The organism is Stenotrophomonas sp. (genome assembly GCF_050737075.1).
GTDB lineage: Bacteria > Pseudomonadota > Gammaproteobacteria > Xanthomonadales > Xanthomonadaceae > Stenotrophomonas.
In genome coordinates this window covers 1-55162 of sequence record NZ_JBOHXV010000017.1, presented here as the reverse complement: position 1 = coordinate 55162, position 55162 = coordinate 1, and the positions used below count along the sequence as shown (strand labels likewise).

The window sequence follows — 55162 nt, the reverse complement described above, 5'->3', positions numbered from 1 at the left end:
GGTTCTGCTCTAGATCTCAATGGGCACGTAATGAAACGAACCTCAATCCTGTTGGGCTCGTAATGAAACGAACCTCAATCCTGTTGGGCTCGTAATGAAACGAACCTCAATCCTGTTGGGCACGTAACGGTTCGTAGAGACACGCCATGCGTGTCCGCCGCGCGTAGCGCGGGACAAGCATCCGAAGCCCGTCAAACACGGCTCGCGATCATGCATCCGGGTGTATACCCAACCGAAGAAGCGCGTCAGATGTTCATGACGCCGGAACGAAGAGCCGCCGGGCAGAGCCCGGCGCTACCGTTGGCTTCGGTACGTCTAAACATTGGTAGGTTGGTCGCGAGCCGTCATCGAGCGGCTTCGGACGCTTGTCCCGCGCTGCGCGCGGCGGACACGCATGGCGTGTCTCTACGAATTGTTACGCGCCCAACAGGATTGAGGTTCGTTTCATTACGTGCCCAGCAGGGACGCCGTTGATTCGACCTCGTTTCCGCTTAGGCCCAGGTCCCATGCCAATGCCGCGAACGCGGGGTCGGGATTCGCCACGGCCGCATCCGGCTGCGCGGCGACAAGCGCGGCCAGCTCCCGTTGCGCCAGCTGCTCCAGCGCCACCAGCAACGCGCGCCCCCTGGGCGGCGTGAGCGGTGCCGCAGGCGCCCGAACACCATCGGCCACGCCTTCGGCCGCCAGGCTGTTGCTGGCGGTTGTTGCATGGCTGGAAAGGGTATTCAACAACATGAGGCGGTCATCTGCGGGGGCGGGGTGAACGCACGAAAGCCCCGGGAGTGCCGGGGCCGTCGTGGATGCCGTTGCCGGCACGGATCAAGGGTCAGAACAGCTCGACCGCGCCAGCGGCCATGCTCTGCTGGCTCACCGGCTTGTGCGGCGGACGCTCCCATTCGCTGCGCATTTCACGCAGGCGGCTGCCGGTGCGCTGCAGGGCGCTGGCAACCTCGGCGTCGAACACGCCGCCATTGCGGTGCAGCAGTTCCTGCAGGGCCACGGCTTCGCGGTTGATCGAGGTCAGGCGGTCCAGGTGGGTGTGCACGCCGCCCAGGGCCTGGGTGGCGATGTCCTCGAACTGCAGGGCGCGCACCGCTTCGGCCACGCTGCTGTCGATGGACCGGCCGCACTCGGAAATCTCGCGCATGCCGTCGCCCAGCGACGCGTTGATCTGGGCCACGTTGTCCAGCATCTGCGCCGCTTCGTGGCGGGCTTCGCGGGAGCGGTCCATGTCGCGGGAGGCCATGTTGGAGACCGTCTCGCGCACCTTGGCGATGGCGTCCTTGGAGCTGTGCGCCAGCTTGCGGATCTGCTCGTTGAAGGTGGTCGAACGCTCGGACAGGTTGCGGACCTCGTCGGCGACCACGGCGAAGCCTCGACCGGCTTCACCGGCACGCGCGGCTTCGATGGCGGCGTTCAGGGCCAGCAGGTTGGTCTGGTCGGCGATCGACTTGACGTCTTCCAGCAGCGCGAAGATGCCATCCAGGTGCTGCGCCATCTGGTCGATGTGCTGCACGGTGGTGCTGCTCTGGCCGCTGACCTGTTCCAGTGCTTCCACCAGCTGTTCCATGCGGTGGCTGGCATGCTGGGCGAAGCGGGCCACGTCGACCCCGGCGCCGCCGTCATCACCGGCGCGGTCCACGATGCGGGCCAATGCCTGGCTCTGCTGGCGGGACTTGCGGTTCATGGCCTCGAAGCTGCCACCCAGGCCGGCCACGGCCTGGCGGATCAGGTCACGGGCGCGTTCGATCTCGCCGCGCGACCCGTCGATTTCGTTGCCGACAAAGGCGCGCAGATCGGTCAGCAGCTGGTCCTGCTCCCGCATCATGCGGGCATGCTCGGGCGAGCGCTGGGTCTGGGCGCGGGCGGTCCACCACGCGAAGCCGAGCCAGCTGAGCGTCATCGTGGTCAGGATCGCCCAGCGCAGAGCGGCGGGCCACTCGAAGCCGATGGCGAAGGGGAGCAGCAGGGTCAGGACCAGGGGGGCGGCCAGACTAGTGAAAATGCGTGAGTACATGGACGTTCTCGGGGAGGTGCACGGAGGATGTATCGGCCGTACCCCCGTTTGCTTTAGGCACAGCGCACATTTTTCGTGCGCCTGCCGTCCGCAGCCACGCATGGCGTGGCTCTACCCGTCAGCGCAGCTGACGGTCAACCGCCTCGATCATCGCCTTGCGCGAAATCAGGAAATCCCAATACTGCCCGCCGGTCTGCCGCCACAGCACCGCCGACCGCACGGCGGCCAGCAGCAGGGCGCGGATCTCGGCGACCACGCCGGCTTGGCCGAGGTAGTGCGGGTTGCCCTGCACCATCACCCGCGGCTTGAGGTGGCTGATGGTGTCGGCATACAGGCCGCCCAGCGCGGCCAGCACGTCCGGATGGGCGCTGTCGCCCAGCTCCACCGACTGGCGCTGGGCGCGTTCGATGCCCTGGCTGACCTGATCGACCACTGCCTGCTCACGGACGAAGCGGCGCTCCAGCTGCAGCACCGCCAGCGCCAGCCGCGGCAACATCTCGTCCTGGCCCTGGTTGCGGAAGTAGTTGTGCAGCAGGCGCAGGCCCGGCGCCACGTTGGTGGCGCTGCCGTAGATCGCCTGCGGGCTGTCGGCGTCGATCCTGAACACGCTGTCGATCGCCGTGCGGACCACGCTGGCCTCGGAATGGCCGGTTTCGGCGATGCGGCGCACCTGCTGCAGCGCCTGGGCGATGCCGGCCAGGGCAAGAACGCGGTCGTCGACGGAAAAACTCATGCAGCAGATACCTCAAAGGGGGAAGGGGTGGTGCGCAGGCGCTGCTCCAGCGGCGCGTCGGTGGCGGCGATCACCGCGCCACCCAGGCAGACCTCGTCGTCATACAGCACCAGGGATTGACCAGGGGTGACGGCGCGCTGCGGGCGTGCGAAGCGCACCTCCAGCGTTCCATCGTCGCGCACCCGCACCGTGCAGGGCTCGTCGGGCTGGCGGTAACGGGTCTGTGCCGTGCACTCGAACTGCCGCGCGGGTGGGGCGCCGGCGATCCAGTGGGCGGTTTCGGAATGCAGCCGGGTGGACTGCAGCCACGGACTCTCGCGGTCCTGGTCCACGTACAGCACGTTGCTGGCCACGTCCTTGCCCACCACGTACCACGGCGCCGCCGGGCGACCGCGCACGCCGCCGATGTTCAGGCCCTCGCGCTGGCCCAGGGTGAAATAGAACACGCCGGGGTGTTCGGCGATGCGGTTGCCGTCCGGGTCCTGGATCTCGCCGGTACGGGCCGGCAGGTAGCGGCCCAGGAACTCGCGGAAGTCGCGCTCGCCGATGAAGCAGATGCCGGTGGAATCCTTCTTGGCATGGGTCGGCAGGCGCGCATCGCGGGCGATCCGGCGCAGGTCGTTCTTCTGCAGGTCGCCGATCGGGAACAGGGTGGCGGCCAGCTGGGTTTGCCCCAGCTGGTGCAGGAAGTAGCTCTGGTCCTTGCTGCGGTCGGCCCCGCGCAGCAGTGCCCAACGCCCGCCCAGCTGCGCCACGCGGGCGTAATGGCCGGTGGCGATGCGTTCGGCGCCCAGCTCGCGGGCGGCATCCAGGAAGTGCTTGAACTTCACCTCGCGGTTGCACAGCACGTCCGGGTTGGGGGTGCGCCCGGCCGCGTACTCGGCCAGGAAGTGCTCGAACACGCCCGCCCAGTATTCGCCGGAGAAATCGCGGAAATGGAACGGGATGCCGAGCAGGCCGCAGACCGCCACGGCGTCGCGGCGGTCGTCCTCGGCGCGGCAGTCGCCGCTGCCGTCATCGGCCCAGTTCTGCATGAACAAGCCGGCCACGGGCTCGCCCTGCTGCACCAGGCGCCACGCCGCCACCGACGAATCCACGCCGCCGGAGACGCCCACCATGATCCGCGGCGTGCTCATGCGGTCTCCTTCACGAGCGACAGCGGGTGGCGCTGGCCGGCCAGATAGTCGGCCACCACCGCCCACACCAGCGGGCTGCGCAGGCGCGCGGCATCGGCCTGCAGGGCCTCGGGTGCCAGCCACAGCGCGCGCAGAATCCCGGCGTCCAGCGCACGCGCCGGGTCGTGCGAGACCGGTTCGGCCGCGTAGGCGAAGCGCAGGAACGGCGTGCCGTCCGGTGCGGTCCATTGGTAGGTACCGATGAAGGCGGTCAACGCCACCGTCCAGCCGGTCTCTTCCAGGGTCTCGCGCACGGCGGCTGCCGCCAGGCTTTCGCCCGGTTCCCGGTGGCCGGCCGGCTGGTTGAGCACGGCACGGCCGTCAATGGATTCCTCCACCAGCAACAGCTGCCCGTCGCGCACCACGACGGTGGCCACGGTGACGTGCGGTGCCCAGCGCGGGTCCTGCGCGGCGTTCACCTCAGTATTCGTCCGTCTTGGTGAGTTCGGCTTCCATCGCGTCGGCGGTGCGCATGGCCGCGTCGATCGCGTCGCTGAGCGCGTCGGCGCTGGCGTTGGCATCGACCTTGACCACGAACATGGCCAATTGGTCCTGCTTGACCCAGGCGCCCAGCTTGGCGTCCTGGGAGTCCTCCAGCAGGCGGTTGGCCACGGCGGCCGAGAACTGCTTGCCCGGCGCGCTGTAGCCCGGCGACCAGATCTCGCGGATCCTGTGCTTGCCGAATTCCTCGACCGCCGAGCGCACGAACACCAGCTGGGTGCGGTCGCCCTCAACGTCGAAGACCATCTTGTAGTCGCCGTCCTCGTCCACTTCATAGGGGTACTTCAGCGTGTCCAGCACGCGGCCGACGGCCTTGTCGGGCGCAGCGGCCTGGGCCCCGAAGACGGTGGCGGTCAGCAGCAGCGCGGTGGCGATCCTTTTCATGAAATCCCTGTGAAAGTGTGTACGGATGAGTGGATTGTGACGGGGGCAGGGGGGCAACGTCCAATCTGGCCGGTCCGGCGTTTATAATGTCCGGATGCCCCGCGAGCCCTCCCAAGAACCTCATCACGACCACGGCGTAGCGCTGGAACCGGCCCGGCCGGAGGTCGCGCCGCCGCCGTTCTACCAGGTCATGCTGTTGAACGACGACTACACCCCGATGGATTTCGTGGTGACCGTGCTGCAGAGCTTCTTCGCCATGGACCTGGACAAGGCCACCCAGGTGATGCTCCACGTCCACACCCGTGGCCGCGGCGTATGCGGGGTGTTTACCCGCGAAGTGGCCGAGTCCAAGGTCGCCCAGGTCAACGAATTCTCGCGCATGAACCAGCATCCGCTGCTGTGCACGATGGAAAAGACCGGGTAAATCGGGTTCCCGCCGCCCCGGTTGATTGATCCCGATCCCAATGGGCCCGTGCCAATTCGTAGCCCCGAAGGGAATGGCAGGAGCCATTCCCAACGGCGCAACGCGCCGGCCCGAAGGGTGCCCGCCAGGACGGCGGGCATAACGTTGGCCGGACACCGCGCGCAGCGCGGCACAAGTATCCGAAGCGAACGGATCAACGGCTGGGACAATGCATCCGACGTGTAGACCCGCCGAAGCCGACCGGTGGCCGTTCCAAGCCCTTCAGCCCGTCCATGATGGGAAAGGGTACCGGGGGCCGCCTGCGGGCGGGGGTGCCTGCAATGGGTCAATGACGTCGCCATCACGGGTGGACTGCCAATGCTGGCGGTGTCTGGGGCATGATCGTGGAAGTGATAACGCCATCTGAACGCACCGATCCGCTAGGGTGATGGAAATTGCGCTGCAAGGCCGCATATTGTTCTCAACTGCCGCCGGAGTAGAACATGTTCAGTAAAGACCTCGAACACACCATCGGTCAGTGCTACAAGCGCGCCCGTGAGGCCCGGCATGAGTTCATGACGGTGGAACACCTGCTCTTGGCACTGCTCGACAACCCGTCCGCCCAAGCCGTGCTCAAGGCCTGCGGGGCTGACGCCGAACGCCTGCGCCAGGAACTGGAGCAGGCCATCGAGGCCTCGGTCTCGCGCCTGGCCGAAGACGATGGCCGCGATACGCAACCCACGCTGGGCTTCCAGCGCGTGCTGCAGCGGGCCGTCTACCACGTGCAGTCTTCGGGCAAGAAGGAGGTCACCGGCGCCAATGTGCTGGTCGCCATCTTCGGCGAAAAGGACTCGCACGCGGTCTATTACCTCAACCAGCAGGATGTGACCCGGCTGGATATCGTCAATTACCTCTCCCATGGCATCGCCAAGCTGGGGGAGGATGGCGAAGTGCCGCCGTCGGCCGATGCCGAGGGGCGGGCCGAAGGGGGCGATGGCGAAGGCAAGGGCGATGCCCTGGCCGAGTTCGCCAGCAACCTCAACGAGGCCGCGCGCAATGGCCGGATCGACCCGCTGGTCGGCCGCCGCGACGAAATCGAACGCACCATCCAGGTCCTGTGCCGCCGCCGCAAGAACAACCCGCTCTACGTGGGCGAGGCCGGCGTGGGCAAGACCGCCATCGCCGAAGGCCTGGCCAAGCGCATCGTGGAAGGCTCGGTGCCCGACGTGCTGGCCGATGCGGTCATCTACTCGCTCGACCTGGGTGCGCTGGTGGCGGGCACCAAGTACCGCGGCGACTTCGAGAAGCGGCTCAAGGGCGTGCTCACCGCGCTGAAGAAGATGCCCAATGCGGTGCTGTTCATCGATGAGATCCACACCATCATCGGCGCCGGTTCGGCGTCGGGTGGCACCATGGACGCCTCCAACCTGATCAAGCCGGCGCTGGCGTCGGGCGAGCTGCGCTGCATCGGCTCGACCACCTTCCAGGAATACCGCGGCATCTTCGAGAAGGACCGGGCCCTGGCCCGTCGTTTCCAGAAGATCGACATCGTCGAGCCGACGGTGGGCGAGACCTATGAAATCCTGCAGGGCCTCAAGCCACGCTACGAGGCGCACCACGGCGTGACCTACGCCGACGATGCGCTGCAGGCGGCGGTCGACCTGTCGGTCAAGCACATCGGCGACCGGCTGCTGCCGGACAAAGCGATCGACGTGATCGACGAGGCCGGCGCGCGCCAGCGGCTGCTGCCCGAGGGTGAGCGCAAGGAGCTGATCGACATCGAGGAAATCGAGACGATCGTGGCCAAGATGGCGCGCATCCCGGCCAAGCAGGTCAGCGCTACCGACAAGGATGTGCTGCAGCACCTGGAGCGCAACCTGAAGATGGTGATCTTCGGCCAGGATCCGGCGATCGAGACCCTGGCGTCGGCGATCAAGCTCGCGCGTTCCGGGCTGGCCAACCCCGAAAAGCCGATCGGCAACTTCCTGTTCGCCGGCCCCACCGGCGTGGGCAAGACCGAGGTGACCAAGCAGCTGGCGCTGCAGCTGGGCATCGAGCTGGTCCGCTTCGACATGAGCGAGTACATGGAGCCGCATTCGATCAGCCGCCTGATCGGTGCGCCTCCGGGCTATGTCGGCTTCGACCAGGGCGGCCTGCTCACCGAGAAGATCGTCAAGACCCCGCACTGCGTGCTGTTGCTGGACGAGGTGGAGAAGGCCCATCCGGACATCTTCAACATCCTGCTGCAGGTCATGGACCGTGGCGTGCTGACCGACACCAACGGCCGCGAGGCCAACTTCAAGAACGTGGTGCTGGTGATGACCACCAATGCCGGCGCGGCCCAGGCCTCGCGGCGTTCGATCGGCTTCACCCGGCAGGATCACGCCACCGACGCGATGGAGATCATCCGCAAGAGCTTCACGCCGGAATTCCGCAACCGCCTTGATGCGGTGGTGCAGTTCCAGCCGCTGGGCTTCGAGCATATCCTGCGCGTAGTGGACAAGTTCCTGATCGAGCTGGAGATGCTGCTGCAGGAAAAGCACGTCAGCCTGTCGGCCACCCCGACCGCGCGCGACTGGCTGGCCCGCCACGGCTTCGACCCGCTGATGGGTGCCCGCCCGATGGCGCGCGTGATCCAGGACAAGGTCAAGCGTCCGTTGGCCGACGAGCTGCTGTTCGGCAAGCTGGTCAACGGCGGGCGCGTCAGCATCGACGTGCGCGACGACGAGCTGTTCGTCGAGACCCAGGCCGAGCCGGAGCGTCGCCTGCCGGCCACGGTGGAATAAGGGCAGGTCACCACCGTTGGTGGTGACGCGATCAAAAAAGCGCCCAAACGGGCGCTTTTTTTGTGCTCAACGCCGCGCCCGGTTCGCAAATGCCTCGGCGGTGATCGGCTCGAGGGTGCTCACCGCGCAGCTCTGCTGGTCGGTGCGCAGCTTGCTGGCGCGGGCGCCGCACAGTTGGCCCTCGTTGCCGGGCGTGACGAATTTCAGCGTGCGCGAGAAGCTCGCGCTGCTGCAGGAGTTGGCGAAATGGACGATGTAATGGTCGCTGCCGTTGCGCAGCAGAATGCTGCTGTCGGCACCATTGCGGACCAGCAGCTGGTCGCTGGAGAGGGTGATGCAGTCCGACCCGGGCTGCGCGGCCGGTGCGGGTGCGGTCTGGGCCGATGCCGCGCCGGCCAGGCAGGAGGCGGCAAGCAGGCACGCGGTAATCAAGGTCTTCATGACAGAGCCAGGCGATGACGATCCGGAGTGGATCGGACGCCACCATGCGCCAGTACGGTCGCGGACGAATCTGCACCAAGGCAGCCTGACCGTCGGCAGGGTGAAGAGGGTCAGGGTGCCGCTTGGCAGGGCCGGGTGGCTGAATAGTGCCCACGCAAAAAGGCCAGCGTATAGCCGGCCTTCAGGCGTGACTTCTGTTGGGAAGTCGCCCCGTACCGCTTACTTCATGCGGTAGGTGATGCGACCCTTGGTCAGGTCGTAGGGGGTCATTTCGACCTTGACCTTGTCGCCCGTCAGAATACGGATGTAGTTCTTGCGCATGCGGCCGGAAATATGGGCGACGATGATGTGCCCGTTTTCCAGTTGGACGCGGAAAGTGGTGTTAGGCAGCGTCTCTTTGACGGTGCCTTCGAACTCGATGGAGTCGTCTTTCGACATGTAGTCCTGTGCAGTTCAATAAACGGCCGAGCTGGCCTTAAGAGCGGGCATTTTACGCGCACTTCCCCTTGGATGCAAAGTTTGTGTTAACTGCCCGTGCGGCGGGCGCGCCGGCCGTTGGCCGGCCTTCACAATATCGGGCGACTCAGGCCAACGACGCGGCGGAAAACGCCCCGAACCGCTCCGTCCAGGTCCCGGCCGGCTCAACGGCATTCACCTGCTCGCGCACCACCCCCAGGAAACGCTCCCGCGGCCAATGCTCCGCGCCCATCCGCAGCAGATGGTCGTTTTCCACCTGCGCATCGATCAATGGCCAGCCCCACGCGCGCAAGCGGTGGGCGAGCCCCGCCAGCGCCACCTTGGAGCCACCGCTGGCGGCGCTGAACATGCTTTCGCCGAAGAACATCCGGCCGATGGCCACACCGTAGATCCCACCCACCAGCCTGTCGCCGTCGAATACCTCGACCGAATGCGCGTAGCCCAGCGCATGCAGCTCCACATAGGCCTCGACCATGGCGGCGGTGATCCACGTGCCGTCCTGGCCGGGCCGGGGGCTGGCTGCGCAGGCTTCCATGACCTGACCGAAGCGGGTGTCGGCGCGCAGGGTCCAGGTGCTGGAGCGCAGGCTGCGGCGAAACCGTGCCGACAGATGCACGCCATCGGTGCGGAACACCATGCGCGGGTCCGGCGACCACCACAGCAGCGGTTGCCCCTCCGAGAACCATGGGAAGACGCCGCCGGCGTAGGCGTTGAGCAGCCGCACCGGGGACAGGTCGCCGCCTACCGCCAGCAGCCCATCCGGATCTCGCAGGGCCGTTTCAGCCGGGGGGAACGGCGCATCGGGGCGGTCCTCCAACAACCACGGCAGGTGTCGGCTCATACGGCGTCCGGGGCCTTGAACGGGCTGTGCGCGGCCAGCGTGTTGGCATACTGCGCGACCTCGGCGCGTTCCTGCCGGCACCAGCCGGCCAGTGCGGCCGCGAAGTCCGGCTCGGCGATCCAGTGGCGGCTGCGCACGGTATGCGGCAGGAAGCCGCGTGCTAGCTTGTGCTCGCCCTGCGCGCCCGGCTCGAACCGGCTCAGGCCTTCGCGCAGGCAGTAGGCGATGCCCTGGTAGTAGCAGGTCTCAAAGTGCAGGCCGGGCAGGGTGGTGCCGCCCCAGTAACGGCCATACAGCGTGTCGCCGCCGCGCAGGCACAGCGCGCCGGCCACGGGCGCGTCGTCGAGCATTGCCAGAAAGATCACCACCTGGCGCGGCATCACCCTGGCCATGTGGTGCAGGAACGGCAGGGTCAGTGCCGGTGAGTTGCCGTACTCGCTGAAGGTCTGCAGGTAGAACTGGTGCATGGCCTGCAGGTCGGCCTCGGTGGCCTCATCGCCATGCACGATCCGGTAGGTGACGCCGGTGCGGGCCAGCTTCGCGCGTTCCTGGCGGATGTTCTTGCGGTGCTTGTGGTCCATCGCGGCCAGGAAGCCGTCGAAGTCCTGCCAGTGGCCCGGGTTGTGCCACTGGAACTGGATGTCCTCGCGCAGCAGCCAGTCGGCGCCGAACGCCGGGTCGTCGGCGGCGGGGTGGAAGTTGATGTGGGCCGACGACCAGCCCATGCGTGCAACCTCGCTTCGCAGCGCCTGGACCAGGTGCTGCCGCGTGGTGTCGTCTGCGGCCAGCAGGCGCGGTCCGGTCACGGGCGAATACGGCACCGCGCCCAGCCATTTCGGGAAGTACGCCAGCCCGTGCCGCTCGTAGGCATGGGCCCAGGCATGGTCAAACACGAACTCGCCGTGCGAGTTGTCCTTCAGGTAGCCGGGGATGGCCGCGCGCAGCGACTCGCCGTCCCACAGCGTGAAGTGCCGGGGGCGCCAGCCCCATTCCGTGCGCAGGCAGCCGTGCTCCTCCAGCCCGGAAAGAAAGGCGTGGCTGACAAACGGGTTGCGGCCGTCGTGCAGGGCGTCCCAGTCGGCGGCGGGGATGTCGGACAGGCGATGGAGAAAGCGTGGATCGGGCATGGCTAGAGGATAGGGCAGGGCGATCGGAAAGGGGTGATTTCAGGCGAGGTCGATGGGGTTCTGGAATGCGATCAGAACTTTGTTCGGTGACGCGGGAAAAGCGTGCGTTGGCGCGCTTAACCGAGGGCGTGAAGCGCGCAGATTGCGCGAACGCATCCGGTGATGCGCCAACGACTTTCAAGGAGAGGCACGATGGTAAGAAAGCACCTACCGCTGATTGCGGCGAGTTTTGGAGTGATGCTGGTGGCCGGCGGCGCTGCTGGGTCACAGGCAGTGCCAGCGGTTGGTTCCGGCAACCCATTGCCACAGGTGATGGTGGCGCCCGTCGCATCTCAGCACGTCCGCGATGCGGAGCTGGATGCTGTTCTCACGGTCGAGGCCCAGCGCATCCTCGATGCCATCGAGTTGATCGAAGGGCAGCAACGGGAGGGGGTGGCCATCGCATCTGCCGATACGGAGAGTGGGGTCGTCACAGTGCAGCTGCCTGCGACGTTCCTGCCGGATGATTACGGTGCCGGGTTCGAGGATCAGCTCGATCAGTTCCGCACCAGCGTTGTTTTTCTGGCGGGTAAGGCACTGGATGTTTCCGAAGTGCGCTTCCTGTTCGACGGGCGCTCCATCGAGGAGCACTTTCCAGAATTGGTGGAAGAGGAGCGGGAAGCGAGGGCAGGAATGGCAGTGCGCGCAGATGAAGGGGGCGTAGCGTTCGTCGCAGCATCACACGGGCTGTATTTTCACCATGGCTACCGGGATTGGCGGGTCCAGCGGCCATCGCCCCAAGGGGTGCAGGAGGACTTCATTACGCCCTCCTACGCCGACGAGCTCCAGCGACTCCTGGAGGAGCGCGCGTCGGTTCGTGTTGTGCGCCCGCGCGTGGGCAGTAATGGCGTACACGCCGAGAGTGGTCAGGAATGGTGGAAGCTTGCCGCCCGATATCACATCAAGGAAATGTATCCGCAGCAGACACGGATCTGGAACTCAAAAGGCGATTGGATCTGGCCTCCGCGACTACGATGAGGACATCAACAGTCGTCCGCTTCTGGCCAACCACCTTGGTTCCAACGTAGCAATCCACCTGCACACGAACGGGAATGATTTCCCCCAGCCGAGGGGTGTCGAGGTCGTCGCCCAGCCGGGGAGGCCCGAAGATGCGAGATTGGCGTCGGCGGTGCTGTGCAGCATGCAGGAGCAGGTGCGGAGCATACCCAGCTATGCAGCGTTCCCATTCGCGGCGCGCCCGGTGTTCGTCAGTAAGGGGGAGAACCGGCTTGCCAGGATGCCGTCGGTCATCGTTGAAGTCGCGTACCACTCGAACCCGGACGATGCGGCAGCGCTTCAGGATCCCGCGTTTCGTTCTGCGTCGATGAAAGGCGTAGAGAAGGGGTACCGCCTGTTCCGTGACGGAAAATCCTGCGAGCCCTTCGTGCTGCAGCCCATTCCCGATGTCTCGCTGGCTACGGGTGCATCGCAGGAGATCGCGCTACCCTTCGCCGGCCATCCGCAGTTCCCGGTCACGATGGAGTTCACGACCGCCAACTGCAGCAGTCCGGGCGCCTGCAGGCCCAGCAGGACCACATTCGATGATCCGAATGCACCCATCGCCGTAGTGATGCGCTGCGCGGGCAATCTGGCCGGCACGGCCCGCTGGAGCGTGGTCTTGCGCGATGTGGATGGTGTGGCGACGGCGCCGGTCGAGTTCCAGCAGACCTGTTCCAGGCCGGGTGCGCCGCCAGCAGCGTAACTGGAGTGCGGCGCAAAAAAACGGCCGGCGATTTCTCGCCGGCCTTTTGGGCTGAAGCGGGGCGTCTGGGCTCAGCCCAGCTCGCCCTTCGCATCCAGGTAGCGCTCGGCGTCCAGCGCGGCCATGCAGCCGAAGCCGGCCGAGGTGATCGCCTGGCGGTAATGCTGGTCGGCCACGTCGCCGGCGGCGAACACGCCTTCCACCGAGGTCTCGGTGGCGTTGCCGCCCAGGCCCGAACGGATGTCCAGGTAGCCGTTGTTCATGGTCAGCTGGCCGTCGAACAGGCTGGTGTTGGGGTGGTGGCCGATGGCCACGAAGAAGCCGTGGGCGTCGATGTCGCGGGTGCTGCCATCCAGGGTGGACTTCACGCGCACGCCGGTGACGCCGGCCTCGTTGCCCAGCACTTCCTCGACCTGGTGGTGCCACACGGTCTCGATCTTGCCGGAGGCGACCTTGGCGAACAGCTTGTCCTGCATGATCTTTTCCGCCTTCAGCGTGTCGCGGCGGTGGACCAGGTAGACCTTGCGGGCGATGTTGGACAGGTACAGCGCCTCTTCCACGGCGGTGTTGCCGCCGCCGACCACGACCACGTCCTGGTCGCGGTAGAAGAAGCCGTCACAGGTGGCGCAGGCCGACACACCGCGACCCTTGAAGGCCTCTTCGGTCGGAATGCCCAGGTACTTGGCCGTCGCACCGGTGGCGATGATGAGCGCGTCGCAGGTGTACTCGGCGCTGTCGCCGATCAGCGTGAACGGGCGCTTGGAGAGGTCGGCGGTGTGGATGTGGTCGAAGATCACCTCGGTCTCGAAGCGCTCGGCATGGGCCTGCATGCGTGCCATCAGGTCCGGACCCATCAGGCCGTGCGCGTCGCCCGGCCAGTTGTCCACCTCGGTAGTGGTCATCAGCTGGCCGCCCTGCTGCAGGCCGGTGATGACGACCGGCTTCAGGTTGGCACGCGCGGCGTAGACCGCGGCGGTCCAGCCGGCGGGGCCGGAGCCGAGGATGACGAGCTTCTGGTGGCGGGAAGGCTTGGAATTGCTCATGTAGACTCGCAAAGAGATGACGGGGCGGGGCGCTGGCGGAACATTGCCGGGCGTCCAAGACAGGTCATAGAGTGGCGGCAGGGGCGGGCTGATTCAAGGCGAGCGGTGGAACGGCGCAACCCGGTGGGGTGGTCGATCGCTGGCGCGCCGGGGATTTGACGCTTGCCGGCGCCTCCGGGTGTACCGACCAAGGTCGGTACCTACCTTGGGGGGCGTCAGTCGTTTATTATCAAGCACTAACAGTGCATTCCCAAGGTCTGGTCTAAGGTGGCGAAGCAGGTCCCGGAACGAACCAAGTCTCCCGACGGCAAAGCGGCGTCGCGCCGTGCTGCGGCTGCGGCGCCGGTCGAAAACCCGCGCAAGCAGCGCCTGTGGCGCGATCTTGGGCTGATCGCCATTGCCCCGGCGCTGCTGTACCTGGTGGCCAGTCTGTTCACCTATTCGGCCGCCGACCCCGGCTGGTCGCACACCGGCAGCGTGGTCGCGCCGATCCACAACATGGGCGGGCGCGTAGGCGCCTGGATCGCCGACGTGCTGCTGCAGCTGTTTGGCTATATCGCGTTCGTGCTGCCCATCGTGCTCGGCGCGCTGGCCTGGTTCGCGATGTTCGGGCTCAAGCGCGAGAGCAAGGGCGAGCACGATCTGGACCCGGCGCTGCGCCTGGTCGGTCTGGTCGGCTTCCTGATTGCCGGCACGGGCTTCCTGCACCTGCGGCTGTTCAGCGGCGACGTCGCACATGCCGGTGGCATCCTCGGTCGGCTGGTCGGCAACTCGCTCAGCGCCGGCTTCGGCGCGCTGGGCGCCAACATGTTCGTGCTGGTGCTGCTGCTGGCGTCGATCACCCTGGCCACGGGCATTTCGTGGTTCGTGGTGATGGAGAAGATCGGCCGCGCGGTACTGGCCTTGCCGCCCCTGCTCAACAAGAAGAAGGAGCAGGCCAACGAATGGCAGCAGACCCGCGCGATGCGCGAGGAGCGCCAGGAAGTGCGCAAGGTCGACGCCGAGGTGCGCGCCAAGCGCGAGCCGGTCAAGATCGAGCCGCGCCCCGAGCCGGTGCTGGAGAAGAGCGACCGCGCCAAGCGCGAGACCCAGATCCCGATGTTCCGCGGGGTCAATGGCGATGGCTCGGACCTGCCGCCACTGGCACTGCTGGACGATCCCAAGCCGCAGCCCAAGGGCTACGACGAGGAGACGCTGGAGACGCTGTCGCGCCAGATCGAATTCAAGCTCAAGGACTTCCGCATCGAGGCCCAGGTGGTCGGCGCCTATCCGGGCCCGGTGATCACCCGGTTCGAGATCGAGCCGGCGCCGGGCATCAAGGTCAGCCAGATCAGTTCGCTGGACAAGGACATCGCCCGCGGCCTGTCGGTGAAGTCGGTGCGCGTGGTCGATGTGATTCCGGGCAAGTCGGTGGTGGGCCTGGAAATCCCGAACGTCACCCGCGAGATGATCTACCTCTCCGAGCTGCTGCGTTCGAAGGAATACGACAAGTCCACCAGCCCGCTGACCCTGGCGCTGGGCAAGGACATCGCCGGCCGCCCGACCGTGGCCGATCTGGCGCGCATGCCGCACCTGCTGGTCGCCGGTACCACCGGTTCGGGCAAGTCGGTGGCGGTCAACGCCATGGTGCTGAGCCTGCTGTACAAGGCCTCGCCGAAAGACCTGCGGATGCTGATGATCGACCCGAAGATGCTCGAACTGAGCGTCTACCAGGGTATTCCGCACCTGCTGGCACCGGTGGTCACCGACATGAAGGAGGCCGCCAACGGCCTGCGCTGGTGCGTGGCCGAGATGGAGCGGCGTTACAAGCTGATGAGCGCGGTGGGCGTGCGCAACCTGGCCGGCTTCAACAAGAAGGTGAAGGACGCCGAGGACGCCGGCCAGCCGCTGATGGACCCGCTGTTCAAGCCGAACCCGGAACTGGGCGAGGCGCCGCGGCCGCTGGAGACGCTGCCGTTCATCGTGATCTTCATCGACGAATTCGCCGACATGATGATGATCGTCGGCAAGAAGGTCGAAGAGCTCATCGCGCGCCTGGCACAGAAGGCGCGTGCGGCGGGCATCCACTTGATCCTGGCTACCCAGCGCCCGTCGGTGGACGTCATCACCGGCCTGATCAAGGCCAATATCCCTACGCGTATCGGCTTCCAGGTCAGTTCGAAAATCGACTCGCGCACCATCCTGGACCAGTCCGGCGCCGAGACGCTGCTGGGCCACGGCGACATGCTGTACCTGCCGCCGGGCACCGCGCTGCCGGACCGTGTCCACGGCGCGTTCGTGTCGGACGAGGAAGTGCACCGCGTGGTCGAGCACCTCAAGGCCAGCGGGCCGGCCGATTACATCAGCGGCGTGCTGGATGAAGTGCAGATGATGGGCGATGGCGTCGTGGTCGGCGCCGGTGGCCTGCCCGAAGCCAGTGGCGGGGCAGGCGACGAGTCCGACCCGCTGTACGACGAGGCGCTGCGCATCGTGACCGAGACCCGCCGCGCGTCGATCTCCGGCGTGCAGCGCCGGCTCAAGATCGGCTACAACCGCGCCGCGCGCCTGATCGAGGCGATGGAAGCGGCCGGCGTGGTCAGCCCGCCCGAGCACAACGGCGACCGCAGCGTGCTGGCCCCGCCGCCCCCCAAATAACGGGGCACCTGGCCACACAAGCGGTAGAGCCACCCCATGGGTGGCTGCACCATCCGTAATGCACACCCAAGGATCGACATGAACCGCATGAAATGGATGACGGTGTGCGCAGCAGCATGGCTCCCGCTGCAGCTCTGCGCCCAGACCACCGCACCGGTCCAGGTGCCGGTACCGGTGCCAGCCATGGCCCCCGCGCCCACCCCCGCGTCGCCGGCCCCCGCCAGCGACACCCAGGCCAGCAACAACTACAGCTTCGTGCGCTACCGGGCCGATTACGTGGTGCGGCCGGACGCCGGCAACGTGCAGACCGAGGAATACGAGATCCTGCTCAAGACCAAGGCCGCGGTCGAGCAGTTCAGCCAGGTGCGGCTTAGCTACAGCGAGAAGATGGAAACGCTGGAGGTGCTGTCGGCCTACACGCTCACCGCCGACGGGCAGCGCCGCGACGTGCCGGCCGACCGCATCTACACCCAGGAAAGCTATTCCAGCGCGGCGGCGGCCATGTATGCCGACCGCAAGGTGCGGGTGGTGGTGTTCCCGAACCTGGCGCCGGGCACGCGGGTGGTCTACCAGACCCGTCGCACCCAGACCACGCCGTACTTCCCGGGCTACTTCGGCCTGTGGGAAACCTTCAGCGTGTTTGCCCAGTACGACGATGCACAGGTGACCCTGACCGCACCATTGAACCTGCCCATGTACGTGCAGGCACGCGGCGTGGAGGGCGGTACGTCGCCGAAGCGCCGTGACGGCCAGGCCAGCTGGACATGGCGCTACCGCCGCCCGGATCCGATGCAGGTGCAGAACTGGTCGGCGGCCGCGTGGGAATTCAGCCCCACCATCATGGCCAGCACCTACCGCGACTGGTCACAGGTGGCACGCGCCTACCAGGTGAAGGGTGGCGAGGCGGCGCGCGTGACGCCGGGCATCCAGGCGCTGGCCGACGAAGTCACCCGCGGCATCGACGACCGCCGCGAGCAGGCCGCCGCGCTGTACCGCTGGGTCTCGCAGAACATCCGTTATGTGGCGGTGTATCTCGGCAACGGCGGGCTGGAGCCCAACCCGGCGCAGAGCATCCTCGACAACCATTACGGCGACTGCAAGGACCATGTGGTGATTCTGGAGGCATTGCTCGCCGCCCGTGGCATCGACAGCACCCCGGTGCTGATCGGCGCCGGCGGCGGGCCCACCCTGCCGGCCATTCCGCTGCTGGGGCGCTTCAATCACGCCATCACCTATGTCCCGGAGTTCGACCTGTATCTGGACTCCACCAGCGCCTATGCGCGGTTCGGCCAGCTGCCGGAAGGTGACCTGAGCGCGCCGGTGCTGCACACCCGCCAGGCCACCGTGGCCCGCACGCCGGACAACAATGCCGCACGCAACGGCAGCGGTTTCGAGGTCACGTTCCACTTCGACCCCACTGGCAGCCTCTCGGGCCAGACCGTGCAGCAGCCGCGCGAAGTTGCCGAGATCGGTCTGCGTAGCTCGTTCGCGCGCCTCAATGCGCAGAACCGCGCGCGCGTGGAGGAGTCGATCATGGCCTCGTCGGGCTTCGATGGCAGTGGCACGCTCACCCTGCTGGGCGACCCGCAGGATCTGACCCGTCCGTTCAACTACCGCTACGACTTCCACGCCAGCGACTACGTGGACTTCGGTGTGGTCGGCGGGATGACGCTGCCGGATGCGCCGGGCGGCGACTCGTTCCGCGACATCTACACCACGACCTCCGCGCCCGGGAACGACACCCCGTTCTACTGCAACGACAACGAGCGCGAGGAGACCTACCGGCTGGAGTTCCCGTCCGGCGTGCCGATCGTGGCGATGCCGCGCAACCTGCAGTTCCGCAATGCGGCCGGCGAGTACGCGCTGACGTGGTCGCGCGAGGGGCAGGCGGTCGTGGCCCGTCACCGGCTGCACCAGAACGCGGTGCGTGGGCCGGATGCGCTGTGCCAGCCGGGCGACTATGCTGCCTTCCGCGAGCTGTACCAGCAGGTCCGCCGCGGCTTCCGCGGGCAGGTGGTCTACGGCGACCTGCGCACGGTTCAGGCCGGCCCCTGATTGCCCATTCAGGATGGCATCGGCACACTGTCGGCCATCTCCATCCTCGTCCCTGGATCCCCGCATGCACAGCTCCCTCCGCCGCTATCTCGTTGCCGCCACCCTGGTCTGCGCCAGCGTGGGATCGGCCAGTGCATGGGCCGGCGCCCGCGACGAGTTGAACCGTTTCAGCCAGGGCCTGAAGGGCCTGGACGGGCAGTTCAGCCAGCAGGTGTTCGACAGCAAGGGCAAGGTGAAGGAAACCACCAGCGGCCGTGTGGCGCTGTCGGCGCCGCGCCAGTTCCGCTGGGAGTACATCAAGCCGCACGAACAGCTGATCATCGCCGACGGCAAGAACGTGTGGGTGTACGAGAAGGACCTGGAGCAGGCCACCAAGCGCCCGCAGGGCGCCGAAGAGCAGAACAGCCCGCTGACCGCGCTGATCAACCCGAAGCTGCTGGACCAGCAGTACGACGTCAGTGAAGAGGCCGCTGCCCGCGACGGCCTGCAGTGGCTGTCGCTCAGCCCCAAGCGTGAGACCGAGACCTCGTTCCAGTACGCGGCGCTGGGCTTCAATGCCCAGGGCCTGGCGCGCATGGAAGTAGTGGATGCGGTCGGCCAGCGCACGGTCATCAACTTCAGTGGCTGGAAGCGCAACCCGGGCTTCGCGGCCGGTACCTTCAGCTTCGCGCCGCCGAAGGGCACCGACGTCATCGGGGAATAAGTGCAGCCGGGCATGGCCCGGCTCTACAATGACACGTGGCTAGAAACCGAACGACATTCAACGGGCCGGATCTGCTGGCGGTGGATCGCGACAGCATGCGCCCGCTCGCCGAGCGCATGCGCCCGCAGACCCTCGACGAGATGGTGGGGCAGAAGCGCCTGCTGGCGCCGGGCAGCGCGCTGCGCCGCGCGGTCGAATCCGGGCATGTGCACTCGATGATCCTGTGGGGGCCGCCGGGCTGCGGCAAGACCACACTGTCGCTGCTGCTGGCCCACTACGCCGACGCCGAATTCCGCGCGATCTCGGCGGTGCTGTCCGGTCTGCCGGAGGTGCGCGTGGTGCTGGCCGAGGCCGCGCAGCGCTTCGCCGAAGGGCGCCGCACGGTGCTGTTCGTGGACGAGGTGCACCGGTTCAACAAGGCCCAGCAGGACGCGTTCCTGCCACATATCGAGCGCGGCACGATTGTGTTTGTCGGCGCGACCACCGAAAACCCCTCCTTCGAATTGAACTCGGCGCTGCTGTCGCGCTGCCGCGTGCACGTGCTTGAGTCAGTATCGCCGGCCGACATCGTCGAGGCGCTGGAGCGTGCCCTGCTGGATCCGGAGCGCGGCCTGGGCGGCGAATCACTGCAGGTCAGTGCCGAGGCGCTGCTGGAGATCGCGACTGCGGCCGACGGCGATGTGCGTCGCGGCCTGACCCTGCTGGAGATCGCCGCCGAACTGGCTGGCGGCGAGGGCGGGCGGATCAGCCCGGAGATGCTGGTGCAGGTGCTGGCCGACCGTACGCGCCGGTTCGACAAGGGCGGCGAGCAGTTCTACGACCAGATTTCGGCCCTGCACAAGTCGGTACGCAGCTCCAATCCGGATGCCGCGCTGTACTGGCTCACGCGCATGCTCGATGGCGGCTGTGACCCGTCCTACCTGGCCCGGCGGCTGACCCGCATGGCCATCGAGGACATCGGCCTGGCCGATCCGCGCGCGCAGTCGATGGCGCTGGAGGCGTGGGACATCTATGAGCGGCTGGGCAGCCCGGAAGGCGAACTGGCCTTCGCCCAGCTGGTGCTGTACCTGGCCAGCACCGCCAAGTCCAACGCCGGCTATGCGGCCTTCAACCAGGCCAAGCAGGAAGTGCGCGAGACCGGCACCCAGGAGGTGCCCCTGCACCTGCGCAACGCGCCGACCAAGTTGATGAAAGAGCTGGGCTACGGCAAGACCTACCAGTACGACCACGATGCCGAGGGTGGCATCGCGCTCGACCAGACCGGCTTCCCGGACGCGATGGGCGAGCGGGTGTACTACCAGCCGGTGGCGCGTGGCCTGGAAATCAAACTCAAGGAAAAGCTCGACCGGCTGCGTGCCGAGCGCGAGCAGGCGCGGGCGCGCAAGGGGCAGGAGTGAGCGGCTTCGGTGCGTGGTGGCAGCAGCTGGGGCTGGTGATGGCCGGCGGCGCACTGGGCGCTGCGCTGCGTTTCATCGTTGGCGACGCCATGCTGCGCCAGTTCGGCAACGGCTTCCCGTGGGGCACGCTCACCGTGAACCTGATCGGCGCGTTCGCGGTCGGCTATGTCGTGGTGTGGCTGCAGACCCGGGGCAGCGCAGCGCCGTATTGGCGCGCCTTCGCCATCGTCGGCATCATCGGTGGCCTGACCACCTTCTCCTCGATGATGCTCGAAGCCGTGCTGCTGGTCCGCAATGGACGCGGCTGGGTCATGCCCGCCTATCTCGGCATCAGCCTCTTTGCCGGCTTTGCGCTGGTGTGGCTGGGCGCAAGGTTGGCGGAGTGGCAAGTCGCACGGTGAAGGTTGGTTGAGGTTGCCAGGCATGGCCTGGCACTACGAGCTCACGCAGATCCGCCCGATTCCCGTACGGATGTCGCCCGAAGGTCCGCAATGCCTCGGGCGAGGAGCCCCCTTCATGTTGAAGGGGGCGCGCCAACGGCGCGGGGTTTAGGAAACATGCCCGTTCGTCCCGCGCCGCAGGCGCGGGACTTCACAGAAATCCGCTGGATTTCTGTGAACTCTCACGATATTGTTCGCCCCCCGTTTGCGTTCCCCCCGTCTGTCATGCGTGATGAAGAAGATCCCGGCACCCTGGAGCTGATGCTGCCGCGCAAGCGCGGTCGGCCGCCCACGTTCGGCTACGCCATGACCGATGCGCAGCGCGCGGCCCGTTACCGCAAGCGGCGCGCCGGCCAGACCGGCAAGGCGGATGTGCGTACCTGCAGCGACATGGTGCTGCTGGACAAGATCCGCGCGGCGATCAGCGGAAAGGATCCGGAGTTGACCGGGTTTCTGGTGCATGTGTTGTGGCAGCGGTATCCGTTGCAGCTGAAGTAACCTCGCCACGCACCATCAGCGCCACCGCCGGGCGCAGGTAGCCCAGCAGGCGCTCGGCCTCCTGCCAGTCGCTCGGGCCGTCCAATTCGAGTTCGTACAGGTCACCGGCGATCGCCGCCAGCGCAGGCTGTCCCAGCATGCGCAGAATGCCGGCCAGACGATGCGCATGGTGGCGCAGGGGCTCGGCGGTCTGTTGGCGCAGGGCGTCTTGCAGGGCGGTCTGCTCCTCCTGCAGCGACTGCAGGAACTGCAGCCACATCGGATCCGCGCCGGGCTCGGCACCCATGGCCGCCGTCGATACGGGTGGCGCGGTGTCGTCCACCCGCAGTACCTCCAGCAGCTGGCGGGTATCGAGTGGCTTGTACAGCACGGCATCCATGCCGCAGGCGCGGCAGCGTTCCACATGGGCCGTTGAGTCGTTGGCCGACAACGCAATCAACTGGGCCGGGATCGCGCCGCGCTGCTGCTCCAGCTGGCGCAGCAGCACCGCCAACTCGTAGCCGCTCATGTCGTCCAGCACGCAGTCCAGCAGCACGACGCCGCACGGTTCGCTGGCCTGGCTGCGCAGCGCGGTGGCGCCGTCGGCGCAGCTGGTGACCGACGCACCGAGTGCCGCCAGGTGGCGGCTGACCATGCTGCGATTGAGTGCATGGTCTTCCACCAGCAGCAGGGTGCGCCCGGCCAGCGGCTGCCCCGCCGGGCGGGCGCCGGCGCCTTCAATCACGACGGGGATGCATGCCTCGAAGCAGCTGCCCTGGCCCGGAGCGCTGCGCAGCGTGAGCTGCCCGCCGAGGGCGCGGACCAGATCCGCGCAGATCGACAGGCCCAGGCCGGCCCCGCCAACGTGCCGCGAATGGGAGCCGTGCGCCTGCGCGAACGGCTTGAATATCGCCTCCTGGTGCTCGCTGGCGATGCCGATCCCCGAGTCGCGCACGGCAAGCAGCAGGTGCGCGCTGTTGGCATCCAGCTGCAGGCCGACGCTGACCTCGATGTGCCCCTGGTCGGTGAACTTCAGTGCATTGCCCAGCAGGTTGCTCAGGACCTGGCGCAGCGCGTCGCCGTCAATCCATACCCGCGGCATCGGGTCGGTGGTCTGTTTGAGGGCCAGCACCAGGCCCTTGCCCTCCGCCGCCGGGCGCACGACCGACAGGCATTCGCGCGCCAGTTGACGCACGTCTTCCCAGCCCGGAGTGGGGTGGTACTGGCCCGCGGCCAGGCGCGAGTAGTCCAGTGCGTGACCCAGCAGGTGGCGAAGTCCGTTGCCGGCCGCACGCGCAGCATTGACCAGCTGCCGCTGGCCCTGGTCGAGCCCAGACTGGTGGAGCAGGTCCACCGACGTCACCAGTGCCTGCGCGGCATTGCGCACTTCGTGGCTCATCATGGCGATGAAGTGCGCCTGCTGGCGCTCGCTGCGCCGGGCCGACTGCTGCGCGCGGCGCAACCAGAAGCCGGTCACCAGCAGCGCGGCCAGGATCATGCCCATCGTCAGCAGCTCCCAGCCGAAGTGCCGCGAGAGCACCGCAAACGACGGCCCGCTGAGATACGTCGCCTTGGTCCAACGCTGCATGAGCACCGCGTGTTCCTGCGGGCTGATCGAGCGCATGGCCTGGTGGATCTGTTCCAGCAGCGGCCGGTCCTGATGGCGCACGACCAGGTGCAGGCTGCCCGGCAGGGTACTCGGGCCGCCATGCAGCAGCAGGCTGTCGCCATGGTCGCGGCGGACCAGCGGGCGCATCACCACGTCCAGCCCCACGGCCACGTCCACCACGCCGGTTTCCACCGCCGCAAGCGCCTCGCGCAGGGTCGGCAGTGCCACCACCTGCAGGTGCGGGTAGTAGGCCGCCATCCACTCATCGTGGCGGCTGCCGCGGACCACGGCCACCCGGCGCAGGTCGGCCAGGTCCGGCGGGTTGGGCACGGTGTGGCGGCTGGCCAGCAGGGTCTGCCCCCGGTAGTAGGCGGGCGAGGTCGCCAGCGCGGCGCAGGGGGCGTTTTCGAGCGGCCCCAGCAGCAGCATCAGGTCGGCGCGGCCATCGCACAGGTCCTGCAGGGCGGCCTGCGTGGACTCGACCTGCTGCTCGCGGAACTGCAGGCCGGTCTGCTCGGCGACCAGAGCCGAATAACCACTGATGAGGTTGGAATCGCGCGCGGCGCGGCTCTCGGTCGCCAGCAGCCGGTGCTGTGAGGGGTCGGTGGCCACCCGCACCACCCGCGTGGTGGGTGCGGCCGTGGTCGACACCGGTGGCAATACGGCGGCCAGCACCACCAGCAGCGTGCTGGCGCGCGCCCAGTCGCTTCTGCTCACAGGACCGCCAGTTGATGGCGCAGGGTGAACAGGTCGCGATCGGTGCGCAGGCCCAGCTTGCGGAACGCCGCATGCTTCTGCGTGCTGATGGTCTTGATGCTGCGGTGCCGCTTCAGTGCGATGTCGGTGACCGTCATGCCGCTCAGGCACATCTGCAGGACTTCGCGCTCGCTCGGCGACAGGCGATGGGCCTCGTGTTCGTCGCGGTAGTTGATCGGCAGGTGGATGTGGCCCGCCGCGACGCGGCCGACCGCACGGGCCAGTGCCTCCAGCGACTCGCCCTTGGACACCACGCCGGCCGCGCCTGCGGCAATGGTGTTGGAGATCATCACGTGGTGCACGTTGGCCGAGAACATCAGCAGCTTCACGCGCGGGAACCGGCGGCGCAGCAGGCGCAACAGCTCCATGCCCTGCAGGTCGCCCTCGGCCAGCGCGTAGTCGATCACGGCCACGTCCACCACGTGCTGCATCAATGTGTTGATCAGTGCCCGGCTGCGGGCGTGGTTGCCCACGACCTGCAGGCGCGCATCCGTGGCGAGGTGCATGACGCTGCCGCGCCGGACGACGTCATGGTCGTCCAGCAGCGCGATCTTCAGCACCGGTGGGCGGACCGGTCCGAGCAGGGGGCCTGGAGGGCGTGGAGACAAAGTAGGCACGCAGTCATGGGGTCTGCGCCATTCTCTCTGGTTCGCTGTCCGCGGAAGATGCCCTGACGTCAGATTAGGACTATTCCTATAACCGGGACGAGAGCCGCGTCACTCTCTGGGGTCGCTGGCACGCGCCGGTTGCCGTGGCGCGGGTCAGCGCCGCTCGCGCTGCAGCAGGCGCATGAACTGTGATGCAAGTTCGAGCACCAGCGGTTCGGCGTTGCTTCGATGCAGCATCGCGATCTCGATGCTGTCTATCGGTGGCAGGCCTTGGCGTGCGGTGAGGGCGCGATGCTCGCGGGTCATGGCGCGGGCCGGCAGCAGGCTGATGCCCATGCCGTCGGCGACGGCGCCCTGGATGCCGCTGAGACTGGAACTGGTGAAGCTGATCCGCCAGCGGCGGCCCATGCCTTCCACTGCGGCGATCAGCTCGTCGCGATACAGGCCGCGTGGGGGAAAGGTCACCAGCGGCACCGGGTCCAGGCCGATGCAGGGGGTGCGGGCGCTGTCCACCCAGCGCATCGGCTCGGGCCAGCACGCCACGCCCTGGCGGCTGTTGCGGCGCTGCTTGACCAGCACCAGGTCCAGTTCGCCATGATCATAGGCCGCGGCAAGGTCGCGGCTGAGGCCGCTGGTCACTTCCAGCTTCACCTGGGGATGGCGGCGGTTGAAGCGCCCCAGCAGCTCGCTGGTGCGCGCGTTGACGAAATCCTCAGGCACGCCCAGGCGCACGGTCACCGCGACGGTGGCGCCTGCCAAGGCCTCGCGCATCTGGTCATTGAGCGACAACATCTGCCGCGCGATGCCCAGCAACGTCTGCCCGGCATCGGTCGGGTGCACATCGCGGTTGCCGCGGATCAGCAGCGGGTGGCCGGCGATGGCCTCCAGCCGCCGGATCTTCTGGCTGATGGTGGACTGGGTGGAATGCAGCCGCGCCGCCGCGGTGGTGAAGCTGCCGCAGTCGGCCACCATCACCATGGCACGCAGCAGGTCCAGCTCGAAGAGCGTGCGATTGATATTGCCACTGGAGGGCATTGCACTATCCGGAAAACGAATGGCGACCGTTTTAGCACGCAGCGATGTACGGGACAAAGCGCCCCGGCTCAGTCGGCAACGACCGCCTCGGCGCGCGCCAGGCTGCGCCCCAGCCGCGCGCCCGCATCACGCATCATCACGTGCAGGGCCGGCGGCCCCAGGATGTCGAATTCCAGTTCCAATGCGAGCAGCCAGTACACCACGGCCCCCTGTGGATGCCCGCCACACCGCAGCAGGCAGCGCTGCGCGTCCACCACCTCCAGCAACCCCGCCGAACTCGGCATGCGCTCGCGCACCGTTTCGATCGGCGCGTGCAGGATCACGCGCGCCTCGTCACCGTAGGGGCCGAGCGACAGCGACTGGCTCACGAAAGCGCGCAGGTCGCCATTGGCCGGCGAGGGGCGGGGGCGGAAGTGCGCACCCACCTCGGGCGTGCTGGTCATGCGGTCGATGCGGAAGGTGCGCCAATCCACGCGCAGCGTGTCCCACGCCACCAGGTACCAGCGGCGTTCGGCATGCACCACGCCCTGCGGTTCCACCTGCCGGTGGCTGGGCTGCCCCTGGCGGTCGGCGTAGTCGAAGCGCAGCTGCAGCTGGTCGCGGCACGCATTGGCCAGCGTGGCCAGCAGCCGGGCGTCGACCAGCGGGCCGCTCTGGTCGATCGGCAGGATCGCCGTGCGCAGTGCATCCAGCCGGCGCCGCAGCCGCGCGGGCATGACCTGTTCCAGTTTCACCATTGCGGTGATGGCGGTCTGCTCGATGCCGCTGATGGTGCCGCTCACCGCCATGCGCAGTGCGAGCGCGGCGGCCAAGGCCTCTTCATCGTCCAGCAGCAGCGGCGGCAAGGCGCGCCCGGCACGGAAGGCGTAGCCGCCGGCCACGCCGCTGCTGGCCTGGATCGGGTAGCCGAGTTCGCGCAGGCGCTCGATATCGCGGCGAAGCGTGCGCGGGTGCACACCGATGTCGGTGGCCAGCGTGTTGCCGGGCCAGTGCGGTCGGGATTGCAGCAGCGAGAGCAGGCGCAGCAGGCGGGCGGAAGTGGTGAGCATGGGTGCAGGGTCGCGCCTGTCGAGGACAGGATCTGTCCGCAATGGTGGCAAGCCTGTGTCCACGGTGCAAGGCCCCCGGCGGCGCACCTTTCCACACCGACAACCACAAGGAGTTCCACATGTCCGTCGTCTTCTACTGGCACCCGATGTCCAGCGCCACCCCCGTCGCCTGCGCGCTGGCCGAGCTGGGTGTTCCCCACGACCGGGTGAGGATCGACATCCGCAACGGCGAGCAGCGCACGCCGGAATACCTGGCCATCAATCCCAACGGCAAGGTGCCGTGCCTGGTGGTGGACGGTACGCCCATCTTCGAAGGCCTGGCCATCCATCTGTGGCTGGGCGAGCGCTTCGGGGTGGCCCGAGGGCTGTGGCCGGCGGCCGACACGCCGGCGCGTCTGCAGGCGATGTCGTCGTGTGCGTGGGCCTACGTGACCTACATGGCCGTGATCGGTCGACTGCGCCTGGCGACCGCCGATGAAACGCTTCGCGACGCGCGGCACGCCGCCGCCGCCGCTGCGGACGCCAAGGGCCTGCTGGATGTACTTGAGGGGCGCCTGACTGGCCGGGCGTGGATGCTGGGCACGCAGTACTCGCTGGCCGATCTGGTGGTTGCGCAGGTGGTCGGCTACGGCACCTACGTCGGGGCCGGGGTCGAGGGGCATCCCGCCGTCGCGGCCTGGCTGGCGCAGGTGCAGGCCCGTCCGGCCATGCAGGGCGAGGTGTGAGCTGCATTCGAATAGTGAATGCCGTACATGATGAAATTTAACTGGTGAATGCCAACCACCGCGCCGTAAGGTGCGGTGGTCTTTCCTGTTCTGCGGCTGCCATGAAATCCATCGTGCTTTCCACCGTCCCACTGCTGCTTGCGCTGGCGCCTGTCGCCCTTGCTGCCGAGCAGGCTGACCTGATCATCCGCCATGCCACCGTGGTGGACGTCGAACATGCCACTACCCACGCCGACCAGGCCGTGGTGGTGCGTGGCAACGACATTGTGGCGGTCGGCGAGGACCGCGTGATCGCAACGCAGTGGAACGCGTCGCGGCGCATCGATGGCAAGGGCCGCTTCCTGATTCCGGGCCTGTGGGACATGCACGTGCACTTCGGTGGCGGTCCGGAGCTGATCGAGGAAAACAAGGCGCTGCTGCCGCTGTACATCGCGCACGGCATCACCAGCATCCGCGACTGCTCCGGCGACCTGCCCGAGCAGGTGCTGCAATGGCGCGGCGAGATCGCCGACGGCACGCTTGAGGGGCCCCAGCTGTTCAGTTCCGGGGCGAAGATCGAAGGCATCAAGCCGGTCTGGAAGGGCACGCTTGAAGTGGGCAGCCAGGCGGACCTGGACGCGGCCCTGGCGCGCCTGAAGCGCGACCGGGTGGACTTCGTCAAGATCACCGACAGCACCTTGTCGCCGGCGCTGTTCCTGTCTGCCGTAAGTGGCGCGCGCGCGAATGGCCTGCGTGCGTCCGGGCATATTCCGATGGCGCTGACCGTGCAGCAGGCGGTGGATGCAGGCATCAGCTCGATCGAGCACTTGGACTACGCCTACAAGGCCGGGGTCAAGGACGAGGCCGCCATCGCGGCGGATTTCGCTGCCAAGCGGATCGACCGCGCCGAGGCCAATCGGCGGCTGGACGCCGGCTTCGACCGCGACACGGCCATGAACGCCTATCGCGGTTTCGCCGCCAAGGGTGTGTACGTCACGCCCACCCTCAACGGCGGCCGCATCCTCGACTTCCTCGACCAGGACAGTCACGCGCAGGATCCCTACCTGGCCTACATCGGCCCGAAGCTGCAGGCGACCTATGCCTGGCGTGTGGAGCGTGCCGCCAAGGCAACGCCGGAACAGATCGCCGCGCGGCACCAGAACTACCACCAGGTCGCGGCCGTGTTGCCGATGCTGCAGCAGGCCGGCGTGACGATCATGGCCGGCACCGATGCGGGGTTTCTCAATTCCTACAACTATCCCGGCATCGGGCTGCATGACGAGCTCAGCCTGTTCGTCAAGGAAGGCCTGACGCCGGCGCAGGCGTTGTCGGCGGCGACCCGTGCGGGCCCGGCTTGGTTCGGCACGCTGGACCGCTACGGCGGTATCTCCGAGGGCAGGGCGGCCGACCTGGTGTTGCTGGACGCCAACCCGCTGCAGGACATCCAGGCCACGCGCGCGATCAACACCGTGGTGTTGCGCGGCCAGGTCTACGACCGCAAGGCGCTGGACGCGCTGCTGGTGCAGACGCGCGCAAAAGTGGCCGCATGGCAGGCGGCCGCGCCGCAGTAGCGCGACGCAGTACGTCGCATCGATGGAAGCAGACGCCCCGCATCGCGGGGCGTTTTCGTTTGTGGCCTGCGTAGCTAACCGTCTGCGTACAGCCGCAATTTGTTGCAGCGGTCATTGAAGCGAATTGCATTCGGAAGCTCCAGACGTGGGCGTATGTTCGCAGTCCTTGGCGACGGGCCGGTGCACTGCGCCGGCAGCAGCGCCGCCGTCACGTCATGGAGCTCTGCAATGAAGTGCCTTCTGCTGCTTTCCGTGGCCGCGTTGCTGCCCGCCGTGTGCGGCGCCGCCGCACCGTCGATCCACGTCGGCGCCATGTACGAATACGCGGAACCTGGCAAGCGCGCACTGCTCAAGCGCGTTCGAAACACCGGCGAGGCCACGGCGTTCGTACGCGTGCAGATCACGGAAGTGCGCTACGCCGCAGACGGTACGTTCCACGAAGTGTCCGTCGACACGACCGCCTCGGGTGCGGCCGCAGGCCTCATCGCCAGTCCCTCGCGCCTGATCGTGCCGGCGCAGGGGCAGCAGGCCACCCGCCTGCTGGTGCAGGGCGACCGGAGCGCGGAACGCTACTACCGCGTGCGCTTCGTGCCCGTGCTGCCGCGGTCCGAAGACGAGTTCGCCCTGACCGATGCGCAGCGCGACAACTACCGCAGGGAGCTGTCGGCCGGCGTCAACGTGCTCACCGGCTACGGCGTGTTCGTGATCGTGCATCCCGATCAGCCGCATTACAGCGTGCAGACCGATACACGCGACGGGCACGTGCAGCTGCGCAATGCCGGCAACACCACCGTGGTGCTTGACGACGTGCGCCAGTGCAGTGCGACCGACAAGGCGGCCAGGTGTTCGCCATCGCGAAAGATCCACCTGCTGCCGCAGCGCACCGAACGCTTCACGCGGCATGCGGATCAGGTGTACCGCTTCCAGATCATTGAGGGGGATGCCCGCAAGGACGTCCTGCTCAGCCCCCTGGCTCCCTCCGGAGCCGATTCCACCCTCGGAGATGTACTGCAATGACCTTGAAAACCACCGTCCTGGCCGCCGTTGCCGCCTTGATCCTCGCCCCGGCCGCCGCGATCGCTGCCACTGAACAGTTTCCGCTGCAGGTCACCGTGGAAGCGGTCGTGCCGTCGGCCACCGGCCTGCAGATCTCGCCGGTCGGCGACTGGGCCGGGCAGACCCAGAGCATGCGCTGGAACATTGCCACCCAGCGCCTGGATTCGATCCAGCAGCAGGTCGACATGAAGAGCGGGCTGGGCGCCATCAACGCCTACCTCACCACCGACGCCATGCTGACCAGTGCCGGCAACGCGATCGACCTGACGGTCAGCGTCGCCGGGCAGGACCTGCAGGTCGGCGCCAGCAATGCCGTCGAGGTGGCCACCCCGGTTGAAGCCGCCGCCAGCAAGCGCGCGGCCGTGGCCATTGTCGCCGCCGACGCCGATGCAGGTGGCTACGCGCACGGCAACTACCAGGGCAACTTTTTCATGATGTTCGAAAGCGGCACGCCGTAAGCGCACGCACTGCCACCGGCAGTGCCACGGCAGCGCCTGCTGCCATCGGAGGGGCGCCCCCGCGCCCTCCGTCTCAAGTACAGGAACGACCATGTTGCCGCGTCTGCTCCCACTCGCCACCGCCGTCATGCTCCAGTGCGGCAGTGCCGCGGTGCTGGCGGCGCCGGCTGCGCTGGAAAGCCTCACGCTGCTTGACCAGGCCGGTGGCTTGCCGGACGACTTTCGCGACCACTTCTTCGGCGTACCGCTTGTTGTGCGTGTCGAGCGCGATGGCCATTACCTGGGCGATGCACGGGCCGTGCTCTCGCGCGACAACACCCTGTCGTTGTTGGACTTCACCGACAGCCACGCCAGCCGCGAGCCGGCTGCCGAGCGTGAGCGCTGGTTGAAGGTGCTTGCCACGCCGCGTTTGCTGGGGGCGTGCAGCCACCTCTGCGAGCAGGGCCTGGTGGCACTGCACTACAGTCTTGAGAGCTCGCTGCTGTCCATCGCCACCGATACCGGCGGCCGCGCGGCCGCCGAGATGCGGCACCATGCGCTGCCCGTTGGCGGCAGCCGTGGGCTCATCCTGCGCCACCAGCTCAATGCCCAGGCAGGCGAGGGCATTGATGGGTCCGGCCGTTACGCGGTGCATGCGCAGGGCAGCCTGGGCCGATGGACCCTGGCGGGCCATTACCAGCTGGACCGCAGCGGCGATGAGGCCGCTGGGTGGCGCCATGCGGTGCAGGGCCTGCATGCACAGCGCGAACTGCGCGACCATTTCCTGCGGGTCGGCTACTTCCTGCCGAACTTCCAGGGGGTGGCCCGGCAGCCGCGGGGTCCCGGCTCGGGCCGGCATACCACCGTGGGCATGATGGCCGGCTCGTCGGACAGCCTGGTGCGGGAAACCCGTGCGCCCAGCCTGTACCCGGTGTACGTCACGGCCAATCGCGAGGGCAGCGTGGAGGTAGTCCGCGACGGCAGCCTGATTCTGACCCAGCCGCTGCAACCCGGCCTGCAGGCGCTCGATACCCGGCGCCTGCCGGGCGGCATCTACGAGGTCGAACTGCGGGTGATCGAGGACGGCCGCGAGACGTCCCGCGAGACCCACGTGATCCACAAGCCGGGCCATTGGCGCGATCCGAGCCGCCGCTGGCGCTACAGCGCTTACGCCGGCGTGCAGCACAGCCTGCTGGCCAGCCGCGACGATCCCGGCGCAGGTGGCCTCGCCGCAGGCGGCATTCTCAACTACCTCGCCCATCCGCGTGCGGTGGTTGGCCTGTCCGCGCAGCATATGGAAGGCGCGCGTGCGGTTGCCGGCTCGGTCGACTGGCAGGTCAACGACAGCGCGAACGTGTATACGAACGCGTATACCGGGGAGCATGGCAGTGGCGTCGACCTGCAGGGGCTGTGGCGCTATCGCCATGGCAACGTGATCGTGTCGCACAACCGAAGCTGGCAGGAGCGCCGGCGTCCCGGCGATGACGCGTTCCTGCCGCTGCCACCGGGTGCACCGACGCCACCGACCCACGCGGGCTGGTTGCGGACTAGCGCGTTTAGCGCGAATCATCGCGTGGGCGACAGCAGCCATATCGCGGCGCGCGTGTCGCACAGCACCGGCATCAGCAACGGCGTTGGGGTGGACCTGTCGTTCAGCCGACGCCAGTCCCTGTTTGGCAGCGCCGCCACCTGGCGCGCGGCCGTGTTCGACCGCCCGGCCAATGCCAGCAGTGGCATGCGGCGCAACCGGGGCATCGACCTCACCCTGAACATCGCGCTTGGTCGCGAAGGGCGTCGCTATGCCGGCAGCCTGGGCAGCCGCGCCGCCTCCGATGGTGGACGCCAGTTGTATGCCAGTGCAGCCGCCCAGCAGAGCTACAGCGAGGGCGTGCTGCGCAGCATGGCCGGGCAGGCCACGCTCGACAGCGACGGGCTCGGCCTGAGCGCGAACGCGCTGGTCGAGCACCCGGCGCTGCGTGGCGACGCGCATGCGCAGCGTTCATCGCTGGGCGGTGGCCTGAGTGGTGGCCTGAATCTGGAAAGCACCCTGGCCATCGGCGGAGGCCGGCTGGCGGTCGCCGGTGCCGGGCAGGTGGGCGGTGCCGATACCGGCATGATCGTGGACGTGCGAACGGAACTGGCCGGCGTCGCACTGCGCGCGTACGACAGCCGCGGCGGTTCTTACGCACTGCAGCCTGGCCGCAATTTCCTGCCGGTGACCGCCTACCGCAGCGGGGCACTGCAGATCGACTTCCCGGGGCGCGAGGCCCCGGCGGCCACGATCCAGCCGACGACCCTCGACTACCACCTCAACAAGGGCGGGGTGGCGTACGCCGCGGTCGAGGTCCTCAGCACCTTCACCGTGATGGGGCACCTGCGCGATGCCGCGGGCCTGCCGCTGGCCGGTGCGCACGTGATCAACCACGCCGGACGCAGCGTTGCCGAGGCCGACGGATTCTTCGCGCTGGAGATGAGCGCGCGGCAGCCGACCCTGGAGATACGCCATCCGAACGTGGCCGGCTGCAGCTTCCAGCTCGACGGCACCACCACGCGCCCCCAGGGCGATACCTGGTTGGCCGGCATCCTGCAGTGCCCACCGTCCCCGATCACCGCGCAGCGCGCCCCGGCTGCTGGAGCACCACCATGATCCGTTACCTGTTTTCAACCATCGTGCGACGTCATCTTCAGCCTGCGCTGGGCGTGCTGGTCCTGCTTGCCTGTGCGGCCACTGCGCGCGCGGCCGACATCTACATCACCGCCGACTTCAAGCCAGACATCGACAACCCGAACCAGCGCGAGTTCGTCAACACCACGCCCTGGTCCGGCGTCTGCGTGGGTACCCACCAGTCGGCGTGCATCAACAACAACTGGTGGAGCATCGATACGAAGATCCGCGGCACCAAGCAGGCGATTCGCCAGACAAACTACGGGCGGAACGGCTTCTACATCGGCATGCCTCCGGCCCGTACGGTGCGCGTTACCTCCGAGGATGGGCTGCACAGCTTCGATCTCGGGTTCAACATCATCGGCGCGGCCATGCGGCTGGTGGATGAGGATCGCGATGGACCGTCGGAGCCGGCGTCGGTTGGGAACCCGAACAACTGCAACCTGGGCCTGAAAAATTCCAGTGCCCAGAACCGTACCGTCATGCGGATGTTCCTGCGCCGCGATGGCGGCGAGGGCGTGGTCGCATGCGCGCTCCATTGGCTCAGCACCAACAACTACCTGATGACCGAGTTCGACTTCACCTACAAGCTGACCACCCCGGCGCCGCTGGCGATGCGCAGCGGTCTGTATACCGGCATGACGACGTTTCGCGTGGGCGGCACCGGCGAGGGCGCGGATTTCGATCTTGGCAACGGCGTGGCGCTGGACGACAACCTGGTGAACGTCCACTTCCGGCTGGATGTTGAGCACGCCTTCCGGCTCGAGCTTCCGCCGGGCAGCGATCGCGCCGTGCTCGCGCCGAAGGGCGGGTGGACCCAGTGGAGCGATCACGGCATCGTGCCGGCACGGCTGGAACGCGAGCTGCCGTTCACGCTGAGCAGCTCGGGGCAGTTCAGCGTGTCACTGCAATGCCAGTATCCGCTTGCGGACGGTCGTTGCGCGATCCGCAACATGACGGTGGATGCCGAGGCTGCGCCGCTGGATATCCGGCTCACGTTGCCGGGCTTCCACGATGCAGCGACCGGGGCGGATGCGGTGGGGGTGGCATTGACGACGACCATGGTCCCGCCGGTGTTGACCGCGGATGCATTCGTCATTCGCCGCCCCTCGCGCCTGCACTTCGCGGTCAACGGCGAGGCGGTCACCACCATGTTGGCGCATCCGGGAAGTCACTATCGGGGTGATGTCACCGTGATCTTCGACGCGACGCCCTGATCACACCGACCCGCATGTCCACGCTGCGACAGAGATGTGACGGCGGCGAGCCGGGTAATGAACTGTTTACCGACATGTGTGAGGTGTCTATGCGCTGGTTGCTTGAACGCACGCTGCGGTAACGGGGCGTTGCCTAGTGTGGACTTACCGGCATCACTTTCGACGCCGAGCATTCGGAGACAGTCATGGGTAACCAGCAGAATCCGCAGCAGGGCCAGCAGAATCCGCAGCAAGGCCAACAGAACCAGCAGAACCAGAAAGACCAGCAGGGCGACAAGCAGCGCCAGGGCCAGCAGCAACAGCAGGATGCCGACCAGAAACGCGAGCGCAACCAGCAGGGCGGCCAGCAGGAAGAAGAATAAGCGCCTGCCGAAACGGAATAACCGACGTCCGGCTCCTGGCCGGACGTTTCGTTTGCGGGAGGTGGTGTTGCGGCTGGCGTATCATGCGGCTCCCTATGGCGTGCCTGCCGCACTGCCTTCTGCAAAGGAATGTTGATGAAGTGTGCTTCGTTGTCGTGCTTGCTGGTTGCCGGTGCTGCCTTCCCGTCCATTGCCGTCGCTGCCGACGGGCCTGAGACCCTCGAGGCGCTGATCGAGCGGAGCGCGCGGATCAGCATCACCCAAGCCTTGCCTGCCGGGGGCGCCGCGGACCATGCGGTGATCGAGCAGTTCGCCAATGGCGACATGCTGGTGCGGCACGGGGACGGTGAAGGGGTGCCGATCGTGCTCACGATCTGCAAGCGCGCCACCTTCCTCAACACCGCGCCGGACAAGGCCGGTGCTGCACCGCTGTCGGGCAACCAGCTGCGTGCCGTCCGCGGCGCCCAGTACATGGGTGCGCTTGCCGGAATGGCGATGTTGACCGGGGTAGCCGGCAGGGATGCCGAACTGCCGGCGGCCGGGGCGTCGATCCGCACGGAAAAGACGACCTCCTGGGCGTACGGCAGGGAGAGGTATGCGCTTGAGGTTTCCCGAGATACCGACGGTCAGGTCCGGGTGCAGGCGACCAAGATCGCGACCGACACCACGACGCCGGCGTCCGGCCCCGATGATCTGTTCAGTACCGACGACGATCGCGCGGCGCGCCTGGCCGAGCTGGAGCCGGTGGGTACCCGGCGCGAGATGGTGGTGTCCCCGCAGGCGCGCGCTACGGAACTGTCGGCGACACTGCCATTGCTTGGCTGGGTGGACGCCAGCGGTGATACGTACGCCAGTGTTGGGGGACTTAGGGATTGAGAACGGGGAAAAAACGGAACAAAACGGGACGAAATGGGACGAAAGCCGCGTCAGGCGTGGGTTTCAGCAGCTGAGCGACCTCTACCATTAGATATAGTCCCGGTTTGCGAAATGCTCCTGATCGTAGGGCGCGGGACACATGAAATGCAAAACGGCCGTCAATGATGACGGCCGTTCGATCGGCGTTTAAAGGGGCGTTACCGCGCGGGCGGCGAATCCGGCGGATCACACGGGGTATGGATGCATTCTTCCAGCCACCGCAACCGCTCCAGGACGTGATCAAGCTGGTCGGCGCTCGGATACTTCAGCGAGGGGACGTCCAGCCGCGCCAAGGCCCTGTCCACTTCCCGCTGCCACCCATACCGGGCTGCGAGATCCTGGATTTCGAGCTTCGCGCGTGTGCGCCGGATGTGCGCCGATACGGCGGTCGGCTCCAAAGTCCTTTCGGCCCAAGGGGTTCTGGGGACTGCGTCCCTCAAGATTGCCCTCAACCTACCTACCAGCTGCCGCTGTTGCTCCATTCCTTGCCCCTGTGGTGATCATCCCGACTGTCTGCCGGGCAAACGGCCGTACTTCGGCCTCCGGCAGTCCTTTTTCCAGCAGCTGCGCCAGGAGAATCAGCGCTTCGCCGTGCTGGGCCGGGGCCAGGTCGGCATTTGCGTCATCAAGCGCCTCCTGCAGCAGCTGCGTGGCGATCTTCACAGACGACAGACTCACCACCTGAGACTGGGGTAAGACATTGGATTTATTGATGATTTCCGGCGAATTTTGGCGCTCCTGACCTTCGCCAGTCAGTATCCAGTTCGAATTCCAGCCATTCGCGACAAGCTGACTCAGGCAGTCGGCGCCTATCTCGCGCACGCCTCTCTCCAGCCGGCCATAGGTGTTCTTAGACACCCGGAGCTGCTTTGCCATGTCGCCCTGGGTCATCGACCCCCGAATGGTCATCAATCGCGCACCGATCGACACCCAATCGGGTTTCGCGCTTTCCGCGCCTGAAGTGCGAAGAGAATTTTCAGAGCTGCTCATCGTTTCGCACTTCCCGTAAGTATCTGATTAATCACAAACAATTGGCCGTAAAACCTAATTGGGTTCCATTTCGCAAAGCGCGAAACCCAAACCGGTGTTGACAAGAACCCAAATGGGTTTAGGATCTGCCTCGTAGTCATCACTCAACGGACAGGTACGACGTGTCAGCAACGAATGCCCCGAGAAAAGCCGGTCCCGCGAAGGACCGGCATCCCGCCGACATCGTAGCGGCGCTGCATCGCAGGAACATCTCCCTGCGTCAGCTCGCACTACTCAATGGCTACACCAACGCTAACAGCCTCGCTACCGCCCTCCGTCGGCCGTATCCGCAGGCAGAAGCCCTGATTGCTGAAGCGCTTGGTGAAACGCCCCAGGCCATCTGGCCCACCCGATACGACGCCGCCGGCAATACGAACCGTGGCCAGGGAGGCCGCAAGCCGCTGCTGCCCCCTGATGCAAAGCCTAGCAGCCTGCGCGCAGGCCGCAATCCACAAATTGGTGCCTCCCGATGAAGGTCGCATCTATCTACACCCGCTTTCCCCAGGCGCCGTCGCGCCACCAACGAGCAGGAGACGCAAGGATGAATCGTCACCCCCGCCAGAACTACCTCCCCAATGACTTCTTTCTGGCCCCGAAACCCATCGCCCAGACCGCTGGAAGCATGGATTACCGCCAGATCGTCAGCGTCATGGTCGGCCAGATGCTGGAAAGCGCCCACGCCGCCGGCCTGGACCGCTATGAAGTCGCCGCCCGAGCCAGTCGCCTGACGGGCCAGCACATCTCCAAGGCCATGCTGGACGGGTACACCGCGCCGAGCCGGCAGACCTTCAATATCCCCCTCTGGATCGCCCCGGTGCTCCAAGTCGTCTGCGGCTGCAGCGAACTGGCCGAGTGGCAGGCCGAGAACATCGGTGGCCAGCTGCTGCTCGGCGCCGACACCCTGGACGCGGAGATCGGCCGCATGGAGCGTCAGCGCATCGGGGCCAACAAGCGCCTACGCGCCCTTCGTAACCTCAGCGAGAGGTCCGCGTAATGGCAGACGGTTCGCTGCCGAATCGGGGCACCCTCGATCTGGCTTCTCTCGCTACTGCGCTGGCCAAGTCCAAGCGCGCCCTCGAAATCCGGGCCTCCCGCGAAAACTGGCCCTTTGAGTCCCGCAACGTGCGAGGTGGCCAGCAACGGATGTTCTCCCTGGCCAGCCTCCCGGCGGACGTCCAGGCGGCCGTGGCCCTTTCCTCTCAGCCTGCGGCCCAGGTATCGCGCCCGGCTAACGCGCGTCATTCCAGCGCCGCCGCGATCGCCTCGGCCTGGCAGCGCTATGAGGCCGTTCCCCAGCACCTGAAGGAGGAGGCCCAACGGCGCCTGCGCGCCCTGCAGGCGGTCGAGCGTCTGGTGGTTGACGGGCGGCCGGTGATGGATGCCCGCACCCTGGTCGCGGTCCAGCTGCAGCGCGAAAACCTGCGAGGGGCGAGCGTCGCCAGTCTCGGCCGCTGGGCTGCCCTGGTGTCCAAGGTGGACAAGCATCACCGGCTTGCACTGCTGGTCCCGGGCTACGCGGGGCGAACGGCCAAGGCGGAAATCCCCTCCGAAGCCTGGGACGTTTTCAAGGCCGACTACCTCCGCGTAGAAGCGCCCACGGCCAGCAGTTGCTACGACCGGGTCAAGCGCATTGCCACCATCAAGGAATGGCCGGCATTGCCGTGTTTGAAAACCTTTCAACGACGGATTGAAGCCGAGCTGCCGCGTGCTGTGCTGATCCTGGCTCGACAGGGCCAGGAGAAGTTCGATCAGACGTTCCCGACCCAGGAACGCGACCGCTCGGTTTTCCACGCCCTGGAAGCGGTCAACAGCGACGGCCACAAGTTCGACGTGTTCGCCAAGTGGCCAGATGGCACGGTGGCGCGACCGATCATGGTCGGCGTCCAGGATCTCTACAGCGGAAAGCTGCTGGGCTATCGGATTGCGGAAACTGAGTCTGCGGACCTGGCGCGCTTCGCCTTCCGTGACGTGATGGAGCGCTACGGCATCCCGTCAAAGGTCTGGCTGGACAACGGTCGCGGATTCGCTTCCAAGATGCTGACCGGCGGCACTGCAAACCGCTTCCGCTTCAAAGTTCGGGATGACGACCCCACGGGCGTCCTGACCGCAATGGGTTGCGAGATCCATTGGGCCACGCCGTACCACGGCCAAGCCAAGCCCATCGAGCGCGCCTGGCGCGACCTCTGCGATCGCATCGCAAAGCATCCAGCCTTCGCAGGCGCGTACACCGGCAACAAGCCGGATGCCAAGCCGGAGAACTACGGCAGCAAGGCCATCCATCTGGATGAGTTCGTGCGGGTGGTCAACGAAGAAATCGCGGCTCACAACGCCCGCGAGGGCCGCCGCACGCGCACGGCCGCAGGTAGAAGCTTCGACGCGGCCTTCCAGGAAAGCTACGCCAAGGCACCGATTCGCAAAGCCACGCCTGAGCAACTGCGGGAGCTACTGCTCTCCACGGATGTGGTCACTGGCGACCGGCGGGACGGGTCTGTACGCCTCTCGGGCAACCGCTACTGGAGTGAGGCGATCGCGCCCTACGCCGGCCAGAAGCTGATGCTTCGCTTTGACCCGGAACAGCTGCACCAGGCGGTGCAGGCCTACACCCTGGCGAACGTCTACATCGGCCAGGCCGAGTGCATCGCGGCGGTTGGCTTCGCCGATACGGGCGCGGCACGTGAACACGCTCGCGCCAAGAAGCAGTACCGGACGGCAACCCGGCAGCAGCTGGCGGCAGAGCGCCGAATGGACGCATCGAAGGTCGCCGCGCAGCTGCCGGCTCCGATGCCCGAAGAACTGCCCCCGACCGGCGTCATTGCACCGATGTTTGGCCGCCGCAAGGCACCTGCAGCAGCCGTGCCTGACGCGGAGTACCGCCGCACGGGTACCGACGACAACGAGAGTGCCTTCATCACGTTGATGGGGAGCATGGCCAGCCGCAGCAATGCGACCTCTCTCTGGAAGGCTCCGGAGGATGAAGCGTGATGCATGCCATCGAAGTGCAAACAGGATTTATGAAGCGCCGCGCCTACCTGGAGCGCTTCGCCAAGGAAGGCTCCCACCCGGCTCGGTATCGATCCCAGGCCCGCATCCAGTCCGGCGTCGATTCGAGGGTGAACCCTCGCGGCACTGCACCTGGTGCGGGCCTGGAAAGGCGGAAAAAACTCCTCGCCAAATTGAAACGAAAGCCACTGACACCGCAGCAACCCTACCTTCCCGAGGAAATCCGCACCATGAATGTCTCCGCCCTGCCGACCGCTCAGCTCGAAGAGATCACCCCGGAGCAGCTGTCCGATTTGCGCGATCGCATCCGTGCAGTCGCAGAGGACGATAAGAGCTACTCCCAGGCACGCATTGCCCGCGAGGCCGACCTCAGCACCGCCACCGTGTCTCAGTTCCTCGGCGGCTCGTACAACGGCAACCTGCAGAACGTCGGCCGTAAGCTGACCAATTGGCTCAAAGCGCTGGAAGAACGCAACAGCACCGGCAAGCTCCCCGAAGGCCCGGAATGGGTGAGGACCCAGACTGGCGAGAAGATCATCGCCGGGCTGCAGTATGCCCAGATGGCCGCTGATGTGGTCCTGATCTGCGGCGGCGCAGGCGTTGGCAAGACCAAGGCCATCGAGCGCTTCCGCAAGTCGAACCCGAACGTTTGGCACGTCGAGCTGACGCCCGCCACCGGCAGCGTGCTGACCTGCCTGCAGGAAATCGCATTGGCCATGGGGCTGCGCGACCTGACCAACTCCAGTGCCTACCTGCAGCGGGCGATCTTCGCCAAGGCGCGCGGGACCAATGGGTTGCTGGTGCTGGACGAAGCGCAGCACCTTTCGGTGCCGGCACTGGACCAGGTCCGTGCAATTAACGACCAGGCGGGGATCGGCCTGGTGCTGTGCGGCAACGAGAGGGTCTATCAGCAGATGAGCGGTGGAAACCGCGCCGCATACCTGGACCGTCTGTACAGCCGGATTGGCAAGAAGATCGTGCTGAAGAAGGCGACCGTAGCGGATGCCGACGCAATCATCGCGGCCTGGGGCATTGAAGACACCCCGTGCAAGGAGCAGATCCGCTCGATCGCCGCGACACCGGGCGCGCTGCGGGTTCTGAACAAGGTGCTGCGCCTGGCGGCGATTTATGCCAAAGCGAACAACCGTCGTATTTGCTGCGACTCGATCAAGTACGCAGCCCAAGAGCTGGGAGTGCTGGGCTAATGGCAAGGCGCATTCCTCGCATCACCGCTGACCTCATCAGCGCCGTCGCTGCCATCAGCCAGCTCCGCGCAGAGGAAGCGCTGCGCCAGCGTTGCCACGTTGTCCAGGCAATTGCCGCGCGGGGCACCCCTGTTGATTCCCTGACCGTTGGCGAGCTGCTCCAGCTCGCCAACGCATCCAAGCAGTTCAACAACCTCCCGAGGGAGATCCCGGCATGAGCATCGCAACCAAGGCTGTCCCCACTTTCTTCGACCTGCTGAAGGCCGCTCAGGGCGCGGTCGGCCAACTGGCAGATCACGGCTGCGTCCCGCGCTCGATCTCGATCAACGGCGGCAAGCCGCTGATCGTCATTGACCCGCCGCGCGACCACGCCTTCCTGGTCGGCGTGCAGCACGTCCGCAAGGGCGGTGGGCAGATGGTGAAGCGCACCGTGATGGCCGCTCCGTTCCACGGCTGCCAGATCGAATGGGAGGTCTGCACCCCCACCACCATCCAGACCCACCACTGAACCAACTTGAGGGAACGAAAAGTCATGAACAACACGCCTTTCACGGACGACCAGCGCAGTGAAGTGCAACGCCGAATCATCGCTGAGGTATCGGCCCAGGGCGGCATGATCACTGCAAGCCAGCTCCGCGAAGTGCTGGACGACGTGCCTGCCGGGGAACGCGCGCAGGCAGTGGTGGCGCTGCAGCAGCAGCGCCAGCTGGAGACTACGGGTAACGGAGCGCATGCGGTCCACGCCCTTGTCCGCCTGTCGTCCAGCTCCCCTGTAGCCCACGTGGCGCCATTCGAGCATGCGGAACTCTCAGCCGCGAAGTCTGCCCCACCTTCGCTGCTCCAGCGGTTCGGAGTCGCAGCGGTGCTGTCTGTCGACTGCGGCACGCCGGTAGGCCGCAAGAACGACCCGCTGGCGCTGCGCAACCGCATCAATGCCATCAGCCAGGACCTTGATGAGGCGCTGGTAGACGCGTGCAGCATCGAGCTGCCGCACACCGCAATCCAGAGACTGCTCGAAGCCAGCCGTGCCACGCGCGCCGCAGCCGACAGCGTCAGCAACTGATCACGAAATAGAGGGCAATAGCATGCAAGGCACCAGCATCATCCCGTCTGGCTACAGGCAGGACGCAAAGGGGAACTTGGTCCCCGAGAAAAACATCCGCCCCATCGATCAGGCCCGCGATGAGCTGGTCGCCGAGCTGGCCAATGAGGCAAAGCGCCTCCACGCCCAGCTGGCTGCATTCAAGATCCGGGCGTACGCCGACATCGCTGCCTTCGTCCAGCTCAGCGCAGAGGAATACAGGGTGTTTATCGGGGGCGCCAAGGGGAACGTCACCCTCATGGCGTTCGACGGCCGCTACAAGATCATTCGCCAGATCCAGGAGAGCATCCGCTTCGATGAACGCCTCCAGGCGGCAAAGGCGCTGATTGATGCGTGCCTGGTCGAATGGACGGAAGACGCGTCTCCAGAGATCCGCGCCATCATCAACGATGCCTTCCGAATGGACCAACAGGGCAACATCCGTACCGGTCAGGTGCTGTCGTTGCGGCGGCTTCAGATCGAGGACGACCGCTGGCAGCGCGCCATGGTCGCGATCGGCGAGGCTGTCCAGGTTGTGGGGAGCAAGGCCTACGTCCGCGTCTACGAGCGCGATGGCAAGGGCAAATATCAGGCGATCACGCTCGATATGGCGGGGGTCTGACATGGCTCACAGTGATCCCGCCGCCGAGGTAATGGCACTCGCCGCTCAGATCGCAGACCGGACCGTGCGCTGCGACATCGAGCTGTTCGCCAGGGACACATGGATTGACGATGTCCAGCACTTCGACCTGACTGCCCCTCGGCTCTACGACGAAGACGTCGAGATGGTGAGGGACGCGGTGATGTACATCCAGCTTCGTGGTGATGTCTTCCCGTGGGTGATGCACCGTCACCCGATTCACAGCCACATGGTTCGTTTTGAGGAAAAGAAGGAAGAGGCGCGATGAACTCGATGAATAGCGACACCAAAGCCGGGGCCAACCTGAGGCGCTACAAGGTTGAAAGGGACTGGGGCGAAGGTGAAGTCACGCTCGACGTCGATCACAACGTGCTGACCCCAGAGATGGCGCAGACCATCAATTCGTTCTGGACGGGGGCACAAGACCGAATCGATGAGGCTGACGGCGACGTTGTCTTGGCGGTGATCAAGCTGGCCGGCGCGGAATTCATGGCTTGGGTTCTAGATGTGAACTCGAGCTATTCCGTCGCTGGGATGCAGCAGGAGTTTGATTCGATCGAAGGTTGGCCAGCAGGCAACCACGGCATTCGTATTGTCGACTTCGATGACCGCCCGGATATTGATTCCGCCTCCATGCAGGTGACGGAGGTGACGCGTGGGTAAGCAGGACGCCCGCCGCGCACAGATCGCCAAAATCCACATGGCAGCAACCCAGCTCGGGCTGGACGACAGCACCTACCGCGCCCTGCTGCGCCGGATTACCGGCAAGGACTCAAGCGCCGTGATGTCGGCCACTGAGCGCGACCTGGTCATCCGCGAGCTGAAGCGACTCGGCTTCAGCGACACCAAAAAGACCAGCGGCGGCGCTGTGTTCGCCGGCAGGCCGGATACGGTGGAAGAAACCCCGATGCTGAAGAAGATCGAGGCGCTGCTCGCCGACGCGGGGCGCCCCTGGAACTACGCGATCGCGATGTCCAAGCGCATGTTCAAGGTTGAACGTTTGGAATGGCTGAAGGGTGACCAGCTCCACCGACTGATAGCCGCCCTCCAGATCGACGCAAAAAGGAACAGCAAGAAGTGAACACAGAAGAGAAATCACAAGTGATGGAAGCTGCCGCCCAGGCAGCGCTAAAGATGACCTTCCAGCATGTGCTGCAGCTCCCGTCGCCGCAGGTGATCCCGTACCTCACAAATGTGGTTCTGCTGGGCGTTGAGCTGCTCAGGGCCGGCGGCACGGAGGATGAGTTCGTGCGCGCTTTCCTGGGTGGCGCCGTGGACAGCCTTGACGCGCCCCCGGCGCTTTCTTTCAAGGATTCTCGGACCAACTGATGAAAGCAACATGCCCCGAATGCGGTTCACAGGGCCACGTGAGTGCGTTCTTTGTCGAGGACGACGGCAAGCGCCTGGCCATGACCCTGGCCGCTATGCAGCCGGAGCTGGGCAAGGCTGTGCTGGGCTACCTCGGCCTGTTCAAGCCGGCCAAGACAGCCCTGCGGCTGTCCCGTGCCGCCAAGATCGCCCAGGAAGTCGCCGACCTGGTTGCAACCGGCCAGGTGTGCAAGGACGAGCGATCGGGCGTCCGCCGCTCCGCGAACATGGCCTCCTGGGCCAACGGCATCGAACAGATGTTGGCTCAGCGACACTCCCTCACGCTGCCACTGGAGTCCCACGGGTATCTGCGTGCCGTGGTCTACGGGCTGGCCGACAAGGCTGACGCCGCTGCCGAGCGCCAGCGCGAGGCGGACGCCCAGACCGGCAGGCACCTGTCCAGAACATCAGGCACGGCCAGTGTCACACCTTCGCCGAATGCCGAAACGCCGCTGCAGCGCCAGCTCACCTGGATCAACCAGATGGTCGAGTTCGAGCAGTTCAGCCCGGAAGAGGCCGATGAGCACCGTCGGCAAGCCCACGAGAAGTACGGAGAGCAGTGATGGAAGACCAGCGCGATCTGATCGGAATGCCCGAAGGCGTCGAGGCCGACGAGATGCTCGCGCGGGCGCCCATGGAGCTGCCGGAGGCCCAGTGGGCCGGGATGCTGAGTGCCTTGGTCGCGGTGGTGGAAAGCAAGTTCCGCCGCATCGGGCTGGACAACGAAACCGCCACGCGGCTGGCCATCGCCGCCGTGATGGCTCAGGGCGAGTATGCCGGAGGTCGCTCGATCTACATCCCCAGAGGCATTCGGCTACGGAACGCCCTGCGGGATGCGGAGATCTACCGCCGAGCCAAGCGCGGTAACATTGCGGACCTCGCCCAGGAGTACGGGCTGACTGAAGTCAGCGTCTACCGGGTGCTGCGCGAGCAAAGGGATCTGCATTTGTCGCGGGTCCAGGGGCGGTTTAATTTTGGAGAACAGGCATGACCAACGGATTGAATCTGCTTGCAGCGACGGTGGTGGCGTTCGCCCTGGCAGGATGCGCCAGCCAGGCGAAAAGCGACCTGGTCGCATCGGCTGAGAAGGCGGTTCGGCACGTCGCAACAGATCCTGGCTCGGTGCAGTTCCGCGAAGTCCGGGTTGTGCAACTGGAATCGGCTGCCGGCAAGGCCCCGATTGTCTGTGGTGAGTTCAACGCGAAGAACCGGCTAGGCGGATACACGGGCTTTGAACCATTCGCGTGGCACCCTGATGGAAAGCTGTTGGCTCGGTCGCTGTTCCCCCGAGAGGGACAAAGCATCGCCGACGCTGGAATAGCCAGCTTGTGTGCAGGCGTACTTCCACAGATTTGAATCATTGAATGGCCCCGCTTAAGCGGGGCTTTTTCATTGACGGATGTTAGTCCCCCCGACTTGGCGCGCGCGCGGATGCTGTGCGTACCGGGGGACGACCAAGCGCAGCAGCGCTTGCGCACCCCGCTACCCATCAAAGCGGAGTGCCCATGCAACCCAACAATCCTTTCCTGCGTATCACTTCGGCAATCGGCTCACTGCTGGACCGCATTGGCCACATCTGGCTGTGGTTCGCAATTAGCCTGGTGCTGCTGGCCGTGGTGGCACTGATCAATCCCGTCCTGGTTGCCTCCTACATCTGGGCGGCATCCAAGCTCACCATGGCGGCCGCCATCGGATTCGGCGTAGACCTGACTGTGTTTCGGGGCGGCGATCCCCGGCACCTGCAGGACGGCCTTGAAAAGTCGATGGCGCAGACGCGCCGAGTCACCCTGATCGCTGCGGCCATGATCGCGGCAGGGTTGATCGGATGAAGCGGCGCGGCTATCCCGACAGGGCGCTGCGCCTGGTCACGGCGGTGGTCCTGGTGCTGCTTGCGATATTGGCGGTGGGAAGCTGCCGCACCGCGCAGGCATCGGAGCCGCGCCCTGGAGCGGTTCGCATTGCCCCTGCGTCGGCCCTTTATCGGCACCGAGTCGAGCAGGCGACCGCGCGGGCCTGGGGCGTCCATGGCAGCCCAGCGCGGCTTGCCGCCCAGCTCCACCAGGAGTCAGGCTTTCGAGCAGATGCACGGTCCCCGGTAGGGGCACAGGGCATCGCTCAGTTCATGCCCAAGACCGCGAGCTGGATTGCGACGGTGTTCCCCAAGGAACTGGCGTCGTTCGATCCATGGAATGCGCAGCAGGCGATTCTCGCGGCTGCACTGTACGACCGATGGTTGCTCGACCGTGTGGCCGTGTATGGCAGCGGCGCGATGTCCGAGTGCAGCCGTTGGGCATTCACCTTCCGCGCTTACAACGGTGGTGAGACGGCGCTAAATCGTGAGCGAAGCCTTGCCTACAAAGCCGGTGCCGATTCCAACGATTGGCACCAGGTCGCCAAGTATCGCTCCCGCGCCGATTGGGCCCATCGCGAGAACATCGGGTATCCGCGCCGAATTCTGCTGGTGCTGGAGCCGGCGTACATCGCTGCCGGATGGCCGGGGAGTTCTCCATGCCAGTAGCACGCACTGAAACGATGGCCACGAAGTTGCTGGTCCTGGCGCTGCTCTTCGCCACCGCCGTGGCGGCTGGGTTGTGGGCAGGCAACCGCTGGGCTGAGGGCGGCCAGGCCATCAAAGATCGAGCCGAGCAAAAGGCCTTCATCGGTCAGCTGGAAGAGCAGGTCGCGCAGCTGCACACCCGAGCAGCCAGTACCGCGATCGCTTACGCCGAAGCAATCGACCGCATGAACACCATCTCCACATCCCTGGAGCAAAACCGTGAAGAGAACCGGAAGTTCGCCGAGGGCCAACGCGCCGCGCTGGCGTCGCTGCTTGATCGGCGCCCTGAGCTGCGCACTACTCGCGCTGGCGATGACGTCCTGCAGCACTGGAACCAAAGCAATCAGGGGAAATCCCCAGCCGCCGCCCCCGCCAGCAATACCCGCCAGTCTGAAGCAGGAATGCCCGGCGCTGCCGATGGCTCCCAACGACCTGTGGGCAACCCTCCTGGGAAACCACGACCTGGTGGCGTCCCTCTATCACGACTGCAGCGATCGGGGACGGGCATTGATCCTGGCAACGGACGAATGGGAGGCCACAGCCTGGCAGTGGTACTGCCGAGCGCTGGAGACGCAAGTTCTGCCTGCGGGGTGCACGGATGAAGGGCGGCGCAAGCGAGAGGGACCTGCTGATGCTCCGCAACGAGTACGAGCAGCTGGCGCTGACGTGCCGCACTGAAGCGAAGAGGCAGCGCGGCGATCGCGCTGCGGCCCTGGAGGGCCAGGCCCGCGCCTACGTCGGATGCGCGGCGGACCTCAACGACTTGATCATTGGAAGGAAACACCCGAGTGCAAGACGACGTTGATATGGCTGGCGAGGTCGATGCGCGGGCGTGGGAAGTGTTCGAGCAGGGTCGCCGCGCTCGCGAGGCTCATCGGCCAGGGGCACCGACCACCCTCACTCCCATGAACTGTGATGACTGCGGCAGTGAGATTCCGGCAGCAAGGCAACGCGCCGTGCCAAGTACTCGTCGTTGCATCAGCTGCGCCACGGCGCGGGAGACCACATGAACGGCGGTGCTGTGAACGGCCCGGTGGTGGTGGGTCTCCTCGCCCTGGTCGTGGTGCTGGTGGCGATCACGCTCATGGTGGTGTTGCTGCTGTGGTGGCGGCATTCGGGCCTGTCTGATCGGGTCACGAAACTGGAAGTCCACTACCAACACCACTTGACCAGCAGAGAAGTGCGCCAGGTGTTCGACCGGCTGGCAACGCTAGAAGCAAAGACCGACGCCACGAACACCATGTTGAAAACCGTCCAGGAACACCTGTTGGAGAACGAGGAATGACCCAGAAAACCTTTGCTGACCGCCTGCGCGAGGACCGCCGCCTGGTCCTGCTGCGGCTCCTGGCCGAACAGAATGGCTATCGCGCCAACAGCTCCACGCTCCACTCTGGCCTGCATCACCTGGCCGTAGCCGGCAGCCGCGACGATGTGCTCACCGACCTGACCTGGCTGGGTGAGCAGGGCTTGCTTCGCGTAAGCGAGGTAGTGCCTGGCGTGCTGGTGGCTGAGCTGACCATCCGAGGCCAGGACGCGGCCAGTGGCATGACCGCCGTGCCCGGCGTCAGCCGCCCGAGCGCTCGGTAATCGCCATGGCCTCCCCACGTCGCGGAAAGTCCAGCATTCAGCGCCTGCCTACCCAGCAGCGCAGCCACATTGAGCGGCTGCTCCGCGAGGACCGGCTGACGTTGGCTGAGATGATCGCCGACCTGCAGACCACGTTCCCTGGTGAGCCGGCAGCGGAAGTTTCCAAGTCGGCGCTGCATCGCTACGGCAAAGGCTTCTCCGAGCTGACCTCGCGGATGCGAGAGATCGAAGCGGTTTCGCAGGCCGTGATCGGAGAGCTGGGCGAAGGCGTTGGCGAGAAGGCCGGCGCGCTCCTGGGCCAGGCGATCACGACCCTGGCGACGAACGCTGCGCTCAAGGCGCACGAAAAGGACGACATGAGCATTGAGGACATCCGCAAGCTGGCCCGAGCCGCCAAGGATGCGATGGACACTCAGCGGGTCAGCGTCAACGTGCGTCGGGCGATCGCCCAGGAGGCTCGCGAAGCAATGGTGCGTGAGCAGGCCGCGAAGCTGGACAAGGTCGTCAAGTCCGGAGGCCTCTCCGAAGAGACGGCCAATGACTTCCGCAAGAAGATCCTGGGGATCGGCTGATGGCAACTGCGAAGACCTCGCCCAAGACTGCCGGCAAGGGTGTTCCGCTCAAGGGGTCGCTGGCCGAAGCGACCGCCAGGGCCCTCCGGCCACACGATCTGCTGGAGCAGGATCTGCCGGCTTCGCTGGCGGCCCAGGTCAACAGCGCGGTCGATGCCGTGCTGCTGCGATACCAACAGGACTGGGTTGCCGATGACAGCGACCTGAAGGTGGCCGAGAAGAGTCGGCGCGTCGGCCTCACCTGGGCCGAGGCATCCGACAACGTCCTGATCGCTGCCAAGTCCCGCCAGGGCGGCGGGATGAACGTGTACTACATCGGCTACAACATGGACATGGCCATCGAGTACATCGAGGCCTGCGCCATGTGGGCGCGCGTGTTCAACCAGGTGGCCGAGGAAGTCGAGGAAGGCGAAGAGGTCTTCAAGGACGGCGACGATGAAAAGTCGATCAAGACCTACACGATCCGGTTTGCCAGTGGCTTTCGTATCGTGGCACTGTCCTCTCGCCCCGCCAACCTGCGCGGCAAGCAGGGTGTGGTGGTCATCGATGAGGCCGCCTTCCATGGCGCCCTGGATGAACTGCTCAAGGCTGCGCTGGCCCTCCTGATCTGGGGAGGCAAGGTGCGCGTCATCAGTACGCATGACGGCGATCAAAACCCGTTCAACGAGCTGGTGAACGAGATCCGCTCGGGTGCGCGAAAGGGAAGCGTGCACCGGATCACCTTCAAAGAGGCGGTGGAACAGGGTCTGTTCGGCCGAGTCTGCATGCGCAAGGGCGTGGCTTGGGACATAGATGCTCAGGCCAAGTGGACCGTGAGCGTCTACGCCTTCTATGGGCAGGCGGCCGAGGAAGAGCTGGACGTCGTGCCGAGCCAGGGATCGGGCGCGTGGCTGACGTCGGCCCTGGTCGAACAGCGGATGTACGGCGCACCTGTCCTGCGCTACACGTGCCCCAAGGGGTTCGAGCAGGAGCCGGATCAGGTCCGTTGGACGGCCGTCCAGGAGTGGCTGGACCTCGAAGTGGGTCCGCTGCTGGCCGAGCTTCCCCAGGACCTGCAGAGTGTGTTCGGTCAGGACTTCGGCCGTTCGGGCGATTTGACCGTGATGGTGCCTGCACAGATCGAGCAGAACCTGCGTCGGCGCATCCCTTTCCTGCTGGAGCTGCGCAATATGCCGCACAAGCAGCAGGACCAGGTGGCCAAGTACGTCATCAAGCGGCTGCCGCGCTTTGTGAAGGCGGCAGTGGATGCGCGCGGCAACGGCAACGCAGTTTCCGAGTTCCTGGCACAGGAGTTTGGCTACAGCCGGGTGGAGCTGATCATGGCCACCGAGGGTTGGTACCGAACCAACATGCCGCCGCTGAAACAGGCTTTCGAAGACGACGCCATTGCCGTTCCACGCGACAAGGACGTCCTGTCCGACCTGCGCGCGATCAAGATGATCAAGGGCGTTGCCCGCGTCCCGGAGCGCTCCACCGGCAAGGACGGTGGCCAGCGCCACGGCGATGCCGGCATTGCGATTGCACTGATGTACTACGCCAGTCGACACCCCGGCTCAGAAATGGCATGGACCCCCATGCCAAAGTCCAGCCGCGGATTCGACACCGTCGCCCACGGCGACGACGACGACCTCACTCTCTCGGAACCTGAAGCATGGTGACCACCTCCCGCATCCTCGGCCCCGATGGCCAGCCATTCCGCGTGACCGAGCTGGCCGCGCCGCAGACCGCCCACGCAACCCAGCTGCAGCGCGAGTTCCAGGGCCATCCGTCGCGCGGACTGACCCCGACCCGTCTGGCGTCCATCCTGCTAGCGGCCGAACAGGGCGATGCAATCCGCCAGTACGAGCTGTTCGAAGACATGGAAGAGCGGGATGCCCACATCTTTTCCGAGATGTCTAAGCGCCGCCGAGCTGTGGCCGGCTTGCCCTGGAAGATTGCCCCGCCGAAGAATCCCAGCGCCGCCGAAAGGAGTGCCGCCGAGCAGCTGCAGGAAATGCTGGAGTCGATGGACAACCTCGAAGGCATCCTGTTCGACACCACCGATGCCATCGGCAAGGGCTTCGTCAATCAGGAAATCGAGTGGGGGCGTATCGGATCGGCCTGGCAGCCGAAGTCCATCCTCCATCGGCCGCAGTCTTGGTTCCAATTCCATCGTGGCTATCAGCAGGAAATCCGTCTGCGGAACGGCACAGGGGAAGGCGAAGCGCTCCGGCCGTTCGGCTGGATCACCCACACCCATTCCGCCAAGAGCGGCTACATGGAGCGATCCGCGTTGTTCCGCGTCCTGGTCTGGCCGTACCTGTTCAAGAACTACAGCGTGGGCGACCTGGCCGAATTCCTGGAGATCTATGGCATTCCCATGCGGATCGGCAAGTATCCGCCAGGCGCTTCGGAGAAGGAGAAGCTGACCCTGCTCCGCGCCTTGATGCAGATTGGCCACAATGCGGCCGGTATCATCCCGGAAGGCATGACCATGGATTTCCCGGCCGTGGCGGAAGGCGACCCCAAGGCCTTCGAGCTGATGATCGAATGGTGTGAGCGCAGCCAGAGCAAGGCCATTCTGGGCGGCACACTGACAAGCCAGGCAGACGGCAAGTCCAGCACCAACGCGCTGGGCAATGTGCATAACGAGGTCCGCAAGGAGCTGAAGGACGCGGATGGAAAGCAGGTCGCCACCACGCTGACGCGTGACTTGGTCTATCCACTTGCGGTACTCAACGGACTGATCCCACAGGGCGATCGCCGCCGCTGCCCGCGCTTCGTCTTCGACCTGGCCGAAACCAAGGACATCACTGTGTTTGCTGAGGCCCTTCCGGCGTTGGTTGGCCTCGGCATGCGCATCCCCCCATCCTGGGCGCACACGGAGCTGGGCATTCCCGAGGCTGGGCCTGACGAACCGGTGCTGGGTGCCACCCCTGTCGCGCCGCAGGCCGACCGGGCGGCACTGAGCCGCGCTCACCCGGCGGCTGCAGTTGCAGCACCCCGCGATCGAGAGGACCAGCTCGTTGGGTTGGTCGCCGATGAGATCGACCCGGTGGTCGCGGGATGGGTGGATAAGATCCAGGCGCTGGTCGATGGCGCCCGCGACCTGGAACAGGTGCGCGAGGGCCTGCTGGCGCTCCTGCCGCAGCTCTCCACAGAACAATTCACCCGCGCCATGCAGCATGCCCTGGCGATCGGCGGAGCCGCCGGGATGCTCGATGGATTGGAGGACAGTCGTGGCTGACGTCCGTGGCAACTTCGGCAGCTTGCCAGAGGCAGAGGCGTACTTCCGCAACAAGGTGAACCTGCCCACCAGGCGATGGGACGATCTTTGGCAGGGACAGCACGCGCGTGCCTTCGTGGTGGCCGGCGCGACCCGTGATGCGCTGTTGAGCGATCTTCGCCAGGCCGTCGACGCGGCGATTTCCCAGGGCGAGACGCTGGAGGACTTCCGCGCGCGATTCCGCGACACGGTGCAGCGCAATGGATGGACTGGGTGGGCCGGCGAAGGCACCGCTGGCGGCGAGGCCTGGCGCACATCAGTCATCTACCACACGAACCTGCGGACCTCTTACATGGCAGGCCGGTGGGAGACTCTGCGGCGCTTTCCATACCTGCGATACAGGCACAACACGGTGCGCAACCCTCGCGAGCATCACCGGGCGTGGGATGGCCTGATCCTGGCCAGCACCGACCCGTGGTGGGAGACGAACTACCCGCCCAATGGCTGGGGTTGTCGCTGCAGCGTCATTGGCGTATCAGAGGCGAAACTCCGCGCCGACGGACTTCGTCCGGGCCAGGCACCTGCACCCGTCGAAGGCGATCCGCCTGCGGAGTGGGCGTACCACGTGGGCCATGCGAACAACGGCGCGCACATTGCGGATGCGGTACTCGCCAAGGATGCTGGCGCAAAGTGGTCTGAGCTGCCCGGCAGGAGTGCGGCTGAGTCTGGCCGTCCCGCTCAGGTGCCCTTAGACACTGCCATTGCCCAGCCGTTGCCCAGCGGCATCCGAGACCCGCAGCGGGTGCGCGAGGTGTGGCGGGAGCTTTACGGCGAGACTTCAACCCTGCGCGATCCTTCCGGCGACCAGGTGCTGCTGACCGACCAGGTCATTGAGCATTGGCTGGAAAAGCCATCCCGCCTGGACGGCCGTGAGAAGTATCTGCCCCTGCTGGCTGAAACCATCCAGGCACCGTTCGAGATCTGGGCCAACTTCGCCCAGAACGATGCTGGCCAGGTCGGCCTGCGGCGGTACTACGTGAAGCGCGTAGAGGTCACCGAAGGGGAAGGTGCGGCGCAGAAGCGTTATTCCCTGACGGTGATTGCCGAGGTGCTGCCGGGCGGAGTGTGGGGGTCGTTCGATTTCTTCCGTGGCAACAAGCCGCAACCGCGATCACGGCAAGGACTGTTGGTATGGGGGCGAACAGAGAAATGAGCCTTTGCTCACAGACGCGCCAGTTCGCTCTGCGGCGCTTCCTGCAGGGCCTCGGGGACTGGCCCACCCTGTGGAAGGATTGCGGCGCTGAGGCCGCTACACCAGGGGCGGCTGGTCCCCGGTCCGTGGCCGGAGAATACCATGGCCAATGAGCCGTTGATCCTACACGTCGATGCGGAGCAGGCCGAGCGCTGGTTCGGAAACCTGCTGCGCCGAAGCGCCGATCTATCCGGGCTAATGGCCCAGGTCGGTGAGGACCTGACTGAAAGCACCCAGGCTCGCTTCGATACGGGTGTTGGCCCTGACGGGGTGGCATGGGAGCCACTGGCCGATGGATCGGGGCGGACGCCGCTCAATGCCACCCACCGTACCCGCGACGGCATTCACCCCATGTCCGGAATTGACTGGGTGGAGATCCGCGCTGACTCCAAGCAGGCCCGCTGGCATCAGGAAGGCACGTCACCCTACGTCATCAAACCAAAGGACAAGAAGGCATTGGCGTGGCCAGGTGGTCCCGGACCGCGCGGCGGAGTGAACCACCCCGGCCTGCCGGCCCGCCCCTTCATCGGCATCAGCGCCGAGGATGCGGATGGGATCGAGCGCCTGGCCGTCGCATGGCTGGACCTCGGAGCTGATCCCTCCGATTTGGGTGGCGCCTAGAACGGCCCCAGAGGCCCGCTAAGCCCCCCTCACTGCGACCACCGTCCGACGATGACCCTCCGAGGGGCGCCCAGGGCGATTTAAACGCCTTTCAAACGCTGTGCTGGCCCACTGTGAAGCCCGCGTTTGCGCTGCGGCCGTTTTTTTCGCGAAACGTGTACAGTTTCCCGGCCGGTCGACCGCAATGGCGCCGAGCCAATTTCACTGACGCATGTTAGTCCCGGCGCAAGGCACCAACCGGCCAATCTGGCCGGGATGAACAAGACCTCCCTCGCTGCCAATCTCCTGTCCGTTGCGATCGCCGCGTGCAGCTACTCGCTGCCGCTCCAGTTCGATGACGACCGCGTTGTTGAAATCCAGCTGACGCCTGCAGGCGCGTTCCGCCCCAACGACGGGCGGCAGATGAAGGTTGCCGCCTGGACAATCGACGCCGGCATCGCCAGCAAGGTGATTGGGCGTTTCAACGCCCGAAAGACCCCGCCTGTCGTCGACTACGAACACCAGACGTTGCACAAGGAAACCAACGGGCAGCCCGCGCCGGCCGCTGCCTGGATGCGGGCGCTGCAATGGCGCGAAGGGTCCGGGCTTTGGGCCACCGTCGAACTGACGGCCCAGGCAGCTCAGCAGATCCGCTCCGGCGAGTACCGCTACATCTCGCCGGTCTTCCTCTACGACGAGAAGACCGGCGAGGTGCTGGCCATTGAGATGGCCGCCATTACCAACACCCCCGCAATCGACGGCATGCAGGCGATGTCGCTGCGCGCCGCCGCGACTTTCGCGTTCCACCCCGACCCCGAGGAATCCTCAATGACCCTGCTCGAAGCCCTGCTGGCCGCCCTCGGCCTGCCCGCATCCACCACCGAGGACCAGGCGATCGCAGCCTGCTCGGCGCTGCATTCCCATGCGGCCGCACTGAACGCCCAGCTGGGCGCCGAGGGTGCCGCCGCCATTGCCGCCTGCAGCGCGCTCAAGACCAAGGCCGCAGGTTCCGCACCGGACCCGGCCAAGTACGTGCCGATCGGCGTGGTCGAAGAACTGCAAGGTCAGATCGCCGCGCTCAGTGCCAAGCAGAATGCCGGCGAAGTCGCCGCCCTGGTTGATGCGGGCCTGGCGGACGGCCGCATTCTGCCGACCATGAAGGACTGGGCAACCGACCTGGGCAACTCCAATGTTGCCGCGCTGTCCGCCTACTTGGACAAGGCCGCCCCGATCGCCGCCCTGACGTCGAGCCAGACCGGCGGCGCCGCACCGGCCGTCAAGGATGAGAACGGCCTGACCGCCGCCGAACTGGCCGTCTGCAATCAGACCGGCATCTCCCCCAAGGACTTCGCCGCCGCCCGGCCGCAGGCCTGATTGGCACCTCGCCTCAACTCACAAGGACCATTGCAATGACCGCAGCCACCCAAGGCCGCAACACCAAGCGCCGCTCCGGCGAACGCGTCGGCCACATCGTCAATCCCGGCTCGACCATCCATGCAGGCACGCTGGTAGCGCTGCTCACCGCCAACGGTAATGCCGTGCCGGCCGGCACGGCGGGCGCCGGTAACGCCGTCGGCGTCGCCGAAGAATCCGTCGTCGGCAACGGTAGCGCCCTGGTCGACACCTGGCGTGGCGCCGCCTTCCTCTTCGCCAACAGCGCGGCCGCAGATGCCGTGGCCCGTGCAGACATCGGCGCCAATGCCTTCG

62 protein-coding genes are annotated in these 55162 nt (G+C 66.2%); 46 read left to right on the top strand and 16 right to left on the bottom strand.

Going from position 1 to position 55162, the window contains the following annotated elements:
* Positions 1–447 precede the first annotated feature (447 nt).
* The 6 genes from ACREPD_RS06380 to ACREPD_RS06355 all read right to left on the bottom strand — a co-directional run bounded on the left by ACREPD_RS06380 (position 448) and on the right by ACREPD_RS06355 (position 4810).
* Complete coding sequence (locus ACREPD_RS06380) at positions 448–735, bottom strand: hypothetical protein (RefSeq protein ID WP_431598537.1); 288 nt, start codon at positions 733–735, stop codon at positions 448–450.
* Between the two features lie 91 nt (positions 736–826).
* Positions 827–2017 (bottom strand): methyl-accepting chemotaxis protein, encoded by a 1191-nt coding sequence (locus ACREPD_RS06375; protein ID WP_421566833.1) that lies wholly within the window; start codon positions 2015–2017, stop codon positions 827–829.
* 118 nt (positions 2018–2135) lie between these two features.
* On the bottom strand, positions 2136–2750 hold the full coding sequence (gene hflD, locus ACREPD_RS06370) for a high frequency lysogenization protein HflD (protein ID WP_431598536.1): 615 nt from the start codon (positions 2748–2750) through the stop codon (positions 2136–2138).
* Positions 2747–3886: a tRNA 2-thiouridine(34) synthase MnmA gene (gene mnmA, locus ACREPD_RS06365; protein WP_421566837.1), complete on the bottom strand. Its 1140-nt coding sequence runs from the start codon at positions 3884–3886 to the stop codon at positions 2747–2749. Before mnmA ends, hflD begins: the two co-directional genes overlap by 4 nt.
* On the bottom strand, positions 3883–4344 hold the full coding sequence (locus tag ACREPD_RS06360) for an NUDIX hydrolase (protein ID WP_431598535.1): 462 nt from the start codon (positions 4342–4344) through the stop codon (positions 3883–3885). The genes mnmA and ACREPD_RS06360 overlap by 4 nt, the downstream gene beginning before the upstream one ends.
* A gap of 1 nt (position 4345) precedes the next feature.
* The gene (locus ACREPD_RS06355; RefSeq protein ID WP_431598534.1) at positions 4346–4810 is read right to left on the bottom strand and encodes a hypothetical protein; all 465 of its coding nucleotides are present in this window, start codon (positions 4808–4810) and stop codon (positions 4346–4348) included.
* A gap of 94 nt (positions 4811–4904) precedes the next feature.
* On the opposite strand from ACREPD_RS06355, the gene clpS reads away from it, so the two are divergent.
* The gene (gene clpS / locus ACREPD_RS06350) at positions 4905–5234 is read left to right on the top strand and encodes an ATP-dependent Clp protease adapter ClpS (protein ID WP_313341811.1); all 330 of its coding nucleotides are present in this window, start codon (positions 4905–4907) and stop codon (positions 5232–5234) included.
* A 482-nt stretch (positions 5235–5716) separates the two neighbouring features.
* Entirely contained in the window at positions 5717–7999 is a 2283-nt protein-coding gene (gene clpA / locus ACREPD_RS06345) for an ATP-dependent Clp protease ATP-binding subunit ClpA (protein WP_421566843.1), read from the top strand.
* Positions 8000–8065: 66 nt separating this feature from the next.
* On the opposite strand, the gene ACREPD_RS06340 is transcribed toward clpA, so the two are convergent.
* From ACREPD_RS06340 to ACREPD_RS06325, 4 genes are all read right to left on the bottom strand, one after another.
* Positions 8066–8440 carry a hypothetical protein gene (locus tag ACREPD_RS06340; RefSeq protein ID WP_431598533.1) on the bottom strand — a complete coding sequence of 125 codons (375 nt, stop codon included), beginning with the start codon at positions 8438–8440 and terminating at the stop codon, positions 8066–8068.
* A gap of 219 nt (positions 8441–8659) precedes the next feature.
* Complete coding sequence (infA, locus tag ACREPD_RS06335) at positions 8660–8878, bottom strand: translation initiation factor IF-1 (RefSeq protein ID WP_421566847.1); 219 nt, start codon at positions 8876–8878, stop codon at positions 8660–8662.
* A gap of 145 nt (positions 8879–9023) precedes the next feature.
* Positions 9024–9758: a leucyl/phenylalanyl-tRNA--protein transferase gene (aat, locus tag ACREPD_RS06330; protein WP_431598532.1), complete on the bottom strand. Its 735-nt coding sequence runs from the start codon at positions 9756–9758 to the stop codon at positions 9024–9026.
* On the bottom strand, positions 9755–10885 hold the full coding sequence (locus ACREPD_RS06325) for a GNAT family N-acetyltransferase (RefSeq protein WP_431598531.1): 1131 nt from the start codon (positions 10883–10885) through the stop codon (positions 9755–9757). The genes aat and ACREPD_RS06325 overlap by 4 nt, the downstream gene beginning before the upstream one ends.
* 192 nt (positions 10886–11077) lie before the next feature.
* Here ACREPD_RS06325 and ACREPD_RS06320 point away from each other — a divergent pair, with 192 nt between their 5' ends.
* Together ACREPD_RS06320 and ACREPD_RS06315 are read left to right on the top strand one after the other, a co-directional pair.
* Positions 11078–11902 (top strand): hypothetical protein, encoded by an 825-nt coding sequence (locus tag ACREPD_RS06320; protein ID WP_431598530.1) that lies wholly within the window; start codon positions 11078–11080, stop codon positions 11900–11902.
* Positions 11787–12626, top strand: coding sequence for an N-acetylmuramoyl-L-alanine amidase family protein (locus ACREPD_RS06315; protein ID WP_431598544.1), 840 nt, complete (start codon positions 11787–11789; stop codon positions 12624–12626). Before ACREPD_RS06320 ends, ACREPD_RS06315 begins: the two co-directional genes overlap by 116 nt.
* Positions 12627–12697: 71 nt before the next feature.
* Here the strand turns inward: ACREPD_RS06315 and trxB are convergent, their stop codons facing one another.
* Positions 12698–13669, bottom strand: coding sequence for a thioredoxin-disulfide reductase (gene trxB, locus ACREPD_RS06310; RefSeq protein ID WP_431598529.1), 972 nt, complete (start codon positions 13667–13669; stop codon positions 12698–12700).
* 267 nt (positions 13670–13936) lie between these two features.
* Here trxB and ACREPD_RS06305 point away from each other — a divergent pair, with 267 nt between their 5' ends.
* From ACREPD_RS06305 to ACREPD_RS06280, 6 genes are all read left to right on the top strand, one after another.
* Positions 13937–16303 (top strand): DNA translocase FtsK, encoded by a 2367-nt coding sequence (locus ACREPD_RS06305; protein WP_431598528.1) that lies wholly within the window; start codon positions 13937–13939, stop codon positions 16301–16303.
* Positions 16304–16486: 183 nt separating this feature from the next.
* The gene (locus ACREPD_RS06300; protein ID WP_431598543.1) at positions 16487–18358 is read left to right on the top strand and encodes a DUF3857 domain-containing protein; all 1872 of its coding nucleotides are present in this window, start codon (positions 16487–16489) and stop codon (positions 18356–18358) included.
* Between the two features lie 64 nt (positions 18359–18422).
* On the top strand, positions 18423–19061 hold the full coding sequence (lolA, locus tag ACREPD_RS06295; protein WP_431598527.1) for an outer membrane lipoprotein chaperone LolA: 639 nt from the start codon (positions 18423–18425) through the stop codon (positions 19059–19061).
* Between the two features lie 95 nt (positions 19062–19156).
* Positions 19157–20458 (top strand): replication-associated recombination protein A, encoded by a 1302-nt coding sequence (locus ACREPD_RS06290; RefSeq protein WP_431598526.1) that lies wholly within the window; start codon positions 19157–19159, stop codon positions 20456–20458.
* The gene (gene crcB / locus ACREPD_RS06285) at positions 20455–20859 is read left to right on the top strand and encodes a fluoride efflux transporter CrcB (RefSeq protein ID WP_431598525.1); all 405 of its coding nucleotides are present in this window, start codon (positions 20455–20457) and stop codon (positions 20857–20859) included. The genes ACREPD_RS06290 and crcB overlap by 4 nt, the downstream gene beginning before the upstream one ends.
* A 156-nt stretch (positions 20860–21015) precedes the next feature.
* A complete protein-coding gene (locus tag ACREPD_RS06280) occupies positions 21016–21396 on the top strand; it encodes a hypothetical protein (protein ID WP_431598524.1) in 381 nt (126 codons plus the stop codon).
* Here the strand turns inward: ACREPD_RS06280 and ACREPD_RS06275 are convergent.
* The 4 genes from ACREPD_RS06275 to ACREPD_RS06260 form a co-directional block, all read right to left on the bottom strand.
* The gene (locus ACREPD_RS06275; protein ID WP_431598523.1) at positions 21320–23701 is read right to left on the bottom strand and encodes an ATP-binding protein; all 2382 of its coding nucleotides are present in this window, start codon (positions 23699–23701) and stop codon (positions 21320–21322) included. The genes ACREPD_RS06280 and ACREPD_RS06275 overlap by 77 nt on opposite strands.
* Complete coding sequence (locus ACREPD_RS06270; protein ID WP_431598522.1) at positions 23698–24300, bottom strand: response regulator; 603 nt, start codon at positions 24298–24300, stop codon at positions 23698–23700. The genes ACREPD_RS06275 and ACREPD_RS06270 overlap by 4 nt, the downstream gene beginning before the upstream one ends.
* Before the next feature lie 201 nt (positions 24301–24501).
* On the bottom strand, positions 24502–25383 hold the full coding sequence (locus ACREPD_RS06265; protein ID WP_431598521.1) for a LysR substrate-binding domain-containing protein: 882 nt from the start codon (positions 25381–25383) through the stop codon (positions 24502–24504).
* Between the two features lie 68 nt (positions 25384–25451).
* A complete protein-coding gene (locus tag ACREPD_RS06260; protein WP_431598520.1) occupies positions 25452–26432 on the bottom strand; it encodes a helix-turn-helix transcriptional regulator in 981 nt (326 codons plus the stop codon).
* Positions 26433–26551: 119 nt separating this feature from the next.
* On the opposite strand from ACREPD_RS06260, the gene ACREPD_RS06255 reads away from it, so the two are divergent.
* From ACREPD_RS06255 to ACREPD_RS06220, 8 genes are all read left to right on the top strand, one after another.
* On the top strand, positions 26552–27157 hold the full coding sequence (locus ACREPD_RS06255) for a glutathione S-transferase family protein (RefSeq protein ID WP_431598519.1): 606 nt from the start codon (positions 26552–26554) through the stop codon (positions 27155–27157).
* A gap of 113 nt (positions 27158–27270) precedes the next feature.
* Positions 27271–28707 (top strand): amidohydrolase family protein, encoded by a 1437-nt coding sequence (locus ACREPD_RS06250; RefSeq protein ID WP_431598518.1) that lies wholly within the window; start codon positions 27271–27273, stop codon positions 28705–28707.
* A 228-nt stretch (positions 28708–28935) separates the two neighbouring features.
* A complete protein-coding gene (locus ACREPD_RS06245; RefSeq protein WP_431598517.1) occupies positions 28936–29724 on the top strand; it encodes a CS1 fimbrial subunit B flags: Precursor in 789 nt (262 codons plus the stop codon).
* Complete coding sequence (locus ACREPD_RS06240) at positions 29721–30221, top strand: CS1 type fimbrial major subunit (RefSeq protein WP_431598516.1); 501 nt, start codon at positions 29721–29723, stop codon at positions 30219–30221. The genes ACREPD_RS06245 and ACREPD_RS06240 overlap by 4 nt, the downstream gene beginning before the upstream one ends.
* A gap of 91 nt (positions 30222–30312) precedes the next feature.
* The gene (locus ACREPD_RS06235) at positions 30313–32847 is read left to right on the top strand and encodes a TcfC E-set like domain-containing protein (protein WP_431598515.1); all 2535 of its coding nucleotides are present in this window, start codon (positions 30313–30315) and stop codon (positions 32845–32847) included.
* On the top strand, positions 32844–34082 hold the full coding sequence (locus tag ACREPD_RS06230) for a hypothetical protein (protein ID WP_431598514.1): 1239 nt from the start codon (positions 32844–32846) through the stop codon (positions 34080–34082). Before ACREPD_RS06235 ends, ACREPD_RS06230 begins: the two co-directional genes overlap by 4 nt.
* Before the next feature lie 185 nt (positions 34083–34267).
* Positions 34268–34444, top strand: a complete 177-nt coding sequence (locus ACREPD_RS06225; RefSeq protein ID WP_431598513.1) for a hypothetical protein — start codon at positions 34268–34270, stop codon at positions 34442–34444.
* A 135-nt stretch (positions 34445–34579) separates the two neighbouring features.
* Complete coding sequence (locus ACREPD_RS06220; protein ID WP_431598512.1) at positions 34580–35320, top strand: hypothetical protein; 741 nt, start codon at positions 34580–34582, stop codon at positions 35318–35320.
* A 492-nt stretch (positions 35321–35812) separates the two neighbouring features.
* Here the strand turns inward: ACREPD_RS06220 and ACREPD_RS06215 are convergent, their stop codons facing one another.
* A complete protein-coding gene (locus tag ACREPD_RS06215) occupies positions 35813–36349 on the bottom strand; it encodes a helix-turn-helix domain-containing protein (protein WP_431598511.1) in 537 nt (178 codons plus the stop codon).
* 161 nt (positions 36350–36510) lie between these two features.
* Between ACREPD_RS06215 and ACREPD_RS06210 the strand changes: the two genes are divergently transcribed.
* The 28 genes from ACREPD_RS06210 to ACREPD_RS06075 form a co-directional block, all read left to right on the top strand.
* The gene (locus ACREPD_RS06210) at positions 36511–36861 is read left to right on the top strand and encodes a helix-turn-helix domain-containing protein (RefSeq protein WP_431598510.1); all 351 of its coding nucleotides are present in this window, start codon (positions 36511–36513) and stop codon (positions 36859–36861) included.
* A 68-nt stretch (positions 36862–36929) separates the two neighbouring features.
* Complete coding sequence (locus ACREPD_RS06205) at positions 36930–37382, top strand: hypothetical protein (RefSeq protein WP_431598509.1); 453 nt, start codon at positions 36930–36932, stop codon at positions 37380–37382.
* The gene (locus ACREPD_RS06200; protein ID WP_431598508.1) at positions 37382–39370 is read left to right on the top strand and encodes a transposase domain-containing protein; all 1989 of its coding nucleotides are present in this window, start codon (positions 37382–37384) and stop codon (positions 39368–39370) included. The genes ACREPD_RS06205 and ACREPD_RS06200 overlap by 1 nt, the downstream gene beginning before the upstream one ends.
* Entirely contained in the window at positions 39370–40593 is a 1224-nt protein-coding gene (locus tag ACREPD_RS06195) for an AAA family ATPase (RefSeq protein ID WP_431598507.1), read from the top strand. Before ACREPD_RS06200 ends, ACREPD_RS06195 begins: the two co-directional genes overlap by 1 nt.
* Positions 40593–40811, top strand: coding sequence for a hypothetical protein (locus tag ACREPD_RS06190; RefSeq protein ID WP_431598506.1), 219 nt, complete (start codon positions 40593–40595; stop codon positions 40809–40811). Before ACREPD_RS06195 ends, ACREPD_RS06190 begins: the two co-directional genes overlap by 1 nt.
* Positions 40808–41101, top strand: coding sequence for a hypothetical protein (locus ACREPD_RS06185; protein ID WP_431598505.1), 294 nt, complete (start codon positions 40808–40810; stop codon positions 41099–41101). Before ACREPD_RS06190 ends, ACREPD_RS06185 begins: the two co-directional genes overlap by 4 nt.
* Before the next feature lie 24 nt (positions 41102–41125).
* Positions 41126–41656 carry a hypothetical protein gene (locus tag ACREPD_RS06180; protein ID WP_431598504.1) on the top strand — a complete coding sequence of 177 codons (531 nt, stop codon included), beginning with the start codon at positions 41126–41128 and terminating at the stop codon, positions 41654–41656.
* Positions 41657–41678: 22 nt separating this feature from the next.
* Entirely contained in the window at positions 41679–42296 is a 618-nt protein-coding gene (locus tag ACREPD_RS06175) for a DUF3164 family protein (RefSeq protein WP_431598503.1), read from the top strand.
* 1 nt (position 42297) lies between these two features.
* Positions 42298–42582 carry a hypothetical protein gene (locus tag ACREPD_RS06170; RefSeq protein ID WP_431598502.1) on the top strand — a complete coding sequence of 95 codons (285 nt, stop codon included), beginning with the start codon at positions 42298–42300 and terminating at the stop codon, positions 42580–42582.
* Positions 42579–42977, top strand: a complete 399-nt coding sequence (locus tag ACREPD_RS06165; protein WP_431598501.1) for a DUF2528 family protein — start codon at positions 42579–42581, stop codon at positions 42975–42977. Before ACREPD_RS06170 ends, ACREPD_RS06165 begins: the two co-directional genes overlap by 4 nt.
* Positions 42970–43395: a gp16 family protein gene (locus tag ACREPD_RS06160; RefSeq protein WP_431598500.1), complete on the top strand. Its 426-nt coding sequence runs from the start codon at positions 42970–42972 to the stop codon at positions 43393–43395. Before ACREPD_RS06165 ends, ACREPD_RS06160 begins: the two co-directional genes overlap by 8 nt.
* A complete protein-coding gene (locus ACREPD_RS06155) occupies positions 43392–43643 on the top strand; it encodes a hypothetical protein (RefSeq protein ID WP_431598499.1) in 252 nt (83 codons plus the stop codon). The genes ACREPD_RS06160 and ACREPD_RS06155 overlap by 4 nt, the downstream gene beginning before the upstream one ends.
* Entirely contained in the window at positions 43643–44245 is a 603-nt protein-coding gene (locus ACREPD_RS06150; protein WP_431598498.1) for a hypothetical protein, read from the top strand. Before ACREPD_RS06155 ends, ACREPD_RS06150 begins: the two co-directional genes overlap by 1 nt.
* Complete coding sequence (locus ACREPD_RS06145; RefSeq protein ID WP_431598497.1) at positions 44245–44673, top strand: Mor transcription activator family protein; 429 nt, start codon at positions 44245–44247, stop codon at positions 44671–44673. The genes ACREPD_RS06150 and ACREPD_RS06145 overlap by 1 nt, the downstream gene beginning before the upstream one ends.
* Entirely contained in the window at positions 44670–45038 is a 369-nt protein-coding gene (locus ACREPD_RS06140) for a hypothetical protein (protein ID WP_431598496.1), read from the top strand. Before ACREPD_RS06145 ends, ACREPD_RS06140 begins: the two co-directional genes overlap by 4 nt.
* A 149-nt stretch (positions 45039–45187) precedes the next feature.
* Positions 45188–45511, top strand: coding sequence for a hypothetical protein (locus tag ACREPD_RS06135; protein WP_431598495.1), 324 nt, complete (start codon positions 45188–45190; stop codon positions 45509–45511).
* On the top strand, positions 45508–46200 hold the full coding sequence (locus ACREPD_RS06130; protein WP_431598494.1) for a transglycosylase SLT domain-containing protein: 693 nt from the start codon (positions 45508–45510) through the stop codon (positions 46198–46200). The genes ACREPD_RS06135 and ACREPD_RS06130 overlap by 4 nt, the downstream gene beginning before the upstream one ends.
* A gap of 14 nt (positions 46201–46214) precedes the next feature.
* Positions 46215–46841, top strand: a complete 627-nt coding sequence (locus tag ACREPD_RS06125) for a hypothetical protein (protein WP_431598493.1) — start codon at positions 46215–46217, stop codon at positions 46839–46841.
* A gap of 204 nt (positions 46842–47045) precedes the next feature.
* Complete coding sequence (locus ACREPD_RS06120) at positions 47046–47249, top strand: TraR/DksA C4-type zinc finger protein (RefSeq protein WP_431598542.1); 204 nt, start codon at positions 47046–47048, stop codon at positions 47247–47249.
* A complete protein-coding gene (locus ACREPD_RS06115; RefSeq protein WP_431598492.1) occupies positions 47246–47524 on the top strand; it encodes a hypothetical protein in 279 nt (92 codons plus the stop codon). Before ACREPD_RS06120 ends, ACREPD_RS06115 begins: the two co-directional genes overlap by 4 nt.
* Positions 47521–47826 carry a VpaChn25_0724 family phage protein gene (locus tag ACREPD_RS06110; RefSeq protein WP_431598491.1) on the top strand — a complete coding sequence of 102 codons (306 nt, stop codon included), beginning with the start codon at positions 47521–47523 and terminating at the stop codon, positions 47824–47826. The genes ACREPD_RS06115 and ACREPD_RS06110 overlap by 4 nt, the downstream gene beginning before the upstream one ends.
* Positions 47827–47831: 5 nt before the next feature.
* The gene (locus tag ACREPD_RS06105) at positions 47832–48398 is read left to right on the top strand and encodes a phage protein Gp27 family protein (RefSeq protein WP_431598490.1); all 567 of its coding nucleotides are present in this window, start codon (positions 47832–47834) and stop codon (positions 48396–48398) included.
* Complete coding sequence (locus ACREPD_RS06100; RefSeq protein WP_431598489.1) at positions 48398–50056, top strand: hypothetical protein; 1659 nt, start codon at positions 48398–48400, stop codon at positions 50054–50056. The genes ACREPD_RS06105 and ACREPD_RS06100 overlap by 1 nt, the downstream gene beginning before the upstream one ends.
* The gene (locus ACREPD_RS06095; RefSeq protein ID WP_431598488.1) at positions 50050–51624 is read left to right on the top strand and encodes a DUF935 domain-containing protein; all 1575 of its coding nucleotides are present in this window, start codon (positions 50050–50052) and stop codon (positions 51622–51624) included. Before ACREPD_RS06100 ends, ACREPD_RS06095 begins: the two co-directional genes overlap by 7 nt.
* Positions 51617–52816: a PBECR2 nuclease fold domain-containing protein gene (locus tag ACREPD_RS06090; RefSeq protein ID WP_431598487.1), complete on the top strand. Its 1200-nt coding sequence runs from the start codon at positions 51617–51619 to the stop codon at positions 52814–52816. Before ACREPD_RS06095 ends, ACREPD_RS06090 begins: the two co-directional genes overlap by 8 nt.
* A gap of 141 nt (positions 52817–52957) precedes the next feature.
* On the top strand, positions 52958–53476 hold the full coding sequence (locus ACREPD_RS06085; RefSeq protein WP_431598486.1) for a phage virion morphogenesis protein: 519 nt from the start codon (positions 52958–52960) through the stop codon (positions 53474–53476).
* Between the two features lie 255 nt (positions 53477–53731).
* Positions 53732–54829 carry a phage protease gene (locus ACREPD_RS06080; RefSeq protein WP_431598485.1) on the top strand — a complete coding sequence of 366 codons (1098 nt, stop codon included), beginning with the start codon at positions 53732–53734 and terminating at the stop codon, positions 54827–54829.
* A 35-nt stretch (positions 54830–54864) separates the two neighbouring features.
* A partial coding sequence (locus ACREPD_RS06075) for a hypothetical protein (RefSeq protein WP_431598484.1) occupies positions 54865–55162 on the top strand: 298 nt, incomplete at its 3' end.

Coding starts and splice junctions, on each gene's coding strand:
- ACREPD_RS06380 (WP_431598537.1), bottom strand. CDS start 735: ATGTTGTTGAATACCCTTTCCAGCCATGCAACAACCGCCAGCAACAGC.
- ACREPD_RS06375 (WP_421566833.1), bottom strand. CDS start 2,017: ATGTACTCACGCATTTTCACTAGTCTGGCCGCCCCCCTGGTCCTGACC.
- hflD (WP_431598536.1), bottom strand. CDS start 2,750: ATGAGTTTTTCCGTCGACGACCGCGTTCTTGCCCTGGCCGGCATCGCC.
- mnmA (WP_421566837.1), bottom strand. CDS start 3,886: ATGAGCACGCCGCGGATCATGGTGGGCGTCTCCGGCGGCGTGGATTCG.
- ACREPD_RS06355 (WP_431598534.1), bottom strand. CDS start 4,810: ATGAAAAGGATCGCCACCGCGCTGCTGCTGACCGCCACCGTCTTCGGG.
- clpS (WP_313341811.1), top strand. CDS start 4,905: ATGCCCCGCGAGCCCTCCCAAGAACCTCATCACGACCACGGCGTAGCG.
- clpA (WP_421566843.1), top strand. CDS start 5,717: ATGTTCAGTAAAGACCTCGAACACACCATCGGTCAGTGCTACAAGCGC.
- ACREPD_RS06340 (WP_431598533.1), bottom strand. CDS start 8,440: ATGAAGACCTTGATTACCGCGTGCCTGCTTGCCGCCTCCTGCCTGGCC.
- infA (WP_421566847.1), bottom strand. CDS start 8,878: ATGTCGAAAGACGACTCCATCGAGTTCGAAGGCACCGTCAAAGAGACG.
- aat (WP_431598532.1), bottom strand. CDS start 9,758: ATGAGCCGACACCTGCCGTGGTTGTTGGAGGACCGCCCCGATGCGCCG.
- ACREPD_RS06325 (WP_431598531.1), bottom strand. CDS start 10,885: ATGCCCGATCCACGCTTTCTCCATCGCCTGTCCGACATCCCCGCCGCC.
- ACREPD_RS06320 (WP_431598530.1), top strand. CDS start 11,078: ATGGTAAGAAAGCACCTACCGCTGATTGCGGCGAGTTTTGGAGTGATG.
- trxB (WP_431598529.1), bottom strand. CDS start 13,669: ATGAGCAATTCCAAGCCTTCCCGCCACCAGAAGCTCGTCATCCTCGGC.
- ACREPD_RS06300 (WP_431598543.1), top strand. CDS start 16,487: ATGGCCCCCGCGCCCACCCCCGCGTCGCCGGCCCCCGCCAGCGACACC.
- lolA (WP_431598527.1), top strand. CDS start 18,423: ATGCACAGCTCCCTCCGCCGCTATCTCGTTGCCGCCACCCTGGTCTGC.
- ACREPD_RS06290 (WP_431598526.1), top strand. CDS start 19,157: ATGCGCCCGCTCGCCGAGCGCATGCGCCCGCAGACCCTCGACGAGATG.
- ACREPD_RS06280 (WP_431598524.1), top strand. CDS start 21,016: ATGCCCGTTCGTCCCGCGCCGCAGGCGCGGGACTTCACAGAAATCCGC.
- ACREPD_RS06265 (WP_431598521.1), bottom strand. CDS start 25,383: ATGCCCTCCAGTGGCAATATCAATCGCACGCTCTTCGAGCTGGACCTG.
- ACREPD_RS06260 (WP_431598520.1), bottom strand. CDS start 26,432: ATGCTCACCACTTCCGCCCGCCTGCTGCGCCTGCTCTCGCTGCTGCAA.
- ACREPD_RS06255 (WP_431598519.1), top strand. CDS start 26,552: ATGTCCGTCGTCTTCTACTGGCACCCGATGTCCAGCGCCACCCCCGTC.
- ACREPD_RS06245 (WP_431598517.1), top strand. CDS start 28,936: ATGAAGTGCCTTCTGCTGCTTTCCGTGGCCGCGTTGCTGCCCGCCGTG.
- ACREPD_RS06240 (WP_431598516.1), top strand. CDS start 29,721: ATGACCTTGAAAACCACCGTCCTGGCCGCCGTTGCCGCCTTGATCCTC.
- ACREPD_RS06235 (WP_431598515.1), top strand. CDS start 30,313: ATGTTGCCGCGTCTGCTCCCACTCGCCACCGCCGTCATGCTCCAGTGC.
- ACREPD_RS06230 (WP_431598514.1), top strand. CDS start 32,844: ATGATCCGTTACCTGTTTTCAACCATCGTGCGACGTCATCTTCAGCCT.
- ACREPD_RS06225 (WP_431598513.1), top strand. CDS start 34,268: ATGGGTAACCAGCAGAATCCGCAGCAGGGCCAGCAGAATCCGCAGCAA.
- ACREPD_RS06220 (WP_431598512.1), top strand. CDS start 34,580: ATGAAGTGTGCTTCGTTGTCGTGCTTGCTGGTTGCCGGTGCTGCCTTC.
- ACREPD_RS06215 (WP_431598511.1), bottom strand. CDS start 36,349: ATGAGCAGCTCTGAAAATTCTCTTCGCACTTCAGGCGCGGAAAGCGCG.
- ACREPD_RS06205 (WP_431598509.1), top strand. CDS start 36,930: ATGAATCGTCACCCCCGCCAGAACTACCTCCCCAATGACTTCTTTCTG.
- ACREPD_RS06200 (WP_431598508.1), top strand. CDS start 37,382: ATGGCAGACGGTTCGCTGCCGAATCGGGGCACCCTCGATCTGGCTTCT.
- ACREPD_RS06195 (WP_431598507.1), top strand. CDS start 39,370: ATGCATGCCATCGAAGTGCAAACAGGATTTATGAAGCGCCGCGCCTAC.
- ACREPD_RS06190 (WP_431598506.1), top strand. CDS start 40,593: ATGGCAAGGCGCATTCCTCGCATCACCGCTGACCTCATCAGCGCCGTC.
- ACREPD_RS06185 (WP_431598505.1), top strand. CDS start 40,808: ATGAGCATCGCAACCAAGGCTGTCCCCACTTTCTTCGACCTGCTGAAG.
- ACREPD_RS06180 (WP_431598504.1), top strand. CDS start 41,126: ATGAACAACACGCCTTTCACGGACGACCAGCGCAGTGAAGTGCAACGC.
- ACREPD_RS06175 (WP_431598503.1), top strand. CDS start 41,679: ATGCAAGGCACCAGCATCATCCCGTCTGGCTACAGGCAGGACGCAAAG.
- ACREPD_RS06170 (WP_431598502.1), top strand. CDS start 42,298: ATGGCTCACAGTGATCCCGCCGCCGAGGTAATGGCACTCGCCGCTCAG.
- ACREPD_RS06165 (WP_431598501.1), top strand. CDS start 42,579: ATGAACTCGATGAATAGCGACACCAAAGCCGGGGCCAACCTGAGGCGC.
- ACREPD_RS06150 (WP_431598498.1), top strand. CDS start 43,643: ATGAAAGCAACATGCCCCGAATGCGGTTCACAGGGCCACGTGAGTGCG.
- ACREPD_RS06145 (WP_431598497.1), top strand. CDS start 44,245: ATGGAAGACCAGCGCGATCTGATCGGAATGCCCGAAGGCGTCGAGGCC.
- ACREPD_RS06140 (WP_431598496.1), top strand. CDS start 44,670: ATGACCAACGGATTGAATCTGCTTGCAGCGACGGTGGTGGCGTTCGCC.
- ACREPD_RS06135 (WP_431598495.1), top strand. CDS start 45,188: ATGCAACCCAACAATCCTTTCCTGCGTATCACTTCGGCAATCGGCTCA.
- ACREPD_RS06130 (WP_431598494.1), top strand. CDS start 45,508: ATGAAGCGGCGCGGCTATCCCGACAGGGCGCTGCGCCTGGTCACGGCG.
- ACREPD_RS06125 (WP_431598493.1), top strand. CDS start 46,215: ATGGCCACGAAGTTGCTGGTCCTGGCGCTGCTCTTCGCCACCGCCGTG.
- ACREPD_RS06120 (WP_431598542.1), top strand. CDS start 47,046: ATGGCTGGCGAGGTCGATGCGCGGGCGTGGGAAGTGTTCGAGCAGGGT.
- ACREPD_RS06115 (WP_431598492.1), top strand. CDS start 47,246: ATGAACGGCGGTGCTGTGAACGGCCCGGTGGTGGTGGGTCTCCTCGCC.
- ACREPD_RS06110 (WP_431598491.1), top strand. CDS start 47,521: ATGACCCAGAAAACCTTTGCTGACCGCCTGCGCGAGGACCGCCGCCTG.
- ACREPD_RS06105 (WP_431598490.1), top strand. CDS start 47,832: ATGGCCTCCCCACGTCGCGGAAAGTCCAGCATTCAGCGCCTGCCTACC.
- ACREPD_RS06100 (WP_431598489.1), top strand. CDS start 48,398: ATGGCAACTGCGAAGACCTCGCCCAAGACTGCCGGCAAGGGTGTTCCG.
- ACREPD_RS06095 (WP_431598488.1), top strand. CDS start 50,050: ATGGTGACCACCTCCCGCATCCTCGGCCCCGATGGCCAGCCATTCCGC.
- ACREPD_RS06085 (WP_431598486.1), top strand. CDS start 52,958: ATGGCCAATGAGCCGTTGATCCTACACGTCGATGCGGAGCAGGCCGAG.
- ACREPD_RS06080 (WP_431598485.1), top strand. CDS start 53,732: ATGAACAAGACCTCCCTCGCTGCCAATCTCCTGTCCGTTGCGATCGCC.